This window comes from Bradyrhizobium yuanmingense, from assembly GCF_025200905.1.
In the GTDB taxonomy this organism is placed as follows: domain Bacteria; phylum Pseudomonadota; class Alphaproteobacteria; order Rhizobiales; family Xanthobacteraceae; genus Bradyrhizobium; species Bradyrhizobium yuanmingense.
In genome coordinates this window covers 4,262,665-4,320,335 of sequence record NZ_CP104173.1, presented here as the reverse complement: position 1 = coordinate 4,320,335, position 57,671 = coordinate 4,262,665, and the positions used below count along the sequence as shown (strand labels likewise).

The window sequence follows — 57,671 nt, the reverse complement described above, 5'->3', positions numbered from 1 at the left end:
ATCTGTGCAATGGCAAGGCATAGCAGCGCGGTCAGGAGCCTCTGCAATTGCTTGCGAGGCATGCCGCCTGTCGACATGGAGTGGACCTCAGTCATCGGGCTCGCAAATCAGACCCTGACGACGCCGGCGCTCATCGACTTTGTCGACAAATTCGCGTCGGTGCTGCCGGAGGACGTCTGCGCCTATATTCGCCATATCCACCGCCGAAACGGGCTGCGCAATAACCGCCTCGTCGCTCAACTCGAAGAGGCCGTCGTTGCGCTGAACGGTCATGGCATTACGCCGGTCCTACTCAAGGGGGCTTCGACACTGGCGACCGCGCCCGAGGCGCGAAGAGGTGTTCGGATAATGTCCGATCTGGATATCATGGTCATGCCGGACGAGGCCAGAACGGCTGTCGCCGCGCTATCTGGAATTGGTTACGATATCCATTACCAGACCCCTCCCGAAAGCCATAGATGGTATGCCGATCTGAATCGCGCCCAGGATGTCGGGTCCATCGACCTGCAGCAGGCAGCTCCAGGTCCTGCGTACCTCTACCAGAACTTCGGGCATGCGCCGAACCATTGTATTCCTGCGCCGCTCGGACGGGCGCGCGTATATATCCCCACGCCAACCTTCCAAGCGCTGATGTTGATCATCCATGACCAGTTTCAAGACTATGGTTATTGGCTCGGCGACCTCGACCTGCGGCACCTTGTTGAATTGCGCGACCTAAGCCATTCAGCCGAGCCTGTCGACTGGGAGAAGCTTGCCTCTCGTGTCTCGGGCGACTTGATGAAGAACGCGGTTGAAACCCAGCTGATCGCCGTTGCCGAGCTACTTGGCGTCGATATTCCACACGCGTTGCGCTCCCGACTGATTCCTCGCCTGCAGTTCATGCGTCAGTTGATGCAAGCACGCTTTCCGGCTACGCGCGTGCCTCTCCTGGCGATGAGCCTTCTGGACTTCAGAAACTACCGCAGAGAGGCAACTATCGTCTCGACAAAAACAGGGGCGAACCGACGGGGATTGTGGACTGTGCCAAGAGCTAGCACCTTACGACTTCTTTTGAACGCGACGACCGCAGCTCGTGCGGGCAAGGTCTAAGGCCAGCGAACGTCATCGCTTTCGCGATTGAGGCGTCGGTTGGCCAAGCGGGTTTTCGATCCGCCGCCTGTTCGAGGTGGAATTCGCCGCTCGGGACGCACGGTGGAAATTCCCAGCTCAATGCGGTGTGTCCGACTTTCGCGCATCTAGGAATGCTCTCGACCACCAGCATTCCGTTCGGACGATTCACCGTTCTCGGGGATCTTGAACTCCTCGAGCGTGTGGCCCGATTGCAGGGCGGCAACGAGCCAGCGGGGCTGCTTACCACGTCCGGACCAAGTCTCTGTTGGCTGAAGCGGATTGAAGTATTTCGGCACGACCTTCGGGTATTTGCGACGAGGCGGCTGGCCTGTTCCCGCCTCAGTCGCCCCGCTTTCAGCTCCGCCGAGTTGATCCGGCTGGTTGAGCTGCGCAAGACGCTTTTCTAGCTCTCGCTTTTCGGCGGTGATCTTTTCGGCGAGAATCTTTGTCAGCTCCTCGTGAAGGAGCCAAAGTTCCTCAAAATCCATGGCTTCGAGATCTTGCCTTCGCATTAGCATTTCTCGACACCGTTCGACTGACCCGTCGTCATCCAGCCATTCTTCGTCCGAGTGACAAATGAATGTTTGACCAAATCAGTGCTCAAATTGACCATGCAATAAATCTATTATATATTATTTAATAATTAATGCGACGATTATTTTATTAATTGATCTTGGTGGCAAAGAATCTTGCGAAGATGCGTAGAGGAGGCATGGTTTGATCGAGTATCCTCTTGAACGTCTTCAGGATTCAGTCGGCCGGTTTGCGGCTCCGTCGACCGTGTTGTCCGATATCCGGGCCCTGAGCTTCCAAATCGAGCTCAGACGGCGCGCGCTGAAGGATATTGGGATTATTAGCTGCCGTTTGCGTCTCTGGGGAGGCCGCAAGGCGGGTAGGCCAACCGAGGCTTAACAAAAGCAGTCCGGCGCGTCAGCATCTAATGCTGCGGCGTGGCAGGTCCCTGACGGGATCGGCTCATATGCCATCTCTGATGGGGCGTGAGCAGTTCCCGCCCGGTGATTAAGCAAATAGATGTGCGCATCTCCTGTACGCGGTTAAATTGTGCGGATCGCTCATTTTCCCGGCTTGATTATTAACGTGGACCCAGTTATCTGGAGCGCCAGTTCCAGTTCGGTTCCAAACATTCTTCTGGGATAATCGGGCTCTCTGTCTTGATTAATATATCGACAGAGGCAATATTGGGTTGGGCGCAACTACACGGTGAGATCATGGCGGCTAAGAAACTTGAGTTAGAAGCGATGTCCCTTGACGATCTCTGGTCGCTTCATGAGGAAATCAGCGGGATCCTGTCTGACCGGATCAAGGCGGAAAAGAACGAGCTGGAAAAGCGCTTAGCGGCACTTGGGGGCGGGATGGCTGTTTTGGCGGATTCGAGCCCGGCAGGCGCGTCTTCGACCGGCAAGCCGAGACGCAAATATCCTCGGGTGCTGCCGAAATATCGGAATCCGCAGACGGCCGAGACCTGGTCGGGACGTGGTAAGCGGCCGCGCTGGTTGGTTGCCGCAATGAAGTCTGGCCGGAGAATTGAAGAGTTTCGCATTGGCGAAGCAAGTCCGAAGCTTCGCCAGCGCGCGTGACTAATCGGTAATTGGCAGGAGTGTAAGGGCCAATAAGAGGCGCTACTCGCATGATCTGTGCTCTAGTAGGCATTGCGCCCTCGCAAGACCTCTACCGGAGTTCGCAGGAGGATTGCGAGATCCAACCCAAGACTCCAGTTGTCGATGTACCAGAGATCATATTGGACACGTGTTTCGACCATGACTGCTGTGGGAGTGGCGCCCCGGCAGCCATGGACTTGAGCCCAGCCAGTCAATCCCGGCCTGACCCGGTGCCGAAGCGCGTAGTTTCGCACAAGCTTGTCAAATTCACTGTCGTGAGCCACGGCGTGAGGACGCGGGCCCACGAGCGACATGCTGCCATCGAGAACGTTTAGCAGTTGCGGCAATTCATCGAAGCTCATTCGGCGCAGCCATTTGCCGATGCGGGTAACGCGTCGATCGGCGCGGTTGGCCTGAAGGATTACGGGCCCGTCCTCGAGCACACGCATGGTCCGGAATTTACGGATCAAGAAGATTCGGCCGTTAAAGCCACAGCGTTGCTGCCGAAAGAATACAGGACCCGGGGAATCTAACTTGATCGCCACCGCGGTGAGCGCAAGCAGCGGGGCGAGCATCACCAATGCGAGGCCCGCACCGATAACGTCAATCGTCCGCTTGATCGCGCACTCCAGCGGTGTGAGGGGGCCACGCTGGAGCTCTACACAAACGGCGCTTCCAAGACTCCGCTTGGGGTGTCGAAGCAATTCGGATGTCGTGCCAACGGGCACGAATATAATCGGGAAGGGCAAAACGCGCAGATCGGCAACAAAGGCTCGCAGTTCGGGCCATCGCTCCGGTTCAGCTTCCACCACCACCTGATCAAGATGGCAAGTGCGGATGTAGTCGATGACGCGCGTCGTGAGCCGCCTTCGGCAGGCAGGACCGAAGCCTAACGGAGGCAAGCTGAACCGTTTCTTCACGAGATACCCGTGCATCGACAAGGTCTCGGACAATCCCACGTTCTTCGCCAATGGTTGATCGCTGATCAGAACAATGTTTGTAGTGGCGAACCTCCTGCCGCTCAGGGCCCTTCCGAGAAGCACCTTGACTCCCCACCGTTCGCCCAAAAGTAAGCTCAGGCTCAAGACCGCGAAGAGCAGGCCTGGGTGCTGAGATGTCTCCGGGCGAATTGCGAAGCCGTACACCGCCAAGATGAAAAGTACTGAAGACATCCAAGCTAAACAGACCGCGCGCATCTGGTTTCGGAGGACGAGGAGCTCAACCGGCTGATAAAGGCCGTAGGTCTTCAGCAGGCAAACGAGACAAGCTGCGCTAACCAGCGCCAAGCCAAGGGCGTTGGCCAAGTTGGCCGCGGCTTGCCCATACTGAGCTTGGTAAAGCAATGTAGAGACGAGACTGGCGAACAGAATAGTCGCAACATCAGCACCGAGCACCACGTGCTCGATCGCGTCATAACGGAGGGGCCATTTGGGCTCGCGGAATACCGTCGGTTCGGGACTGAGGCGATCCGTAACCTCCCGATCGGGGAAATGTCGGTTCACGAAATTCATGTGCCGGGGGCTCTGCGATTTAATATTTAATTATTTATTAATTAATCGCGCTTATCAAGCAAAAACCCGGGTTCCGCAAATTTAATGGAGTGCGCCCCTTTGTCGCCGATCTGCGATCGTGGCGTGGGCTGAGGCGCGGCTCTTGAGGTTATCGAGAACCCCTTTGCGAACTCTGCGCGTGCACCTGGTCGAGGAACGTCGGATCGAGTTCCGAAATCAGGCCTTCGAAATAGATCTTACCATCAGCCGAGGCTGACCGGTACGCGGTCACAAGGGCTGGCTTGAGGGCAGGGCGATGCCTAACGACGAGGCTGACGTCCCGTTTGATCAATTCCCGCAGGTCGGGCTCCCGCACCATGACATCTGCGGCGAGTGCGACCGATACGCGCAACGGAAGCAGGTCCAAATCATTCGGCGCAGTATAGTATGACATTCTGAGCATCGCTGCCGTGTTGGGCTGGGGCGAACTGTGCTTCGACGTCGCCGCGAGCAAGAGCCAAATGTCGCCGCGGAGTGGCGAAGAGCGCAATGCACGGGCAAACTCGTCCGAAGTCATGGGAGGAGCTGTCCTTTGTTCGTCGGCAGCCAGAGCTGAATCCCGGTTGAATGTTGATTCCCCTCGGATCAACAAATCTTTGCGCGCTGCCGCAAGGGAAATCGTCTTCGACATCGCGCTCGGCCCTGCTGCTGCAGTCGACAGAACTGCCGGCAAAGACGATCTTGCACCGAGATACCGCTCAGGAAGGGCCATCCACGCTGCCTCCACGATCAGCACAATACCAAGTACCATCAGGCTAACGCGGGGCCAAATGGCGACTACCGTTGGGGTCAACGTTCGGCGAGGCGCAGGTGCTTGAACTGCAATTTGGTCAGACGTCGCTTTCGGCTCAGAAGATATGGCGTCACGTCCTGCGTCGGAGAGGCTTTGACCGAACGCCAGCCCAAAAAGCGCAGCGACCAGAAGCGATGCTCCTAAACCCAGAATACCATGATCGGAAAACGCGAGTATCGTCACTGCAATCAATGCACCGGCGCCCAGCGCTGGGAAGACGTAATCGTAAGCACGCGACAGAGCACGTCTGATCAGCACAGAAGCGCAGAGCAAGGCAGCAACCACGACCGCGCAGAGAAAAGCCCACCCCATGTCTATAACGATCGTGGCGGCGGCGGTTGGTCTTTCCGGCGAGTCGCCAACTCCGGCGTCCTGATAAATCGGCAAAAGTACCGTCGAAGCACCCGCACCGGATCCTGCCGGCGCGACGTCCTGCAGCATCCGTTCTGTCGCGGCCTGACTGCTCATTGACAAGACGATCGTCAGATCGGTGTTCGTTCTGAAGGGAATGACCGTAGCCGTGGCAATGAAGACAATCGTGGCAGTCGCAAGGACGCCAGCGGTACCCCACAATCCCGGGAACCACCTGCGAACCGCGAACACCGAGAGCAAGATTTCTGAGCCGAGGAGGGCCGAGACGAGTGCAGTTGAGTTGCCCCGAATGAGCAGCGCCGCCATACAGACAATCAATGCGATGGTCGCGACGGACAACGCAGGGAGAGGGCCTAGCGCAATTGTTCCTGGCCGACTGCGTCGGAGTATTTGATCGACCGCACGAATTGCCGTTGCGCAGGAGAGCAACACACCGAGCACCGCGACGGTTGAGCCATCGGGCCCAGCCACACCGGTTATTTCCCTGCCGAACCACAAGGCGGTAACGATTGTGGCTATCGACAGCAGAATATGTAGCAGTCGCGCTGCGCGATGTCGGTCAAGCGCGATGACTGCTGCAGTGAGACCTGCAGCAAGCACGGCGCAATACTGCACGAGCGAGAACATGGTCGCCGTGGTGTCGACTGTGATTTTTTCGGCGAGGGGCTCGTTTAAGGTCGCCGATGCAGTAGCCCAAATGGGATTGCCGAGTTTGCCAATCGGCATCGGCACCGCCTGCAAAGCCATCCAGAGCGCCGGAGCCGCGAGTACAACGACGAGACTAGGACGGAGCAGTTTAGCAAGCCCGAGGGAGGAGGGAGGTAGAAAGATCGCGACCGTTAGCGCCGCTGTTGCGAGTACCACCGATATCAATACCCAGGCCTGCAGGCTTTCTGGCATTGCAAGCGCCGCGGCAATCGCCACCAACTCGGCCAATATGACAAGCCGGACCATCATGTGAACACCCGTGGTGTTGTGCGGTCACTCCGCTGGTCCCTCAGGCCAGCTAAAGGGGCAGGCCGCTATGAGCGAGCCTCAAGAGCCAGAAAGACCATAACGGATGTAATGGCTATCATGGTAATAGTAGCTCCGATGACCGTCATATCGAGCCATCGCCTTGGTATCGGTCTTGCTGAGAACTGCCCCAATCAGAGATTCGTGAACGTTTGGTGCCGTGTGCAGTGCGTGTTGCACGACATCAATCTTGGTCCGGCCCCATTCAACAACGAGAATGTAGCAGTCAATCAGGGATGAAGTGGCTCGAACATCCACCAACGGCGTCAAGGGCGGAAGGTCGACGATGATGTAGTCATACTCGGCTCGTAAACGGTCGAAGAGTTTGCTTATCGAGTCCGCGCAAAGAATTTCGCTGGTGTGGAGCAAAGGTCCGCGACGCACGGCGGGCAGAAATGCAAGATTGGTCGTCGGGTCCCTCCAGACAACTTCGGCGAGCGACCGGCTACCGTTTGCTACTTCGATGATCCCGCAGGCCGCCTTGGGCGCGAAGATGCCGGTTAGTGACGGATTCCTGAGGTCGCAATCGACGATGATAGCTCTTTTGCCGGTGTGCCCGATCAACTGTGCGAGCGAGGCTGCAATCGTTGTCTTCCCCTCATTCGGTAACGCAGAGGTAATGCCGACGACCTGGGAAGAGATTTTCGCCGGGTTGTGGTCGATCGCTAGCTTGATGGAACGAATGGCCTCCGTATATCGAGATAGTGGCATCCCGACCACGGTCTGATGAATTGCGGTTGGAGACGAGGCTATCCGTCGCTGAACATCATCATCGGTCTTCTGAAGGCGGATTGGTGGTTTGGGAGATTTGCGGGCCGGCAACAACGGGACCAAAGATAGACAAGGCAACTCCAGTACGGTTTCCACCTGTGAAGAGGTCCGAAAGACGCGGTCCATGAGGTCTCTGAGGAGCGCCAAGCCGATGCCCAGCGCGAGACCGCCGAGAATGCCAAACGCCAGGATCAACCTTGCTTTCGGCTTGCTCTTGCTCGCCGGCGGCGAAGCCGGAAAAAGTACCCGCGTATCCGAGGTGGGAAACGTCTCCTGCTGTGTAGAGCCCATGTAGCGCTGAAGGAAGGTCTCGTACAAGCTATGCAGGCCCTTTGCCTTGCTTTCCAAGTCCTTGATGGTCAGCTCAGCAGAATTGACCGAACGGGATTGCGAAACGGCTTTGGATAATTGCTTTTCGATCTCTTCCTGGCGCTGTTTGGCCAGTTCGAATTCGCTTCGGCTGACCTCGGCAAGTCTCTTGACCTCGTCAAAAATGGAGACGCGGAACTCTCGCGCGCGGTTTCGGATATTGACGACTGCCAAGTGGTCACGACCGACCCTCGCGGCCAACTCGGCCTCCCGTCTGGTGAGCTCCAGATATTGCTGGCGTAGCCCGGTAATAATCTGGCTGTTAAGCGCATCCGTTCCAATAGCATCCAGATTGTCTATCGAGGACGGCTTTTTCGGGTCGACGGCAAGGAGAGTTTCATAACGAGCCAACTTGGCGGTGGCTTCAGATGTCTGAGCACGTGCGGCGGCCAATCGATTGTTGATCTCCGTGATCTGCTGCTCGTCGATGGGCTTTCCACCCAGAGAAACAATGTTGTTCTGAGCCTTGTAGACGTCGACGGCACGTTGCGCGGCGAGGGCTTGGTCCCCCAGATCACGTAGCCTCTCCTGCAGCCAACTGGTTGCCTTGCGATTGGCGTCGAATTTTGCATTGAGCTGGTCTGCAACATAAGTGTCGGCTATCGCATTCACGATCTCCGCGGCCCGAGCTGCGTTGCTCGAGCTGTAGCTGATCTCAATGACCCGGCTGTACCCGACACGTCCAGCGGAAAGCCGACTGAGAAATGAGTCTACGAGAGTGTCCGATGGTTCGCCATTCGTCTCGGGTGGCGCATCCTTCTTCGATCTAGTCGAGGGCCATGGCCAAATTCGTTGCCAGAGCGCCTGCAAAGAGAGGCCGGATGCACTAAAGTCCGGATCCTCGGCCAATTTCAACTTGTCAATTACTGCAACCGCATTGGCCTTTGATCTCAGGAGCTGAAGCTGTGTCTCGATTTGACTGAGATCGAAGGCCGGCTCGGCGAGGAGTGATTGCTGCTGGACAAATTGAGGCCTGGGATTGGCCAAAAGGATCTGAACCTGCGCCGTATAGGTTGGGGAAGCCACACGGAGATAGAGCAAGCTGGCCGCAGTGGCGAGTACGGCGGTAACAAGGATTACGAGATACTGACGCCGTAGAAGCCCGATGCCGAAATTGATGACGTCGGTGATCCCTCCACCGTCCGCCTGGGCGGGTTGCGCCGGTCCGTTCACCGGCAGCCGCATTCTATCCGCATGTTGAAGATTGTTCTGAAGCATCACGTACCTGTCCGACGATTGGTCACATTGCGCCCGCCCGCCCGCAGGCGGCATTTAAAGCGATCTGCGAGATGGTATGAAATTATATACCTTATAAAAACCTGCTTGCCAAATTAAATAGACAATATATTAATCGAAGCGGAGATGAAAAATGCAGGTGTGGCGGCTTTGCTCAAAGGGGCGTTTGCTAATGCCCTGAGATTTCCGTGACTTGCAGGCTGATCTAACGGCTTTCGCCGAAATCGTGCGACGGTTTCGTGGTTGATTGTGAGCGTGAAGATTAATCTCGACGGGGATTATGGTCCGCCTCAACGAATTGAGAGCGGACAGAAGGGTACCCAATGTTGGAGCTGCGATCCTTGGCGATCCCTGATGTCAAAGTCATTCGCACAGATCGGTTTTCCGACGCCCGCGGTTACTTCTCTGAGACCTTCCAGCGATCAGCGTTTGCAGAGAAGGGAATTCTCCATGACTTTGTTCAAGACAATCAGTCCAGCTCGGATCAGATCGGCACGGTGCGCGGCCTGCACTTCCAGCGGCCGCCGTTCGCCCAGGCGAAGTTGATACGGGTGTTGAGCGGGGCGATTCTCGATATTGCAGTTGACCTCCGGCGTTCGTCGCCCAGCTTCGGCAAGCACATCGCGATACAGCTGGATAGTGAAACCGGCGAGCAGGTGTTCATCCCGAAGGGCTTTGCGCACGGCTTCTGTACGCTGCAGCCCAAGACCGTCGTCTTATACAAAGTCGACCAGGTCTATGCCCCAAGTCATGACGGTGGCGTTTATTGGGCTGATCCAAGGTTAGCGATCGAGTGGCCCGTGACGTCCTCAGAAGCCCATGTGTCGCCAAAGGATCAGACTCTTCCTACGCTCAGCCAGCTCGGTTGCGTTTTCGACTAGTGGAGACGAGTAGAATGCGTATCTTGGTGACCGGCGGAGCGGGCTTTATCGGTTCTGCGGTCTGTCGCCGTTTGGTGCTACAGACCGGTGCCGCAGTGATCAACATAGACAAGTTGACGTATGCAGCCAATCTGGCTTCGCTCGCGAGCATCGAGAAGCTGGAGACTTATGCGTTCCTGCAATCCGACATCTGCCATCGCGCGGCCATGGATCTTGCGTTCGCTGACTATGAGCCTGACGCGATCATACATCTGGCCGCCGAAAGCCACGTCGACCGCTCCATCAACGGACCCGACGCCTTCGTCAATACCAATGTGGTTGGCACCTACACGCTCTTGGAGACGGCCAGAGCCTACTACGAACGTCTACCGGCTTCGAGGCGGAGGCACTTCCGATTCATCCATGTGTCGACAGACGAAGTCTACGGCTCGTTGGGACCAGATGATCTATTTCGCGAGGATACGCCCTACAGGCCGAGCTCGCCCTATTCGGCGAGCAAGGCCGCCGCGGACCACCTCGCACTCGCGTGGTTTCGGACCTACGGCCTGCCGGTGATGGTGTCGAACTGCTCGAACAATTACGGGCCGTATCAGTTTCCGGAAAAGCTCATCCCGCTGACGATTCTCAATGCGATCGACCGGAAGCCTCTGCCGGTCTATGGCGACGGAAGGAATATCCGCGACTGGCTTCACGTCGATGATCATGCCGCGGGCTTGATACGACTTTTGCACGAAGGAAGGCCCGGCGAGAAGTACAACTTCGGCGGAGATGCCCAGCGATCCAACCTGGAGGTCGTCACCCGGATCTGTGACGTTGTGGATCGCTTATCTCCGGGCGCGGGGTGCAGACGTTCTCTCATTACGTTCGTGCCGGATCGTCCCGGGCATGATGCCCGCTATGCAATAGACGCATCGAAAGCACATCGCGAGCTCGGCTGGAAACCGATCAGAACCTTCGAACACGGCCTGTTCGAAACCGTCGGATGGTATCTCAAGAACCGCGCCTGGTGGGAGCGTGCTCGTAGTGGGGTCTATGACGGCTCGCGTCTGGGTCTCCTGGCCGCCCAAAACTGAGGTGGAGATGACAGATCGACCAATCCTCTTTGCCGGACGGAATGGTCAGCTGGCAATGTGCCTTCGTGATCTTGCCACAACGCGCGGTTTGCCTGCGGTGGCTCTCGGGCGCCCAGAACTCGATCTAGAGAATCGGGAAGGTATCGACAAGCTCATTGCGTCGATCGGGCCGTCTGCGATCATCAACACGGCCGCCTATACGGCGGTAGATCAGGCCGAAGCTGAAGCGGCGAGGGCCTTCAGCATCAATCGCGATGGCGCGGCCGCGCTGGCGGATGTCGCGTGGCAAATGAACATTCCGCTCATCCATCTCTCGACCGACTATGTATTCGACGGTGCGAAACCCGAGGCGTACGACGAAAGCGACATTCCGGCGCCGTTGAACGTCTACGGCGCATCCAAGCTTGCCGGGGAGGCTGCTGTATTGGCAGCGCACCCGCTCGCGACCGTGATCAGATGCTCCTGGCTTTACAGTCCCTATGGCAGCAACTTCGTCCGAACGATGCTGCGGCTATGCGAGACGCAGCAGGTCGTAAGGGTTGTCAGCGACCAACATGGTAACCCGACTTACGCGTTCGACCTCGCAGAAGCCGTCCTTCGGATCGCTCAGCAATCACTAACCGACGATCGCAGGGCCACGGCCGGCATTTTTCATCTCGGTGGCCAAGGCGAGGCAAGCTGGTACGATTTTGCGCAGGCAATCTTTCACGAGTGTTCCCATCGTGGAGCGCGGATTCGGGCGCTCGAGGCGATCACGACTGAGGAGTTTCCGACCGCTGCGCGCCGGCCTCTGAACTCGCGTCTGGACTCATCCAAGGCCGAACGCGTGTTCGGGATCCGCTTGGCGCCTTGGCGCCATTCACTCCAAGCTTGTCTGGACCAGCTGGTCGGAGAAGGAGAAACCGATGCTGAAGGGAATCGTGCTGGCTGGCGGCAGCGGAACGCGCCTCTATCCGATCACACGAGTGGTCAGCAAGCAGTTGCTTCCGATCTATGACAAGCCCATGATCTACTATCCCCTGTCGACGCTGATGCTGGCAGGGATCCGCGAAATTCTGATCATCACCACGCCGTCGGATCGGTGTCAGTTCGAGGGATTGCTAGGCGACGGCAGCCAATGGGGGATCAAGCTTAGCTATGCCGAACAAACCCGCCCCGCTGGTCTGGCAGACGCGTTCATTGTCGGGGCCGATTTCATCGGAAGCGATCGCGTGGCGATGGTGCTTGGGGATAATATTTTCTTCGGCGATGGCCTGAGCGAGTTGCTTGCCAGGGCGGCAGGTCGCGCGGAAGGCGCAACCGTCTTTGCCTATCACGTGCGAGACCCAGAACGGTACGGCGTGGTCGCGTTTGATGAAGCGGACCGCCCCGTGTCGATCGAAGAGAAACCCAAACGGCCGGCTTCGAACTGGGCAATCACGGGGCTGTATTTTTTCGACAACCGCGTCGTCCGCTACGCTCGCCGTGTCGAGCCATCGGCGCGCGGCGAGCTCGAGATTACCGATCTTCAGATGCGTTACCTTTCGGCCAATGCGCTCCACGTTGAACGCATGGGGCGGGGATTTGCGTGGTTGGATACCGGCACGGTCGAATCTCTCATCGACGCAGGAACGTTCGTCCAGACCCTGGAGAAGCGGCAGGGAATGAAGATTGCGTGCCTCGAGGAGGTCGCGTTCAGACTTGGCTTCATTGATCGCGATCAACTTCTAGCGTTGGCTCAACCATTGGAGAAGAGCGGCTACGGCAAATATCTGAGCGAAATCACGCGACTGCCGCAGTTTGCCTCGCGTTAGCACCACTCGGCCGATATCGAATCTGAGTTAAATTAATGTATTGAATTGACCGCAGTTTAAAAGACAATTAAAATATTGAGAGGCGATTATTTATTTAATCGGTATGCTCATGCTGGTTCAAAAGGCGAACGCCTTCGGCCGGGGAACTCGGCACGTTCTTTGGGAGCAGGATGTTCCAGCCCTTTGGCAGGAATTGCCGGTCGCGAGCGCTTTCGCGGGTTTCGACGCACTTGGCCTCTGGGCTCCGCGGGGTGTTGATCGGTCAGTAAGCGGGGCATTCGCTCCAGGGGGGGACGTCTCGTTCTTCGAACGGACGTCTCGGGCCGACTCGGCGGGCTTGCGCGGCGTTTTGCCCGCTCTCTTCGCTGCACCTTCCCGGTCGCGATTGCCTGCGCTGCTATCTTCGACGTCTTTGACGAGCGGTCATAATGGCCTGACGCCAACGCTCTCATTTGTGGCGAGCGAAGCGGCGCGGAAATCACAATCGACTTCCACCCCAGGCGCCACTCACTGGGTGCATCCGATTGACGGAGCCTGGAATGTCGCAGCGAACTGGAGCGCCGGGCTCCCAGGCACCATCGACGCTGCGTTCCTCGATGCAGCCGGAACGTATGTCGTCACGAGCTCGGGCGGTGTTGATATTGGGAGTCTAATCCTCGATGCAGGTGCGACGCTTTCGTTGGATGCCGGCTCGCCATTTATCGTCGAACGCGATGTGCTGAACAATGGGACAGTCGAGGTTGGAGCGTTCCTCGGCAATCGCATTCCGACCGGGGAGTTCAGGGGTGACGTCAGCGGTACTGGATCTTTCGAGATTGCAGACAAGGCGATCTTGGAGATCGGAGGTTCGGTTTCCGGCCAGTTCTTGAATGGATCGTTCTCCGGCATAACGGTGTCGTTCGAAACGGGAACTGGCACGCTTGTCCTCGATCAGTCGGCCAACTTCCACGGCTTGATCGCGGGTTCGTCGCCGGGAGCGCCGCTTGCGCCAGGCAACCTCATCGACTTGAAGGATCTCCCCTTTACATCGTCGATGTCGGCGACCGTCCAATACGACAATAGCTCGAATATCAGCACGGTCGATTTCAGCAACGGTGCGGCCAATGTCTCCTTGCTGTTCTCGGGGATGGACTTGAATTGGAATTTTGAAAGCGATGGGCAGGGAGGCACCATTGTTTCCGATCCGCCCACGAATCCCATTGTACTGGAAAACCAGAAGCCAGGTACGCCGAAGAGTGTCTGGCAGATTCAGCCGGGCGAGAATTCAACTCTGACAGAAGGATTTGCGACAGCAATCAGCACCAATGTCGGAGGGACGGTCCAATTCAAGATCAACAACCTGACCGGCAACCCGAACTATCGCGTCGATGTCTACCGGCTCGGCTATTACGGCGGCGATGGTGCCAGGCTGGTTACGAGCCTGCAGCATCAGGCCGCAACGGCGGTCGTCCAACCCGATCCATTGCGCGATCCGTCGACCGGGCTCGTCGATGCCGGCAATTGGAGCGTGACCGATTCCTGGAGCGTACCGGCCGATGCGGTCTCGGGCGTCTACATAGCCAGCGTCGTCAACGGCACCGAGATTTTCCAGATCCCATTCATCATAAGGAACGACGCTTCGCACAGCGACATCGTCCTCCAGACAAGTGATCAGGACTGGCAAGCCTACAATGGCTGGGGAGGGGCCAACCTATATTTCGGGAATGGTCCGGGCGTCCGTGGATCAGCCTACGCGGTCAGTTACAATCGCCCCCTCATAACGCGTGACGGCGAGGGAACTTTTTCCGAGGGGGGAGACTCCCCGTTCACGGCTGAGTTTGCGGCCATTCAGTGGCTCGAGCAAAACGGGTACGACGTTTCTTACATTTCGGGAATCGATGCTGCGACGAACGGCTCGTTGTTGCTCAATCACAAAATCTTCATGGACGCGGGGCATGACGAGTATTGGACCGAAGCTCAGCGTGCCAACGTACAGGCCGCAGCGCATGCTGGCGTGAACCTTGCATTTCTCACAGGCAACGAGATCTATTGGAAAACAAGGTTGGCACCCAGCATCGATGGCAGCGGATCAGCCAATCGCACACTCATTAGCTACAAGGATACGCACGCAAATGCGTTGATTGATCCAACAGGACAGGCGACCGGCAATTTCTCTGACCCGCGGTTCGGTCCGCCTCTCCCCTCGAACGAGTTGACCGGTACATTGTTCGCGGTCAACGCATTCCGGTACGATACGATCACGATACCGTATCCAATGACCCAGTTGCGCTTCTGGCGCAATACGGCCGTCGCGCAAACGTCACCCGGGCAGACCGCCTCGCTCGTACCTGGCCTGTTAGGCGTTGAATGGGACACGGCGCCGGACAACGGATTTCGCCCAGCGGGGTTGATGAGTGTCTCCTCTACCACATTGCAGGTGAATGGACAGCTTCTCCTCGATTATGGCAACACGTTCGCAAACGGCACGGCAACCCACAATCTCGTGCTGCATCGGGATCCCGTCAGTGGCGCACTGATATTCTCGGCCGGTTCGATCAACTGGCCCTGGGCGCTCGCAAGCGACCACGACGGACCTGCGACTCCGGTAGACCCAAATGTCCAGCAGGCGATGGTCAACCTTTTCGCTGATATGGGCGTTCAGCCGGCGACGCTGCAAGCAAACCTGACGGCCGCGATTCGGTCGACCGACACTACGGCGCCGACGTCTAGTATCGGCAATCTCTCGGCTGCCAGCGTTGTCGAGGGGCAATCGATCACGGTGACGGGGACGGCCAATGACGCGGGCGGAAAGATTGCCGGCGTCGAAATTTCCACAGATGGTGGAAACACCTGGCACCCAACCAACAGCAATGTCGGCGCGGCGACCGCGACCTGGTCATACACGTTCGTCACAGGGGCCAAAGGGACCTATAATCTCAGAACCAGGGCGGTCGACGACAGCCTGAACCTGGAAACATCCGGTGCGGGCGCAACCTACACGGTCACACCATCTTCCAACCTGACACTCTTCAGTAGTACCGATACGCCTGCGTTGCTCTCAGACAGCGACTCCGCCTCGGTTGAGCTCGGCGTCAGATTCGTCCCGGCCGTGTCGGGGAAGATCACCGGCATTCGCTTCTACAAAGGGCCTCAGAATACTGGCACCCACATCGGAGATCTCTGGACCGCAAACGGCACGCTGCTTGCGAGCGCCACCTTCACCAACGAAACCGCGAGCGGCTGGCAGCAGGTCAATTTCGCCACGCCTGTGAGCGTGAACGCTGGCACGACGTATGTTGCTTCCTACCACGCGAACACCGGTCACTATTCGTCGACCGACTTCTACTTCATCGGTTATGGAGGCGTTACGAAAGGTGCGCTCACCGCGCCGGGTAGCAGTCTCAACGGTGTCTATGCCTATGGCAGCGGCCCGACCTTCCCCGGCACCGTTTCCTCCACGAAGGCCCCGAATTACTGGGTAGACGTCGTTTTCGATGATTCAGGCGTGGCGTCGCCACAAGCTAATGGCGACAGTGGCTTCACAGTTACCCAGAATGGCTTGCTGAATATTGCGGCATCGACGTTGCTTGCGAACGACACCAACCCGTCCGGGCTGGCTTTCTCGCTTACCAGCGTCGGTAACCCGGTCAACGGAAGCGTAAGCTACAACTCGCAGAACCAGACGGTGACCTTTGCTCCTACCGATGGCTATGCCGGCGCGGCAAGTTTCACGTACACGATCACAGACACGAGCGGCCAAAGTGGTTCCGGCCAAGTGTCCCTCAAGGTCAACTATCCGGTCTCCTCGCAGAGCCTGTTCGGCACCAATGATGCGCCAAGCGTCCCCAATTCCGGGGATACCAGCCCCGTCGAAGTCGGAGTCAAGTTCACCGCATCGGTGAACGGGACGATAACCGGCCTGCGCTTCTACAAGGGATCGTTGAATACGGGTCCCCATATTGCGGATCTCTGGAGCTCGACCGGAACTCTGCTCGCAACTGCGACGTTCACGAACGAGACAGCCAGCGGCTGGCAGCAGGTCAACTTCTCTACGCCTGTGGCGATTACGGCAGGCACCATTTATGTCGCGTCTTACCATACCAACGGCAATTATTCCGGTACCCAGAACTATTTCACGACATCGCTTGCCAACGGGCAGCTAACAGCTCCGGCTGGCAGCAACGGAGTCTATGCCTACGGATCCGGAAACACGTTCCCGACGAATACCTTCAAATCGTCGAACTACTGGGTCGACGTCGTCTTCAACGGCTCCTCTAGTCCCAACAATACGGCGCCAACTGCGGTCGCCGACACCGGTGATGCCACCGAAAAGGGCGGCGTGAGCAACAGCGTCGGTGGCACGGCGGCGACTGGCAACGTGCTGACCAACGATACCGATCCCGACGCGGGCGATACCAAGACGGTCACCGCCGTCAGCTTCGGCTCGACCGGCGGCACACTCGGTTCAGCACTGTCTGGAGCCCACGGCAGCCTCGTGCTCAATGCCTCGGGCGGCTTCACATATACGGTCAACGAGACCGATGCGGCCGTGCAGGCCTTGCGGCAATCGACCGACACGCTCAGCGATATCTTCAATTACACGATGCGCGACGCCGCCGACGCCACGGCATCGTCCACACTCACCGTCACAATCCATGGCGCCAACGACGCGCCGGTGCTGGCCGCCCAGACCGGCAATCAGACCGCAACGGTCGGTACGCCATTCTCGTTGACGCTGCCTGGGGGTACCTTCACCGACGTCGATTCCGGGGATTCGCTCGCCTACACGGCGACAGCCGCCGACGGCACGGCACTTCCCGCATGGCTGACCTTCAATGCCTCGACGCGGACCTTCAGCGGTACACCAACGTCCAGCAATGTTGGCACCCTCAGCATCAAGGCCTCGGCCACCGATCTCGGCGGCCTGTCAGCCAGCGAGACGTTTGATCTCACGGTGACGACAACGCCCTCAACCGTGAGCCTGTTCTCGAGCTCGGACATGCCGGCCATCCTGTCGGATTCCGATGCGTCGCAAGTCAATCTTGGCGTGAAATTTACGTCCTCCGTGGCCGGCACGATCACTGGCGTCAAGTACTACAAGAGTGCAAACGACCCCGGGACTCATACGGGCTCGTTGTGGAGCAGTACCGGCACGCTGCTGGCGAGTGCGACGTTCACCAACGAGGGCAGCAGTGGCTGGCAGACCGTCACATTCAGCAATCCCGTGTCCATCTCGGCTGGCACGACCTATGTGGCGAGCTTTCACAGCAATGGTCATTATGCGTCCACCACCAACTACTTCACCACCGCGCGCACCAGCGGTCCACTCACGGCTCCTGCGAGCATCAACGGCGTCTACACCTACGGCGCCGGCAATCTGTTCCCGACCAGCACGTACAACGCCAGCAATTACTGGGTCGACGTCGTCTTCAACGGCTCCTCCAGTCCCAACAATACGGCGCCAACTGCGGTCGCCGACACCGGTGATGCCACCGAAAAGGGCGGCGTGAGCAACAGCGTCGGTGGCACGGCGGCGACTGGCAACGTGCTGACCAACGATACCGATCCCGACGCGGGCGATACCAAGACGGTCACCGCCGTCAGCTTCGGCTCGACCGGCGGCACACTCGGTTCAGCACTGTCTGGAGCCCACGGCAGCCTCGTGCTCAATGCCTCGGGCGGCTTCACATATACGGTCAACGAGACCGATGCGGCCGTGCAGGCCTTGCGGCAATCGACCGACACGCTCAGCGATATCTTCAATTACACGATGCGCGACGCCGCCGGCGCCACGGCATCGTCCACACTCACCGTCACAATCCATGGCGCCAACGACGCGCCGGTGCTGGCCGCCCAGACCGGCAATCAGACCGCAACGGTCGGTACGCCATTCTCGTTGACGCTGCCTGGGGGTACCTTCACCGACGTCGATTCCGGGGATTCGCTCGCCTACACGGCGACAGCCGCCGACGGCACGGCACTTCCCGCATGGCTGACCTTCAATGCCTCGACGCGGACCTTCAGCGGTACACCAACGTCCAGCAATGTTGGCACCCTCAGCATCAAGGCCTCGGCCACCGATCTCGGCGGCCTGTCAGCCAGCGAGACGTTTGATCTCACGGTGACGACAACGCCCTCAACCGTGAGCCTGTTCTCGAGCTCGGACATGCCGGCCATCCTGTCGGATTCCGATGCGTCGCAAGTCAATCTTGGCGTGAAATTTACGTCCTCCGTGGCCGGCACGATCACTGGCGTCAAGTACTACAAGAGTGCAAACGACCCCGGGACTCATACGGGCTCGTTGTGGAGCAGTACCGGCACGCTGCTGGCGAGTGCGACGTTCACCAACGAGGGCAGCAGTGGCTGGCAGACCGTCACATTCAGCAATCCCGTGTCCATCTCGGCTGGCACGACCTACGTGGCGAGCTTTCACAGCAATGGCCATTATGCGTCCACCACCAACTACTTCACCACCGCGCGCACCAGCGGTCCACTCACGGCTCCTGCGAGCATCAACGGCGTCTACACCTACGGCACCGCTAACCTGTTCCCGACCAGCACGTACAACGCCAGCAATTACTGGGTCGACGTCGTCTTCAACGGAACCAGCGGCAGCAACCAGCAACCGGTGGCTACGACTGACAGCGGCTTCCACGCCACTCAAGGCGTCCCTCTCACTATCGACGGGGCGGCACTGCTTGCCAACGATACCGATCCGAACGGAGACGCTCTGACGATCACTGGCGTGAGCGGTGCCGCTAATGGGACCGCCAGCTTCAACGCCCAGAACAATTCGGTGACGTTTACGTCAGCGAGCGGCTTTACCGGGCCGACTTCTTTCGACTACTCCATCTCAGACGGCCGTGGCGGCACTGCAAGCGCCTCCGTCAACGTGACGGTGCATGCCCCATCGTCCAACGTCGTTAGCCTGTTCAGCTCCAATCCCACGCCGAGTGTTGTATCGGCCAACGATGGCCAGGCGATCGAGGTTGGTATGAAATTCCAGGCCTCCGCCCCAGGTGATATCATCGGGCTACGCTTCTACAAGGGACCGTCCAACACGGGTACGCACGTTGCCGATCTGTGGAGCAGTACCGGCACGCTTCTGGCGACGGCCACGTTCACCAACGAAACGGCGAGTGGCTGGCAGCAGGTCAGCTTTAGCACTCCGGTGACGATCACGGCGGGGACCACGTATATTGCGTCTTACCACAGTGCGGGGGGCTATTCTGCGGATCCAAACCTCTTCGCCAGCTCCCTCACGAGTGGACCGCTAACGGCTCCGTCGTCGTCGTCGAGCGGCGGCAACGGCGTTTACGCGTATGGGACCGATAGTTTGTTCCCGACGAGCAGTTTCAACGCGACGAGTTACGCCGTAGACGTCCTGTTCAGACCTCAGCTAGCAGCATAGGAGACGTAAGATGCACGCCGAACTTTATACCGATGGAATCGAAGAAATTACCGTCAGTGGAACCATCGTCCGCGTCGATCTGGTCAGTCTTTCACCGACAGAGCGTGACGCCAACAACGCTCCGAAGCGCGTATTTTCTCAGCGGCTGATCTTTTCGGTCGAATCTTTCGCTAACTCGGTCGACGTAATGCAGAAGGCGCTTCAGGGCCTGGTCGATGCGGGCGTCGTCCGGCGGAACCAGCCAGCTCAATCGCACAACGGTGCGTCGGGAGTACGTGATGCGCTGGCGCCCAACACACGGTCTCTGAATGTCTCTTCGAACTTCCGCTGACATCGATGCCGCTGGCGGCGCGAAGGACCGGGTTGCGGACGCGCCCGCGCCCGGATTGTCGACCCAGACGGCATTGGAATGCCTGTCCAAGGTTTCCAGTCACCATGGCATAGATCTGCCGGTCGAACGCTTGAAGCATGCGTATGCGGTAGCCGGCCCGCTCTCGTTGAATCTCCTGCTGCGCATGGCGAAGGATGCAGGCCTGCGCGCGAGGAGCACAAAGCTGGATTGGGGCGCGCTGATTCATCTTGGAGAGGCCTATCCGGCGCTGGCGAGGCTCGCCAATGGCAACTGGATCGCCGTTCTTGGTGCGGGACGGCGAACTGATGGCACCGAGGTCGTCAGCATCTTCGACCCGCTCGCCGACCGCAAGCACGAGGTCTTGGTTGTCGAGCGCGATCGATTCTGTGCGCAGTGGGCCGGTGACACGATCCTGATCAAGCGCGAGCAGTTGACACAGGATGGCCGAGGGAGTTTCGGCCTCCGGTGGTTTGTGCCGGAACTGCTTCTTCAATGGCGGCTGTTCAGGGACGTCGCCATTGCCGCCATCCTGCTCTATGCGTTGGGCCTCGTCATCCCGATATTTTTCCAGCTCGTCATCGACAAGGTTTTGGTTCACGAAAGCTTCACCACTCTGTACGTACTCGCGGTAGGAGCGGCCGTAGCGCTCGTCTTTGACGCGATATTCGGCTTTCTGCGGCGCTACTTGTTGCTATATGCGACCAACAGGGTCGACATTCGCGTCGCTACGAAGACGTTCGGTCATCTCCTCGGGCTACCGGTTACGTTTTTCGAGCACATGGCCGCCGGAGTCCTGGTCAAGCACATGCAGCAGGCGGCGAGGATCCGTGAGTTTCTGACCGGGCGCTTGTTTCTGACGACCCTCGATGCGCTTTCGCTGTTCGTCTTCCTGCCGGTCCTTGCGCTTTATAGCGTCAAATTGACTTTGATGGTCCTGGCCTTCACCGCCGCGAGCGGCGCCGTCGTCGGCCTGCTCATGGGTCCATTTCGACGACGACTGTACGATCTATATCAAGCGGAAGGTGCGCGGCAGGCTCTCCTCGTCGAAACAGTTCACGGCATGCGCACCGTGAAATCGCTGGGGATGGAGCCAGTGCAGAGCAGGGTGTGGGATAGCCGCTGCGCGCAGTCCGTGACCATGCGATTCGGTGTCGAGAAGATCTCCGCAGGCGCCCAGGCGCTTACCGGATTTCTCGAGAAGATCATGACGCTCGGAATCATTTCCGTCGGGGCACTCGATGTCTTCGCCGGCGAAATGACAATCGGCGCGTTGGTCGCCTTCAATATGCTGGCCGGCAGGGTCTCCGGACCGCTGGTCCAGCTCGTGACCATGGTGCACGAATACCAGGAAGTGGCTCTTGCCGTGAAAATGCTCGGCGAGGTGATGAATCAGAGGCCTGAGCGCGACGGTCGGAAAGATGGGCTGCGGCCCGACCTTGCCGGCAAAATCGAGTTCGAAAGTGTCTCTTTTCGCTACGGATCCGAGGGATCGCCGGCGCTTGATGATGTCTCCTTTACCGTCGAGCCAGGATCGATCTTCGGGATCGTGGGACGGAGCGGCTCAGGCAAGACGACTCTCACCAGGCTGATTTCGGGCATGTATCCGGTGCAGCAGGGGCTGCTGCGCATCGACGGATATGACTCGAGGGAGCTCGACCTCGCGCATCTGCGCCGAAACCTTGGGATCGTCCTGCAAGACAATTTCCTGTTTCGCGGGACGATTCGCGACAATATCGCCTGCGTGAAACGTGATGCCACCTTTGCCGAGGTCGTCGCTGCAGCTCAGCTCGCAGGCGCCGACGAGTTCATCGAACGGTTGCCGCGTGGCTTCGACACCATGCTTGAGGAGGATGCATCGAACCTGTCCGGCGGGCAGAAGCAGCGGCTCGCGATTGCGAGAGCTCTGATCGTCAATCCAAGGATCTTGATTTTCGATGAAGCGACGAGTGCCCTCGATGCCGAAAGCGAAATGATCATCAGGCGCAATCTCCGCCGTTTGGCGGCAGGACGTACCGTTATCGTCGTCTCGCATCGGTTGTCGATGCTGACCGAAGCAAGCCAGATCCTGGTGATGGACCGCGGCCGAATCGTCGATATGGATCGCCACGACCACCTCCTGTCGAAATGCACTATCTACAGGCATTTGTGGAATCAACAGATGAAGCAGATTGCATGAGGGAGACAGGTCCATCACGGGCGGATGTGAATCCGAACGGTCTCGTTCCGGCCAGATCGGTCGAGCGCCGCCGCAAGTTATTCAGGCCAGTACCGAGGCGAGCGCCAGTCATCGCCGAATTCCAGTCCGATGCGACCGAACTCGAGCAGCAAGCGCCACCGCGGTTCGCGCGCTTCACCCTTTACGGCGTACTTGCACTAATTGCTTTCGTGGTCATCTGGGCTTCCGTTTCGCAGGTGGAGATGATCGTCACGGCGCAGGGAAAACTTACCACGACGCGTCCCAACCTGGTCGTGCAGCCGTTGGAAACGTCGGTCATACGCGAGATCCACGTCAAGGCCGGTGATCGCGTCAACCGCGGCGACGTTCTGGCGACGCTCGATCCGACGTTTTCGCAGGCGGATTTCGACCAACTGCGCGGCAGAGTGGCTGGATTCGATGCGTCGATCGATCGTCTGAGCGCTGAATTGAACGGAATCGAGTATGCCGTCAAAGAGCTGACGAACGCGGATCAGATCCTGCAAGGCAAGTTGTTCTTGCAGAGGAGAGCCGCCTACGAGGCGCAGATTCAGAACTACGACGCACAGATCGCATCCGCGCAAGCCAATCTCAAGACGGCACAGAATGAAGAGGCGGTTCTCCTTCAACGGCTCGACACGATGCGTTCGATTGAAACGATGCGGACCACGCTGATGGATAAGGAGGTCGGTTCGAGGCTGAACTTCCTGCTGTCTCGCGATGCTCGGCTCGAGGTCGAAAGCAATCTGGCGCGTGTTCGCGGCAGTATCGCCGATAGTACCCATCGGCTGGAGAAGGCCCGCGCTGATCAGAAAGTGTTCGCCGAGGAGTTTCGTCGCACCACCTATCAGGAACTGGTGGATACGCTGCCGAAGCGCAATAGTGCAGCAGAGGAATTGAAGAAGGCCGAGCTTCGTCGACAGTTGATCATCCTGCAGGCGCCGGCAGATGCCGTGGTGCTGGATATCGCGAACCGAACAGTCGGCTCGGTGGTTCGCGAGGCCGAAACGTTGTTTGTTCTGGTTCCGCGCGACGTGCCGCTTCAGGCGGAGGTCAACGTCGAGGGGCGGGATATCGGTCAGGTGGCGCTCGGACAGTCGGTTCGGATCAAGTTCGAAGCGTTTCCCTTCCAGAAGTATGGAACTGCAACGGGAGAAGTCCGCGTCATCAGTCAGGATACGTTCTCCCCGGATACGAAGGCCGAAGGTGCGCGCCGCGCGCCAGCTCCCTATTACCGCGTACTGGTCGATTTGTCGGACACGCACCTTCGGCTGCCGGCTGAACGCATTCAACTGATTCCGGGTATGGCGGTGACGGCCGAACTGAAAGTCGGCAAGCGCACCGTGATCTCCTACTTCCTCTATCCATTGCTACGCGGACTGGATGAAAGCATCCGGGAGTACTAGGTAATTCAGCGTAGATGCCGGTTCAGGTAGATCAGTCCTCATCCGGAGAGGGCGCGCGCTCGCGAGAGTCGAACTACGCCCTTTGAGGCTTGGTGCTGCAGCCCGAACATGGCCGCCGGGCGCACACCCATCGTCTGGATGGATCTTTCCCGACCAGTAAAATCGCTCGCAGGAGGCGTGATCTCCAAACGCTCAATGTGTTGCTTGTCTGTCCACCTGCCGCCTGAGAGCACTAGGCCTTAGCAGATACTTCGTCCAACGTCCCTCAGCTGACTGCACTTCAGGGCCGAAGTATGCCTTCGGGGTGGCATTACAGGCGATTGTCGAAGAGTGCTGCGCGCGCTGTCGGGTGCGCGTGTCGGCACTTGCATCGAACTGACGGAGGAAGTCGCGGCGGTGGAGGGCAAGAGCGCCGCACGCTGTTTCATTCCATATCGTCAACCGCGGGGCCGAAAGCTTCAAAGTCGCGAACAAATACCGCGAGAAAATAGGGACGGATCTAAAATTTTAATTTATTTATTTTCTTGAAAATAACCGCCCGGACGGTATTATAGAATAATAATTAAATGCTGTTTCGATTGAATAATACATTGTTCTGCAGAGGGTTGCGGTGCGTGCGTGAGTTTGCGATGGTCCTTCGATACTCAAGGTATGGCCGACACCGTCGATCTCGCGAGCGCGGTTGTGGGCTGGCCGGCGTTCGACATCTTCGCATGCGCAGTGGGCGTCGCCTCGTATGTAATTCCACCGCGAATGGCCGGACCGCATTTGTCAGGAGCCAAGTCGCGTGTGGTGGCGGTACGTCACCTTGTTCGCATGTCAAACGCATCTATGAAGGACTCGCGTTATGATTTTCGTAACAGTCGGAACGCAAGTGCAATTCGACCGTCTGATCCGAACGGTCGACGAATGGGCCGGTGCACGCGCAAGGAGCGATGTTTTCGCTCAGATCGGGCCATCAAACTATCCATTCAAGCACATCCGTACCGAGCGGTTCATTGACCCAAGTCGATTCAAAAGTTGCGTCGAGGCGGCAAGCGTGGTGATCGCTCATGCAGGCATGGGCTCCATTATCACCGCCCTCGAGCTCGGAAAACGAATTATCGTCATGCCACGCCGTGCGAGCCTGGGTGAACACCGAAACGATCATCAGATCGCAACGGCAAAACAGTTCGCCGCGCAAGGCCGTATTGAGGTCGCTTTCGAAGAACGGGAATTAACGGACAAATTGGATCAGTTGGACATCGTCAATCGATGCGAACGCCTCGGTGGTGAAGCATCGCCGCAGCTGATCATGGCAATTCGGAGTTTCATCGAAACGGGACATGTTCGTTCCGGACCTAACAGCGCTTCAGCTTAGGCGGTGGATATGAAAATACAATACGGCCGAGCCTCTTCTCCTGTCCAGTCGTGCCGTAACGATGACGGAGACCTCCGCCTAAGCCAGCAACGAAGATTGCCAAAAGCGCACCGCCCTGCTCGACGTCGCCATGGCAACCGTGAGCTGGAATGTCCTAGACACACTGCGCGTCTGTCCGTGTTCACTTGGCCGCGGAGGTCAGCGGTGTGGCCATCGCCAGGACTGTCGAACTAACCTAGCAAGTTGAAAACCTCACGCGAGTTTTGATCACTGGTGCAGTTATGTCGAACGATACAGTTGGCATTGGGGTTGTCGGATACGGCTATTGGGGACCGAACCTGGTCCGCAATTTCGCTGCTCATCCTTCGGTACGTCTAGTTGGTATAAGCGACCTTGATCCGGAGAAGCTCGCGACCAGCAAGCGTCTTTATCCGGGAGCGATAACGACGTCCTGTTACGACGAATTGTTCAAGAACCCGGCCATCGATGCCGTGGCCATCGCTACGCCGGTTCATACACATTATGAATTGGCGCTATCCGCGCTCAAGGCGGGAAAGCACGTTCTGGTTGAAAAGCCGCTGGCACAAAGTTCAGATCTGGCCCGACGCCTGATCGATGAGGCAGCTCGGCGCGGTCTAATACTGAGCGTGGATCACACTTTCGTCTATACGCCGGCCGTGCGGAAAATCCGCGAGCTCTTGCTTAAGAAGGAGCTCGGTGAAGTCTATTACTACGACAGCACGCGGGCCAGCCTTGGCCTGTTCCAGAGCGACGTCAACGTGATCTGGGACTTAGCGGTGCACGACATTTCGATTATCCACCATATCTTGGATGAGAGGCCTGTTGCAGTTTCGGCGACGGGATCGTGCCATGTGGCCGGCTCGCCGGAAAGCATGGCCCATATCACATTGTTCTTCGATAGCACATGCGTTGCCCATATCAGCGTCAACTGGCTCTCGCCAATCAAGGTCCGCCAGACGTTCATTGGAGGCAGCAAGAAGATGATCGTCTATGACGATCTTGAACCGACGGAAAAGATCAAGGTGTATGACAAGGGTATCACCGTGGACGGCCCCTCCGATCACGCCCATCAATTCCGGATCGGTTATCGGGCTGGAGATATGTGGGCGCCCCACGTCGCTCCTAAGGAAGCGCTGCAGGTCGAGGTCGAGCATTTCATCGCTTGTGTGCGCAATGGGACGCCACCGATCTCGAGTGGCATGTCCGGACTGCGGGTGATCGAGGTCCTGGAGGCTGCATCTCGGTCGATCGCCGAACACGGCAAGCCGGTCCTACTGAAACGGCAGGAGTACAGGAGTCCGGAACGTGCGACGGCGACGGTTTGAAGCATTGGCGGGCGACACGGTATCCGCGAACAGCGCGACGGTCTCGCGATGAATTCGGTAGAACGTTCCATCCTGTTTTCAGCGGCCGACCGCTATGGCAGCCTTATCCTGGTCTTCGTTGCCACCGCTATCCTCGCTCGTCTGCTTTCGCCGGCAGAATTCGGGGTCTATGCAGTCGTCACTGCCATCACGACGGTGATTGGCGCATCCTTTTTTGAGTTCGGGGGCGGAAACTATCTGATTCAGAAGCGTGAATTATCCACGGCGGACGTTCGCTCCGCGTTCACCATCACGCTCGGAATATCGGTAGCAATTGCGCTTCTGCTGTTCGTGCTTGCGGGCCCGCTCTCGGAGCTCTTTGCCCAGGACAGTCTCAGAAAGGGCATCCAGGTGGCGGCGCTGAATTTTGTTCTAGTCCCGTTTCACGGGACAACATCCGCTCTGCTCCGCCGCGACATGAAATTCGGCACGCTGGCCGTGTGCAACCTGGCAACCGGAGCGGCGACGGCCGTCGCATCGATCGTGCTTGCGATGGCGGGATTCAGCTACATGGCGCCAATCTGGGGCGGATTGGCGGGGAGCATTGTATTCACCGTGATGCTGCTTGCCAATCATCGGGACTGGGGCGTCTTGCGTCCATCGCTGCTCGGGCATCGCGAGGTAGTCAACTTCGGTCTTTACTCCAGCGCGGTCAGCGTCATCAATCTCGTCTACAATCTGGCGCCGCAGCTGCTGCTCGCCAAGATCCTGGATTTTGGATCTGTCGGTCTGTACACCCGGGCTACCAATCTGACACAAATGTTCGACCGGCTCGTCGCGCAGGCTCTAAATCCTGTCATTATGCCGGCGATTGTCGCACAACGCAGGGCAGGGGCGGATCTGAAGGCCGTCTATCTCGAGGCAGTTGAACTCCTTTCGGCTGTGCAGTGGCCGTTCTTGATTTTTGTCGCGCTCATGGCTCAGCCGATCGTTCTGATTTGGCTCGGGCAGACGTGGCTGGAAATAGTTCCCTTGGTCCGCATTCTCTGCATTGCAAATCTTGCGCTATTCGCGGCTTGCCTTACCTATCCCGTGTTCCTCGCTGTTGGAAGCGTACGCGACGCCTTGGTGTCTTCGCTCATCTCGCTACCACCTTCGCTTCTGGTCGTTCTGGGCGCATCGTTTTTCGGCGTAGAGGCTGTCGCAAGCGCGGCCCTCGCAACACTGCCGTTCCAGACCGCCGTGGTGATATATTTCCTCAAACGTCATCTGGCCTTCAGTTCAGGGGAGTTTTTCCGCGCCTCTCTGAAGAGCGGCCTGGTGACGTTCGCTATGGCCCCCGGTGTACTGGCTTGCGCCGCATTGATCGAAGCGGGCATGCTTACTTCCCTGACCGGCCTGATACTGTCGTTCCCCATTGCCGGCCTCGGCTGGTGGTGCGGATTGACAATGACCGGCCATCCGCTGCTGCATCAGCTTCGCCACGTTGCAGACGGGCTCTTCCGGAGTGCGCCGAGGCTGCGTCGATCACGTCCGGCATAATCTGGAGGACAACCATGCCTATAACGAAGGATGTGAAGCTAGGCCGTGACGTCAGGATATTTCATCCCGAGCTGGTCAACCTGTATGGTTGCACCGTTGGCGATGAGAGCAAGATTGGAGCCTTCGTCGAGATTCAGGCGGGGGCAAAGATAGGTGCGCGTTGTAAGATTTCGTCGCATACCTTCGTCTGCGAGGGCGTCACGATCGAAGACGAAGTTTTCATCGGCCACGGTGTGATGTTCACGAACGACAAATATCCGAAGGCGACAACCGCAAATGGTCGTCCTCAGCTGGCTTCGGACTGGACACTTCAGCGCACTCACGTCGGTAGGAGAGCCTCCATCGGCTCGAATGCGACCATTCTATGCGGCGTGACGATCGGAGAGGGGGCCTCCGTAGGTGCGGGAGCGGTGGTGACAAAGGACATTCCCCCCGGCGCAGTCGTGGCCGGCGTGCCTGCTCGGATTCTGGCCGCCGCTGACGACGGGGTGCCAAGCGGTCGTAGCTCAGCAGAGCCGCTTCAGAAAGACTATCACCGGTAATATATATTCTGCTTGAATTTAACGCTTGATTAAATTTAATAGTGGGATTTAAATAGCCGATATAATGTCGATCAAATCAAGGCTTTGAATCTTGATACCCTTCCTGGACCTGAAAGCGCAATACAGCCAGATCAAGCCGGAAATCGACGCCGCAGTGGCGAGGGTCGTCAGTAGCGGGCACTTTGTGCTCGGACCCGAGGTCACAGCCTTCGAGGAACGCTTTGCAAACTATTGCAGGACCACCGCTTGTCGCGCGGTGAACAGTGGCACCTCGGCGCTTCACCTTGCCTTGCTGGCGGCCGGCGTCGGATCCGGTGACGAAGTCATCACGGTCTCCATGACGTTCGTCGCAACAACCGCAGCTATTCTCTACAGCGGCGCCAGGCCGGTATTTGTCGACGTTGACCCGGTAACATGGACGATGGATCCCAGCTTGATCGAAGCTGCGATCACACCGCGAACCAAGGCGATTCTGCCAGTTCACCTCCACGGGCTGATGGCCGACATGGATCCGATAATGGCCATAGCGCGTCGTCACGGGCTGGTCGTCATTGAGGACGCCGCGCAGGCGCACGGCGCGGAATATCGCGGACGTCGCGCAGGCTCGATCGGCGATCTGGGATGTTTCAGCTTTTATCCGGGCAAGAACCTCGGAGCGTTTGGCGAGGGTGGGGCGGTCGTCACCGACCGGCCTGAATTCGCACGCCGCGTGTCCCTGTTGCGGGATTGGGGGCAGGAGGCGAAGTACGACCACGTCATTGCCGGATACAACTATCGCATGGACGAAATCCAGAGCGCGGTACTGAATGTCAAGCTGGACTATATTGAGCATTGGACGGACGCACGTCGGTCGCTGGCTGAGCGATACAATGCGCTGCTTTCTGGTCTTCCATTCGCGCGTCCCCAGCCTCCCCAGTACGCCCGCCACGTGTATCACGTCTATGCGGTCAGATCGGAGTGCCGCGACGACGCGCTGAACCGGTTGCGTGATGCCGGGATTGGCGCCGGGATTCACTATCCCGTCCCAGTGCATCTGCAGAGGGCATATGCAGAACTCGGCTATCGGGCCGGTGATCTCCCCGTCACTGAGATGCTCGCGAACGACTTCCTCTCTCTTCCCATCTATCCCGAGTTGCGGCCGGAACGGACGGCCGAGGTTGTCGGAATATTGAGGAGTGCGGCGCTGCGGCCTAGCGCAGACATCAGCACCCGGTCGGAGCATCCACAAAGCTTCATGACATGGTCGCACAACAGGAGAGCGTCTTGATCGATATCAAGGGTAAACGCGTTCTGGTCACCGGCGGGGCAGGATTTATCGGCTCCCACATCGTTGATCTGCTCTGCGACGAGGGCTGCATCGAGATTGTTGCCCTCGACAACATGATCAGAGGCCGGCCGGAAAATCTCCGGCGGGCGCTCGGGCGTGGGCCCGTAAGGCTGGTTCACGGCGACATTCGCGATCGCAAGCTGATGGAAGCGTTGGTCAAGGCTGCCGACATCGTCTTTCACCAGGCCGCGCTCCGCATCACTCATTGTGCGGCCGAACCGCGCCTGGCTAAGGAGGTCATGGTGGATGCCACCTACGACCTGCTGGAGCTGTGCATCAAGCACGATATTGAGAAGATCATCGCGGCCTCTTCGGCATCGGTATATGGCATGGCCGAGGAGTTTCCGACGACAGAGCGGCAGAATGCCTACAATAACCGAACCCTATATGGGGCCGCCAAGGCGTTTAACGAAGGGCTACTGCGGGCTTTCAACGATGCATGCGGCCTCGACTATGTGGCATTCCGGTATTTCAACGTCTATGGCAGCCGGATGGACATCCACGGACGGTACACCGAGGTCTTGATCCGCTGGATGGAGCGGCTGGAAGCCGGATTGCCTCCCGTTATCTTTGGCGACGGCCGTCAGACCATGGATTTCGTCCACGTCCGCGACGTCGCGCGTGCCAACATCCTTGCCGCCAGGGCAAAGATTACCGATGAGGTCTTTAACGTCGGGAGCGGCACTGAAACAAGCCTGACCGAGCTGGCTACGGTACTTGCGTCGGTGATGGGACACCGCGGCCTCACGCCTGAATTCGCGCCGGAGCGCTCGGTCAATCCAGTACCGCGACGGCTGGCCTCGACGGGTAAGGCAGAGCGTTTGCTGGGCTTCCGCACCACGGTTTCGCTGGAGCAAGGGCTCGCAGATCTCGTGAAATGGTGGCGATCCGAGCGCGAGCTCGCTTCGGAACATCAGCGGCAGGCGGCGGCATCGTGATTCCGATCGCAATGTCGCTACTTGCAGATCAAGAGACCGAAGCGGCGCGCCTGGCCGTTCTCTCTGCTTGGGCGTCGGAGCGTTCGAGGCCGAGGCGGAACGCGCGGCCCTGCCATCCGGCTAGGTTCGGTAGAGTCCGCAGACGGGGGTGAGCACGGGTTCGCCCCTGTAGTCGGCTCGGTCGATGCCTGTGCGGCGCCCGCGCAAAGTCATCGGCTGTGAGGCTGAACCACCCCATGAGGCTGATCGAACCTGTGGCAGCCTTAGAGAGGTACGCAAATTTGATCGATCTCGACCGGACCATTCATGATTTCGATCGTCGTCCCAGCCCACAATGAGAGTTCTGTGATCGCACGGACGTTGAGGCAATGGGTTGGCAACCCAGCTTCGGACCAGATCCGTGTGGTCGTCGTCTGCAACGGGTGCTCAGACGACACTGCGAACGTCGCCCGGCGTTTCGGCCCAGCCGTCAATGTTGTGGAATCGAACATCGCAAGGAAGACCCACGCACTGAACCTTGGCGATCAAATCGCGGACGGTTTTCCGCGGATTTATGTTGATGCCGATATTTTGATTACCGTTGATGCCATTCTGGCTTTGGCAAGCCGCCTCGATGATGGTGGCGTTTTGGCGGTCGCGCCTACAGCCGACATCAATCTGGCAGGCTGTTCCTGGCTCGTCCGTAAATACTTCGGAATCCGGTCACGGCTGCCATCCTCGCGTGAGGGTATCGGCGGTTCTGGCGTGTATGCCTTATCTGAGGCGGGACGCAAGCGGTTCGGCCAATTTCCAGACATCACCGCTGATGACACCTTTGTTCGACTTCAGTTCAGACCAGAAGAGCGGGAGACACTGCCCCGCGTTAGGTCCATGGTATTCGCCCCACGCACTCTGCTGCAGCTTATCGCCGTCAGAACTCGTGCCTACAGGGGAACATTCGAGCTCGCCCGGCGCTTTCCTGAACTGCGTGTCAACAAAGGACCGGCGAATGGCCGGGCGCTCATTGCGCTGTTCAAGGAACCTCGCTTATGGGCCGGACTATTGATTTATTGTGGGGTCAACATTGCCGCTCGCTGTAAGGCTACCCTGGGTTCCCGACTTGGAGCTCATCGTTGGCAACGCGACGACACTTCCCGTGCGGTACTATCAGATTCAATCAAGTAAGATTCAAATTCGGCTGGCCTGACAGGAAATCGGACGTACCGCGCATATAAATCGCTTGATTTTAAATGGCGGCATGTTAATTTAAATTAAAATATTAAATGCAGGCGCCGAGGACCCGATCCGTTCATGGGAGCTTGCGAGCTTGCAGCGTTCTAGGGAGGCCAGCCCATGCTTCTCAGCCCGGTTTTTCACCGCAAGACGTTGCTCAAGAACAACACGCCGCGGTCACCCGGCACTCGGCCGAAACTGCTGGCGGTCTCTTCGGGTGGGGGCCATTGGGTGCAGCTGTTGCGGATCAAACCCGCCTTCGAGCATTGCGAAGTCACGTTCGTCACCGTCCACGACTCCTATCAAGCCCAGGTGCCCGACCACAAATTCTACCTTGTCAATGATGCTAACCGGTTGACCAAAATCGCGCTGTTGAAGGCGGCGCGCAGAATGGCCTGGATCGTTTGGAATGAAAGGCCGGACATCGTCGTTTCGACGGGTGCCGCTCCGGGATATTTGGCACTACGGTTTGGACAAATGATGGGTGCGCGCACTATCTGGCTCGACAGCATCGCCAACATCGAGCAGCTTTCGATGTCGGGAGACCGTATTGGTCATTGCGCTGACCTCTGGCTGACGCAGTGGCCCCATCTGGCGCGACCTGAGGGACCTCATTACACAGGCGCGGTGCTATGAGTTTCCTGGCGGTCGGAATGCCGTCACAGCTGGACCAGCAGCTCCATGTCTTCGCACATCGTGATTTCTCGTGACGGCATTGCTTGCATGATTACCTCAAGCTTGAAAGTGGATGATAGTCATGCCTCCTCGAGGGGACTGGATCGCAGTTGCCCCCGGGCGACCATCTGCGCTGACGCGGTGGTGTCGCGTGACGTTCGGCTACGCGACCGTAGTGTCGTGCGCATCGGCTGCAGGAAGGCAGGTTGGCGCCTGACAGCTGCCCCCGATAGTGGCGACATCTACATTAGATTGATTTATTATCGTTTAGGTTAATTGACTTAATATAATAATCTATGACAAATAAATCGCGACGCCGCATCGCGCTCCAGGAATAGGAATAGTCCTTGATGCCCTTGTCAGGTTTGAAAGCTCAAGATCGTCGGGCCAGTTCTGAGATCGATGTAGCGCCAAGTCCGGGCAGGGGTTGGTCTGGGCGGCTCGCCAGCAGGAGGGCGATAATCCCGTGATTCCGATCGCATTACCGTTGGTTGCTGAGGAGGAGGCCGACGCAGCTCGCGCAGCTGTGCTCTCCGGCTGGGTCTCGCAGGGCCCCCAGGTGGCAGCCTTCGAGCGCGATTTTGCGGCCCTGGTCGGTGCGCCTTATGCCTGCGCCGTTTCCAACTGCACAACCGCCCTGCATTTGGCGCTCGTCGCCCTGGAGATTGGGCCTGGCGACGAGGTCATCACGGCCAGCCACTCGTTTATCGCCACGGCCAATTGCATCCGATATTGCGGCGCGACTCCGGTCTTTGTCGACATCGATCCCGGTACATACAATATCGACCCTAACCGGATTGCCGAAGCGATCACTCGGCGCACACGCGCGGTGATCGCCGTCCACCAGATGGGTATGCCCTGCGATCTGACAGCCCTCGCCACGCTGGCCGATCGCCAGGGCATCATCTTGATCGAGGATGCGGCGTGCGCCGCCGGCAGCCAGATCCGAGTGGATGGCAGCTGGGAGCGCGTCGGCAAGCCGCATGGGCGGATCGCCTGCTTCTCCTTTCATCCCCGCAAGGTCATCACGACCGGCGAGGGTGGGATGCTCACCACCTCCGATGCGAAGCTCGACCATAAGTTCAGGCTGTTGCGCCAGCATGGCATGAGCGTTCCGGACATCGTGCGGCACGGCTCACAGCAGGTGATCTTCGAGGACTATCTGGTAGTCGGCTACAACTACCGCATGACCGATATACAGGCCGCGGTCGGACGCGAGCAGCTCGAGCGGCTGCCTGCACTGGTGTCTCGACGCCGCGCGATCGCGGCCCGCTATCGAGAAATGCTCGGCAATTTCGGAGGCCTGAGACTGCCGATCGAGCCCGAATGGGCGCGGTCCAACTGGCAGAGCTATTGCGTTGGGCTGCCGGACCGCGTCGACCAGCTCAAGATCATGCAAAGCCTGCTCGATCAGGGCATCGCGACTCGACGCGGCATTATGTGCTCGCACCGGGAAGCGCCCTACGCCAAGGACAAGCACCGCCACGATCTGCGGCACTCCGAGTTCGCGCAGGACAATTCGATTCTGTTGCCAATTTACGCGCAGATGAACGAGGAAGACCAGGAGCGGGTCGCCTGCGCGTTGCGAAGGGAGCTCCAAGCCTCTGCATTGTAATAGGCCGCGTTCCTCAAGGCCCAAGACGCTCTGTGCGTTCTTCATGGCGCGTCATCGAGCAAGTTACGGCTTAGGCTCATCAAAGTGCGGATCCACAATAGGCGAGTTATTCCAAATGCAAAAGCCGCTTGTTAGCTTTGTCGTCCCTTGCTACCGACTGGCTGCTTTCTTGCCAGAATGTGTCGACAGCATCCTCTCGCAGACCTTTGAGGATTTCGAAATCCTCATCATGGATGATTGCTCTCCGGACAACACGGAAGAAGTTGCCAGAACATTCACAGACAGTCGCGTTACCTATGTCAGGAACGAGCAGAACCTGGGAGCGCTCCGGAATTACAACAAGGGAATACTCTTAAGTCGAGGGAAGTACGTTTGGCTTATATCGGCTGATGATCGCTTGCGCCGACCGTACATACTGCAAAGATACGTCGAAACCCTGGAAAATCATCCGGAGGTCGGCCTCGCGTTCTGCCCCGGGGTTAGCCTGAGACGTGGAAAAGAAGGTGCAGTGATAGATTACTCGACCTATGGAGACGTCGATACGATCGTCAGGGGAGAGGAGATCATCAAGCACTCATTGAAAGTAAAAGGAAATGCGATTCTGGCTGCGTCGGTGCTTGTTCGACGTGACTGTTACGAGACACTGAGCCTCTATCCGGTCGACGTGGTATGGGCCGGAATTCCGGTCGATTTCATATGGGGCGGCGATTGGTACATGTGGCTATTGTTCTCCTTGCACTATCACGTGGCATACTTTGCAGAGCCGATGGTGTGTTACCGTGAACATGAACTCAGTATGACAAACGCCATCACTCAAGAGAAGATCGATATCTGCTGGCACTCCGAGTTGGCCGTCATCACGATGATATCGCAGGCTGCCAAGGAGAAAGGCGCCCGGACAGTATATAAGGCTTGCTTGGGTGCGCTCGCCAACTTCTATGCCAAACATTGTGCCTCAAAACCCTATTCGTGGATGGGGCAGACATCCTGGTCCACTATAGATCTTCAGCAGGTGGAAGCGACACTCGATCGCAGCCCTTATACTGAGCAGGAGAAGGCGTGGATCCGTTCACGCATTATGGTGGCGCTGGCTGAGATCTATTATTCAGAGGGCGATTCTGTATCAGCGAGATCATACTATTTGAAGGGATTGAAGCTGAAGCCTTTCATGCTGCCGGTGTTCTTGAAATTGATTGTTCTTTCATTCGGTGGTCCAGGCCGGCAGGTTCGCGAGTTGCTGCGAACCGCTCGAGAGCATTTGGTGCGAGGCTGATTGAAGGATCAGTTTCCGAGTTTAACCGACTCTTTTGCTGTAAGTTCGATGAAGAAGACCCTAGTGATCAGCGACAGGTTTCCTCTGCCTGAGAAGTTTGGCGCTGACATCAGAACCATGAATCTCGCACGATACTTTGCCGGCCTTGGGCCCGTCGATATTGCGTATCTCTCGGATTTGCCCTCCGGCCTGCGACAGATGGCAGGAGCGGGGGGACATCTCGAAAAGGAGGACGTATTCTCCGGGAAGTATTGTTTACAGAAGCTGGAGTACCCTAGAACCTTGCGGGGACGGTTCGGAATGTCGGTCCGTGGCTTTCCGTATCCCGTTAGAGAGTATAGCAAAGCCTCGATGGAGAAGTTGGTCGCGCTAATAGAGTTTGGCGGCTACGATTTTGTGCTGGTGCGATACCTCCGGAATACCGCCGGGTTTTTTGGATTGTCACAGGCGGCGAAAATGAAGGTCATCGTTGATATTGATGACGTCCTGACTCTTTCACTCTATGATACGCTGTTTACCCCGACGAATAATGCCTTGAGGAAACTGTTCCGTGCCATCAACAAGGCGCTCCTGACTTACTATCAAACTCGTTGTGTGACCGCCTTTGGCGCCTGCTTGGTATGTTCCGAGAAGGATAAATTGGATCTGTGGGGTGAAAAGGCCTCTGAAAGTATCTTCGTTGTGCCAAACACGTTGGGGATGAGAGGTCCAGGAAAACTCCCCATGGGGAGCGGGTTCGCCGGCCGACACATTTTGCTGTTTATTGGTGCGCTTCACTATCAGCCTAATGTCAGCGGCTTGCTCTGGTTTTTGGAGAACGTGTATCCGCTCTACAGGAATGTGTACCCCGATGCCGTTCTTTTGGTTGTTGGACGTGACCCATTGCCAGAGGTGATCGAAGCTTGCGCTCGCTCAAAGGGAGTCGAGTTGCATCCCGATGTCCCTGATGTCGTCGAGTACTACAAGGACTGTAGAGCGGTTGTTGTGCCATTGCTCGAGGGTAGCGGGACGCGGTTAAAGGTTTTGGAGGCGGCACTCTTGGAGAGGCCCATTATCTCTACAAGGAAAGGTGTAGAAGGGCTGGATGTCGTCTCTGGCGTTCATTTTTTGGAGTTCAATGATGATCGTAGCTTTTGCGAGGCGTATAGGGCCTTAAGCAACGAAACGGTCTATGACGCTCTTGTGGCAAGCGCTGAAAGCATGGTTCTAGAAAGATATTCAAACAGCGCTCTTTCTGCTTCAATGAGCAAGGTGGTTGCATATATCGATTCAAGGAAGGCCAAAATGTCCTCGCCGAGGTCTCACACCCCCCGCAGGGCAACCTTCCGGTGAAGCTTTCATTAGTTACGAATTCTCATCCGTCCAGAGCGCCACTGCCCAGGTGCGTGACCGGGAGGACGCCTGCAGTCCGCGCCGCATGTCGCAGGCTTGGCCGATCTCTTAGTCAATCGCTCTCATGCCCTTGCACTTCAAGCGTGAGCCTCGGCTTGGACTTACGGTGATCCAGCCCTAGGCAGCGTTCAGCAGGAAAGCTACCTGGTCGCCCTGCTGTTCAATATTCAGCGTTGCCGCCCTCTTGGCAAACTCTCTCATTTCCCGCCGGCTGAACACATCATCTGGTCTGGATGATGCGAGCGGCTTGGAGCTCCTGTACATTTCGCTTCCCCAGAACTGAAATGCAGTCGAGTCGTCGATTGATTGCCTAACACGCAAACCACAGCGCTCCGCCAATGCACTCATTCCCTTGCGAGAGGGTATCACAACGTGGCGCGGCGCATCCAGTTGCACCCAGTTCGGGCCGTACTCTCTCCACGCATGCGAGGATGAAGTTGGGATGCGAACCAGAATGCGGCCACCGGGCGCAAGTAGCCTTCTTGCATTGCTAAGACTTTGGTCCGGCTCGGGCACGTGTTCTAACGAATGATTGAACATGATGAAGTCAAACTCGCCGGACATACTCTGAAGGTCCGATTTTTGAATCGTCACGGCACCTGCTGCTGGTTCGACAATGTAGGGATCGACTCCTGTAAGATTCTTGAACCCTGCCGCAGACATTCTGTAGAGAAGTTTCCCGGACCCGCAGCCTACGTCAAGCACCCGAGAACTGGGATTAATTCCGAAGCATCCGATGACCGCTACAATGGGGTCGTACCTCACAAAGGACGCCACGGCTCCCAATATGCTTTTGGTGCCAAGTGCGTGCGCGTCCCTGACGGCAGTAACACGCGAATTTCGCGACGGTCTGGAGAATGAGTAATACCCATCGGGGTAAAGGCGACTCTCATCGGCTACGTCCGATAAGCGCTGGATCGTCCCACAATCACTACATTCCTGGTACTCAAACCGCTCTTTTGTGCCAAACATCATCTCAATAAAGACGTGGTGGCGATGTTCGCTGTCTGACAAGCAAGTTTTACAAATCATATCGAGTACCTAGCCACAACGGCGGATCGACTGCCGGCTCAGCGATCGGTGAGGCCGTAGAGGTGCAGTGTCCTCACTATGACGCGAAACTGACGAGCTTGCCGACGCCTTCGGCGTGATCGCTCTGTCCAACCTTCTTGATCGGGCCGTCACTTTGCATGCCCCGCCTGTCGTTCTCGCCGGGTTGCGGCCCGCGGGCAATCAAGCGGAACTCCGTTGGCGCCCGGGGGTCGAAGCTTCTTGTATCTGCAATGAATATAATAAACAAACTGCCGGCTGTCCAAATTAAATAGGCAAAGATCGCATGTTTAATTCCGAGAGCTTCCTCTTAAAGTTCAACCGAAGCCCGCGTCGCCCGGGATTAGGCTGCGCCGGCGTGGGCTTTGCCGGCCGCACCCCGTAAACGTTGAGCATGGTCGGGGCGCGAGGCCGGTATTTCAGTCGAAGCTCGATGTTATAATATAACCAAAGCGCCTCCTTATATTTAAATAGATGGCGATTGAAAATTAAAGCAGATTTAATTATGTTGAGGCGCGGACGAGCCTTCCGAGGGGCTCCGGGTCTGACAGGCGGGATGCGATGCGTCCTGAGGCGACACGGAGTTTTATTCTTGAGTGCAGACAAAGCGGTGAGTAGGCGGAATTTCATGTGCTTGCGGACTGCGTCTCCGGCGGAACCCGAGAAAGCCATTCTTGGTTTGCGCGCTGAAAATTGCGGAAAGTCTGGCGAGCGAACCGGGAGGTCGTGCAGATGGCGCCGGCGTGTCAGGCTCGACTGAGCAGGAGCATTTCGTGATGTCCAAGGCACATCCGCCCAAGGCTGGAGGAAGGGCTGAAGACCCCTTGGTCACGGTCGTGATGTGCGTGTACAACGCTGGTAAATATTTTCGACCGTCGCTGTTGAGCATAATTAATCAGACATACAGGAATCTGGATATTCTTATTGTCGACGATGGCAGTTCGGACGGTTGCTTCAGATCAGTTCAGGATTTGCTGATAGACGAGCGTGTTCGCGTGATCCATCAAGCGAACTCAGGCAAGCCTGTTGCTATCAATCGAGCGCTCGATCAGATCCGCGGCGAGTTCTACGCAATTCAAGACGCGGATGACATCAGCTATCCAACTAGAATCGAAAAGCAGGTTCGTGCGCTGCTCAACAACCCGCATTTGGCTGCCGTATTCTGCGGCAACGAGCTCATCATCAACGAGAGATTCATGGCACCCGTGTTTTCGCCGAAAAGCGAGAGCGACTGCCAGTCCGAGATCAGGGCCTTTCAAATGCCGGCTCTCGATCCCACGGGAATGTTTCGAATGTCATTGGTTGGCGATATACGGTTCGAGCCATCATTAAAGGTTGCCGAGACCTGCGATTATATATGGAGAGTCGGGGAGGTGCATCCGATGATCGTATTGGGGGAGTGCCTTTATGCCTACCGCATTCTTCCCAATTCCCTCAGCCGACGGGCGCCAACCTGGCGGAAGCAGTTTGAGGTCGATGTCTTCAGGCGAGCATGCGAGCGGCGCGGTTTGCGGTTTGAGCAGGGTTGCGCGGATGCGATGTGCGGCTACAGACGATCTAACAACAGTTTATTGGACAACAACATCGCCGCCCATTTCATCAAGAGCGTGCTGGATTGGCGTAGGTCGAACCGTCGGTTGTCGGCATTAAAGACGGGTTGGCAATGTGTGTGTTTGCACCCAGCGGATCCGCACTACTACAAAGCGCTGGTTTACGCCTTGATTTCACCCAGCGTAGCGAGCCGCCTGCGTCGTGACTTCCTGTCGACTCCCCTGGAGACGACGAAATGAAGCGCCTCGTAGGGAGGAACCGTCGCTTTGTGGGGCGCCTCGGCTTCGAGCGCGCTGCTTGTTTGCAGAACTTCTCAGATATTTGAGGTACTCGCGTTGACCCGCAAAAGCTTAGAATTGGAATCGGGTTCTCAGCTTACGTATCTGTATGGTCGGCAGCGGAGTCCAGTTGGTCGCGCGGCGGGGGCGCCGCGTTGGGGGACGGAACTGTATCTGAAGCTATTGTTGGTCGCGATTGTCTTGCCCGAAGGGCTGTCTTTCTTCGTCGGCGATTTTCGCCTCTCGGTTGCTCGAGTTCTAATTTTCTGTTCCTTCATCGCCGCGCTACAGCAGCTTGGACAGCGTCTAGGCACGCGAACCGTCGTCTGCGTCCCATCGGATATCTTGGCCCCGCTTACGGGCGTTTGGATGATGTTGGCTGCCACAGTCACTGATGGTCCGGCGGGTTTTAAAGGGGCTGGAATCGAGGCACTCGAATTTGTGGGCGCATACCTGACGTTCCGGTTTCTTCTCGGGCCGGTCGATAGTTCCGTTCGAATAGCACGGTTCTCCTGCAAGCTGATGATTGTGATCGTCGGCATAGCGCTCCTTGACCCGCTGAGTGATAAACTGTTCACCTATGAGTTCATCAAAGGTATTACCGGCTATGCGAAGCTCAGTTACGATGGACCATTAGCAATCAGGGCTGACACGTTCTATCGGGACGGTGTCGTTCGCGCCATGGGGCCGCTCGAGCATTCGATATTGTTCGGTGCTGTTTGCGTTTGGTTTGGTGTCGTGGCCTTCACTACGTTTAGGCACCAGGTACTCGGCTGGGGTGTGGCGGGCATCGCCCTCATCGGTGTGTGGTTTTCGCAGGCGCGCAGTCCATTGTTGGCCTATTTGATCGGATTTGCGCTGGCGAGTTTCTATGCCGCAAGCCCTCGCTTCGCTGCCCGATGGAAGTTGGTCGGGTTGTGTGTGACCGCGCTACTCCTTGTTGTTTTCACTTTCTCTGGCAGCCCGGTCGCAACCCTTGTGCGCCTCAGCGGAGTAAGCCCGGAGGCGGCCTGGGCTCGCCAAGCGATTTGGGACACGGGAGGACCTGTGGTCCTCGGTTCGCCGATCTTCGGAATTGGTTTGAACGGCGACTGGAATTGGCAGTCGCATGGCGCGCTCGTGAGTTCGAGCGTAGATGCCTTTTGGCTTGCCACCGCAATGTCGTATGGAATTCCGGGAAGCGCGTTGATCCTTTTGACAATTGCCAGCGCATGCTGGCTTGGCTCGATCGACAAATCGCCTCACCTTTCTCCCGAAGAGAGACGGCTGTCAGTGGCGCTCGGAATTGTAATAGCGACGATCGCTTTTCTAGGGTTCATTGTGCACTTTTGGGGCATTTGTTGGATCCTCATCGCTGTGTTTACTGGGATGCGAGCGAACCTCGCGGAGACCGCCATATTGCGCGATAGAGCCGCACCAGCGGCGCGAACGAGATGCGACCCGATTACCGGAGACATTTGAAGACGGTGGACCGCGAGGTCATTACGCTGGCAGGGATGCCGATCAGGATTTCTCGCTGCGCAGGACTAAAGCATGAGGGTTTCCATTATCATACGAACTTACAATCGTGCGTACATCATCGGGGAAGCGATCGAGAGTGCCTTGAATCAGACGTATGGGAATTTTGAGATAATCGTCGTTGATGATGGATCCACAGACGGCACGGCCGCAGCGGTGAAAAAGTTTCGAAGCGACAAAGTGCGTTACATTCGGCATGATCGCAATCGCGGGGTCAGTGCGGCAGGCAACACGGGTATAAAGGCCGCCAACGGCGATATCATTGCTCATCTGGATTCGGATGACCTGTGGAAGCCGGAGATGCTCAGCAGTCTCGTCGATGTTTTGCGTCGTCATCGTCAGATTGGCGCGGTGTTCTGTGACGTTGAGGTCGACCGTGGCAGATCCACGTCGTCAATTGTCTCAAGCATGCGTGCATTTCCGAAACTGCTCGCATCGCGCTCGCGCTCTGATTTCGATGTCTTTCTCTTCAGCAGCCGTGAGATGTATCTGTGTTTGCTGGAAGAAGTGCCTATCAAGCCGACTGCGGTATTGATCCGGCGCACTGTTCTGGATGAGCTTAGAGGTTATAATGAATCATGGTGTTCGGGCGAGGACTGGGAACTGTACCTGAGAATCTCGAAGCATCATGGATTTGGATACGTCGATCGCAAGCTCGCAGTTATGCGGGTACTCGAGGATTCAACCCTATCGAAATTCCAGGAGGAGGATAAGTCGTCCTTGCTGCAGCTGGCAGTGAGCGAGAAGAAGGGGCTTCGGCGAGATCGCGAAGCACTCGAAGCGGCAAATCGTGCAATCGCTCGGCATTGCAAGGATCTGGGATGGATCTATCTGCACTCGGGAAGACGAATGAAATCGATCTCAACCTACGCTCGCGGATTTGCCGAAACGGGACACGTACCTCTCGTTATGAGAGCCGGCGTGGCTCTTATGCCTCTGTCGCTTACTGCGGGTTTGAAAAAGCTACTTCTATCCAGCGATCGCTCGCTCGCTCCATGAGAGATCTTTCCGGCGAAGTGGTCGATGGTCCCTGTGTGCGTGAATAGAATGACTCAAAACCACATCTCCGACAGGCCGGCGGCACGGCGGATTGCATTCGCCACGATCGGGGATGGGCGCCTGGTCAGGTTTTGGTCCGGTACCCCGTTTCACATGTCGAGATCGCTCGCAGGTGAAGGTCATGAGGTGGTCCATATCGGTCCGTTGAGCGCACCGATACTGCCTTTATACAAGACGTATTCCAGGCTTTGCCGTGCCTTTCGCAGGCGCGGCCGTTCCCCGTTGCATGCGGGGGCGGTCGTTGCACAGTATGCAGCGGACTCAGCGCGTAAAATCCGAGCGGTGTCGCCCGATATCGTCTTCGCGCCGGCCGGCTCTACCTTCGCATGGAGTGTGCCTAACGGCGTTCCGCTCGTCTATGCGTCCGACGCGACCTTTCGGCTCATTGAGAACTACCATCCTAACTATCGAAACTTGTCGCGAGGTGCTCGGGACATCGCTGAACGCGTGGAGCGGGACACGATTGCGCGCGCGGATCTGATCCTCTACCCGTCGGAATGGGCAGCCGAATCTGCCATCAGGGACTACGGTGCCGACCGTAGCCGGGTGCATGTCATTCCTTGGGGCGCCAACCTCGAAGAAGCGCCGGATCGTGCCTCCGTGCTAGGTTGCCGCAAGCCGGGTCCCTGCCGTCTCCTCTTCATCGGCGCCAACTGGGAGGAGAAGGGCGCTGACATCGCGGTCGGCGTCCTCGCTGAACTGAGGAAGAGGGGCATGGAGGCGGAGCTCGTGATCTGCGGATGTACTCCGCCGAAGTCAGTTGCTCAGGATGGCCTGACGATCATCCCTTATCTCGACAAGTGTGATCGCGAACAGCGCAACCGACTGGATCAACTCTATCGGGACGCGGATCTATTTCTGCTGCCGACCCGGGCGGATTGCTATGGAATTGTGTTCTGTGAAGCCGCGGCCTATGGAGTACCGAGCATTGCGCCGGCCACTGGCGGCGTCCCCTGCGCTGTCCGTAAGGGGGAGACGGGCTTGTTGTTGCCCCCGAACGCGACGAAGGCGGACTATGCGGCGGTCATCTTCGAGACCTTTGCTAACCAGGATCGGCTGGCACGCCTGAGACAATCGAGCCGCGCCGCCTTCGAAGCCCGATTGAACTGGCAGGCTTGGGCCCGGCGGGTTTCAGATCTGATAGAAACTCTATGATCGTCTTGAATTATCATGAGCTGGTGGAAGCCTCGCCTTCGAACGCGTGGTGCCTGACTCATGAGGCGTTCGAAGTGCATCTCGCACTTTGCGGGGAAGCGCTGGTCTCGCCCCAGAATTTTCTGGAGCATTGCTCCGATCCGACATCCCACGGCACCGGCGCGGTCCTGTTGACTTTCGACGATGGATTTATTTCGGACTATACGCATGTCTACGCCCGTTACATGACGACCGGTCGTATTCCGGGTTTCATGTCCTTTATCCCGGTAGACTTTGTAGGCTCGCCGGGACGTATGAGTTGGGACATGATCGAGGAGCTTGACAAGGGGGGTGTTGCGATCGGCTCACATGGCATGGCCCACGTCGATTTGACGACTGTGTCGGACGTAGAGCTCGAGCGCGAGCTCGGTGTGTCCAAGTCGATGCTCGAGGATCGCCTCGGTCGACAGGTAGCTCTCTTCGCCTTCCCATATGGACGGTTTTCCCGACGGGTCTGGGAGGCCGCGCTGAGGGCTGGCTACACACACCTCTTTACAATCCAGCTTGGATATCATCGCGGCTTCGAATCTTTTTTGTACTCCCGCCTTTGTATGACGAACAACATGGATGCGGAGTACATGCGCCGCCACTTGCGCGATCCGGATGCGATGCGCGGCGTTTCCTGGAAAATCAGCACAAAGCTCGGGCTCTATCGCCAACTCATGCGCTTGCGGTATCACTAGCGAATTTAGTATTTTGGCGGTTTCAGTGCTGTGCAAAGCCAGGACATTGCCCGTTGAGTCGTCTTGGCCTCGTCGATCACCTCGAATGCTCGTTTTGCCTCCCGCAACACTGCCAATGATCGCCGTGATGCGGTGTAGTTCGAGACGATGATGCAGCCTCCCGGTTTGAGTGATTGCGCGTAACGCTCGAGCGACCGAACGGGGTCGCGCAAATAGAAAAGAGACTCGTTGAAGACGATGACATCGAAACGGCCGTCGGGTTCGTACACGTCGCCGTCAGCCTGAGAAAAGTCAGTGCGATCGTCGTTGTACAGACGGAGCTTCTCGATTGCCACGTCAGAGATGTCCACTCCGACATAGCGTTCATATCCAAGCTGCTTGAAGCGCTCGAATAGCATGCCGTCTCCGCAGCCGATCTCGAGGTACTCGCCGCCACGTCTAAAAGCGTCCATGAAACCAATGAGTGTCCAGTAGCGAGCTACTTCGCGCTGCATGTAGGTCCAGAGGCCATCGCTGTACTCGGCGTCCCAGGTGGATTTCGCTTTTGGGCTGTCACCGAACCCCTGCGCAGTCTCCCACTCGCTAACGGCACGCCCCAGCGCGTCGCCAAAAGGCAGCCGGGCCAATCCGAAGGCATAGTACGCGGCGCGCACCCGGCGCCATGCGTGGTAGTGAAGTGCTGCGAGCATTCCCAACCTGCCAACGCGTATTCGACGTCAGATAGTTTAATACAGGTGAAGTTATCGACAGATCAAGAGTGTACGGCGGGCGAGAACTGCAGATTTCATAGTACCTGTGAGGTGAGCTTCGCCCGGTCAATTCGCCTGCGCATCTCGGACCTTTGTCCGTGAGCCGCCAAGGAACGATTCCCGCAAATGTCTTGCGCTCCTATCGTTCCGTGATCGGATCGAGAGTACCACGCCCCGCAGAATCACAGCACGTCCCAATAACTCGCCCCGCTGCCAACGCGCGGGCATCATCAGGTAGTGGCTGGACGCTGCCACATCGGGTCTTCCGTTGCCGCGGATCGGGTCTAAAGCATTGTTTCTAGCTGAAAGCCGGCCGGGAGTATTGTCCGCGAAGAAGGTAGTGCTTTTGGCAGAAGCTACACACTCCGAATATTCGGAGAAATGGTTTGGCTTGTGCAATGCAGAAATTAAATGCCTATTAACAGTTGACGGATGTATTTAACTGCGCCTATCATTATTCGTTTTTGCAATTTGTGACAGAAAATCAAAGCCATGAGTAATGGTTTTGCGGAAGCGATAATTTCCCTTTCATTGCATGCATTGCCAGGGCGGTTGCGCCTAAGCGTTAAACCCGGAGCGCTCGGTTACCGGCCATCGCTGTCCGCTTGGCATGCTAGCCCCCGACCAATTTTCGCTTGAAGGGAGTTGTCATGCAGTTCGGGCCGGCGCTTTCAGGTGTATTAGGTACCACGACGATTGAGGAGTTGCGGCGCCCGGGAGCGCAGGATGCGATCGTGATCGGCGGGGGAGCCGCCGGGGGATTGGCGGCGCTCTTACTCGCCGAGGCTGGCCTGCGCGTGCTTGTGCTTGAGGCCGGGTGGCAGAATTCGCCGCGAACGACTGGGATGCGCCGAGCTATAGCCAGGATGAGCCGTAGGCTCGCGGACCCTGCGACACTTCGGTTGCTCCCTCCTGCGGTTGTTCCCTTTGGCAAGATGGCCTTGAGAGGCCTCGGCATGTTGCGCCAGCCCATCCAATCTCGCTGCAGCATCTGGGGCCGAGCACCGGACTCGTTTGTAGATGATCATGACCTGCCTTACGTGACGCCACGGAGCCAACCTTTTGTCTGGATACGCGCGCGAACGCTCGGCGGACGCGTGGGCCTTCCAGGGCACGGCCGGCAATACTATCGGCTGAACTCCTCCGACCTTGCGCCGTGTGATGGATTGAGCGCGCCTTGGCCGCTAGAGCCGGGTGAGTTGGACCCCTGGTATTCGATGGTCGAGCGACGGCTAGCGCTTGCCGGTGCCATGGATGGCGTACCATGGCAGCCTGACAGTCACCTCTCGCGAGAACTTGAACCTTCACCGAATCAGTTCGCGCTGATGGCAGCGATCCGCGCACGGTGGCCTCACTCGCGGCCGATGCTCACGCGCTTTGCCGCACCGCTGGATGCCTTGGAAACTGCTGCTCTTACAGGGCGCCTTCGATGCCGTGAGGGCGCAGTCGTACGGCAAATCGATGTTGATCGATCAGGTCGCGTACGCGGCGTAGTCTGGTTCGATCAACAAAGTGGAACCGACGTACGTGCTTGCGCTCCGTTGGTCTTTCTGTGCGCGTCCTCGTTAGAGTCGACACGAATACTCTTGCTTTCGCGTTCATCCAAAGGGGGCCAAGGGCTCGGTGCAGGATCTGACGCGCTGGGGCGCTACTTGATGGACCATATTGTCGTAACTGGGTGGGGTGGAGGTGCGCCGCTGAAGCCCAGCCCAGTGCTCGAAGATGGGTGCGCGATTTACCTTCCACGCTTCGATGCGCGCGACGGGCCCGCGCCCCTCGGCGGGCGAGGTTTTGGCGTGCAGTTGTATCAATTTCCAGGAGGGCACGGGCGTTCCCATTTTACTGCGGTTAGCTTCGGTGAAATGCTTCCTCGTGCCGAAAACCGAGTAACGCTACATCCTACACGACGGGATATATGGGGAATCCCCGTATTGCATATCGACTGCCGCTATAGCGAAGCGGATTTGGCGCGTGCCCGCGATCAGGCAGCTGCCATACGCGAGATCGCCGCAACATCTGGCGTGACGTTGAGCCGCGTTAATGAACGGCCGGCTCCGCCTGGCTCCGCGATTCATGAATGCGGGACCGCCCGGATGGGTATCGACCCCGCGACCTCCGTGCTCGATCCAAATAACCAGTGCTGGGACGCACAGGGATTGTACGTTACGGATGGTGCCTGTTTCCCGTCCCAGGGCACGCAGAATCCCACGTTGACCATTCTCGCTCTGACCGCGCGCGCATGCCATCATGCGGTGAGCACCGTCGCCCAAACAAAGCGAGAAGCTGCATTCGGACTAGCCGGAGGCGCGTCATGACGGTGGCTGCTGCCGCGCCGTTTCGAGAAATCCTTCCGCGAAACATGCTCCCCCTAGGTTTTGGATCCGGCGCACTGTTGAGCAAGCGACGAACCCGCCGTGAGGCTCTTAAGTTGCTCGAAGCAGCTATGGATTGTGGGGTCACATATTTTGATACTGCGCGAATGTATGGTGCCGGTCGCGCAGAGAGCATTCTGGGAGAGTTGGCGGCGCGAAAGCGGGAGCGCCTGGTTCTGGCAAGCAAGGCGGGCATTGTCCCACAAAGTCATGCACTTCATGTCCGCGCAATGGGTCGTAGCATTCGTCTTCTGCACAATGTCGCGCCAAGCTCAAAGAATTACCTGCCTGTGCCGTCCAACTATCTGCCGCGTTTCGGAGCCTTTGGTCTCGTGGAGTTCCGAAAAAGTGTCGAGACTAGTCTCAAGGAATTGCGTACAGACTATCTCGATATTCTACTCCTGCACGAGTGCAGCGCTGCCGACGTAGAGGAAACGGACCTGATCCGTCTTCTCGATGATCTCAAGCGTGAAGGGAAGGTTCGCGCCATTGGCATAGCGACAGGCATAGAGGAGACGGTGTCCATCCTCCAAAGACATGCAGCGCTGTTCGACGTTGTGCAGATTCCAAATGCCATCTGGAATATGAACGTCAGGAAAGTTCCGGCAACTAACTACCTCGTGATTACGCATTCGTCTCTTACCAGCCGATTTAAAATACTGCTTGATCGATTGTTGTCCGATGAGCGGATGGCGGCTGAATGGCGTTCGCTGACGCAGGTAGATCCACGTGATTCGACAGAACTGGCTCATCTACTGCTGGCCCATGCGCTGAATGCAAATCCAAACGGGATCGTCATCTTTTTCTCATCCAATCCGTCGAATGTTGTGGCAAACGTGAGATCTGTCAGCAGTCGAGCTATCGACGAGAAGCAGATCGCGGGTTTGAACGCATTATTGGCGAGAAAGCATGTTGCCGAATTTCTTGACGCGAGCTTTCGAGATCTGAGTTTCTGATCGGTGCAGACCGACGACGGTGGCTTGACTTTGCATCAGTCAGACGCGGCGGAGTATGGTCAGGTCGTCGGCAGGACCTGATCGAACATCTTGTTGCGACCCTGCCGGGGAAGCGGGTGACTGTGTGCTGGGCTCGGGGGACATCAACGATCAGGATAATCGGCGCGCGCTCGTAACTCTCGATCTGAATGGTGTGTCCGCAACGGTATTTGCTTTGCTTGGCGTTTTTGGATGGCGCTGGATGGGCCATTACCTGAACCGGGCAATATGGGTTCGGATTGTTCGCAGCGCGATGTGTGCTCAAATGCTCTTGCCCGACGCTCGCGCTCTTGATTGTCCGGACAAAAATTATGTCGTGTTTGGCGGCGGATAATCTTGTGGATCGAAATATTTAATTGGTTTTCTGCTGTGGCGCCGTCGACGACACTTGGTAAGCTGTTGTCTAGTGGCGAAGGCGTAACATCGATTCCGGCATACTTTTGTATATCTTCGACCGCTCTGTGTGGCCCTCGTTCAATGCGGTGCACGAGTGGTTGATCGGACTGAAGAAATTTCCGGCATTTAATTCGCGCGATGCGAATGTGTCTAGGGTAGCTCAGGAAATTACCTTGGGTGAGCCGTCGTGTCGTCGCAAAAAAGCCTCCACCCGCCGGGAAGACGCACCCCAACGGCGCTGCGCCAGCAGAGTCGCACTTGGGGTCGCGTCGCTTGGGGAAACAATTGGGCGCGTGCCAGGGGCAAACCAGATTGAAATTAACAGGAGAAAACTAGATGGCATCCATTCCTCTGACATGGAATGATCCGATGTTTAGCGACCAGACCAATTCGGGGACGGTCTGGCTTGGAAATGGAGAGACGATTTCGGGTGTGAGCATTTCCGACCAGAGCGACACTGTCGCCGTCGGAGGGAGCGGCTCGTTCACCATCGACGACGTCCGTATTTCTTCAAGGGAAGGCGTGCGCATTGGGGGCAGCGGTGATGTCACCATCAACAATACGTACATCGAGACAACGGGACTGTCGGGCGATCACGCCGACGGAATTCAGGCCTATGCTCCCGGCGCCACCGGGAATCTGACCATTACAAACTCGACGATTGTATCGCACGACCAGAATGCCACTGCTGGGCTGTTCATCGCAGATGGTTATAGCGGAACGTTCACTTTCAATAACGTGGTGTTCGACGGTGGCCCATTTGGTCTGCGCATTGCCGCGGACGCAGGAGCCGGTCACGATGACTACCTCGCCCTCAAGGACGTGTATTTTGTGGGGCCATTTGCGTATGGCGCGCTTTGGTTGGAGGAGGTCAATGCGAACATACACATCACGCAATGGGAGAATGTTCGCTACGCAACGATCGTGGACGGTCAACTCATCCCGGGCGACCTTATCCCGCCTCCGCTTCCGGTTGAAGGACCGACCGCACCCAGCACGCCGACCGTGCCGGATGCTCCGACTATCGCGTCGTTCTCGACCGACAGCGGCACCGCTGGCGACAAGATTACCAACGACAATACCATCGAGCTCAAGGGCACCGCGGCTGCCGGCAGCACGGTCAAGATCTACGACGGTACGACCCAAATTGGTTCGACGACTACGGACTCGAGCGGCAGTTGGGACTACATCACCAAGATCCTGACCGACGCCAAACATACGCTGACCGCAACGGCGACCAGCTCGTCGGGTCAGACCAGCGCGGCGTCGTCTGCGTTGGCAATCACTATCGATACCAAGGCTCCGACTGCGCCGACCATTGCCAGCCATACCGTGAACACCGCCAATCAGGTGGTGATGTCGGGCAGTGCCGAAGCGAGCAGCGTCGTGAAGGTGTTCGACGGCACGACCCAGATCGGGACCGCGACTGCCAACAGCACCGGCGGGTGGAGCTATACAACCAGCGCCCTTGCGGCCGGTTCGCACAGCCTTACCGCGACGGCAACGGATGCAGCAGGCAATACCGGCCCGGCGTCCACTGCGTTCACCGCCAGCATCACCGGCACCTCGGCGCCAGCCACACCGACCTCGCCGACGTCACCGACGTCGCCGACTGCCGGCACGGTGGTCGAGTCAGCTGGCGCGACAACTCTCGTTGAGAGCGGCGGCAAATATTACCTCAATGGCAGCACCGGATCGGGCCCCACGCTGAAGGACAACGGTGTGCAGTTTGTGAAGGGGTCGGATGGCACCTGGACTCCCATCGGTGCGGAGAAGACGGCGGCGGGCTATGTGGTTGCGTGGAAGGAGACGAGCACGGGTCAGTACACGGCGTGGAACACCGACAATAACGGCAACTACGTGTCCCATGTCAGCTCCCTGACCGGCTCCACAGACGGTGGCTCAGTGTCGGGTACTGACTCTGGCCTTAAGTCGCTCGAGACGAGCTTCCATCAGGATCTGAACGGTGACGGGCAGGTAGGTACTTCCACTGCGACCATCCCGACGTCGCCAACCCCGACGACTGGCAAGGTCGTCGAATCGGCTGGTGTGACAAGTCTCGTTGAGAGTGGCGGCAAATACTACCTCAACGGCAGCACCGGCACTGGCCCGACACTAAAGGATGACGGCGTGGATTTCGTGGGCGGGTCCGATGGCACCTGGACTCCCATTGGAGCGGAGAAGACGGCGACGGGCTATCAAGTTGCCTGGAAGGAGACGAGCACCGGTCAGTACACGGCGTGGAATACCGACAATAACGGCAACTACGTGTCTCATGTCAGCTCCCTGACCGGCTCCACGGACGGTGGCTCGGTGTCGGGTACGGACTCTGGCCTCAAGACGCTGGAGACCAGCTTCCATCAGGACCTGAACAGTGACGGGCAGATCGGTACGTCCAGCGTAGCTACGTCATCCACTGCAACCGGTAGCAACGCGGCTATTGCGGGCAGTACGTTCATCGCTTCGCCGGGCAACACGACCCTGACCAGCACTTCCGGCGATGACACCTTCGTTGGCAGCAGCCAGGCCGATACTTTCGTGTTTGGCGCGAACTTCGGCAACGACGTCATCAAGGGCTTCGTTGCCCGCGGACCTGCTCACGACACGATCGAGTTCAGCAAGAGTGTGTTCGACAGTTTTGCCAGCGTTCTTTCCCACGCGACCCAGTCCGGCACCGATGTCGTGATCGCGACGGGGAGCGATACGCTCACGCTGAAGAACGCCAAGCTCGGCTCGTTGACCAGCAACGACTTCCACTTCGCGTAGGGGACGGCATCCACAGAGAGCAATCTTCAACAACTGCCTTGGGGGATCTCTTGAGGGATCTTCCAACAAAGGCGCGTTTCAGGGGCAGAAGCCATGATTGACTTTGGACGGCGGGGGGTATTCCCCCCGCCCGCAAATCTCTATCGAATTCCATTTCTTCACATATCAGGACTCTGGTCAGCCGGACGGCAGTGGGCGGAAAACGCTCAACTGCAGACGCCGCAACTGATCGGCTGGGCAAAGGGCCTGATCGAAGTGCTGCGGTCACGGATATTCGCTGGTCGACCCCGGCCAGCGGATCACTATGACGAGTCGCAGTCAGAGTTGTCGGCGTTCCTGCGGTCTTGCCGCCGGATCTTCTGGGCGCTAGCGGCATTCAGCGGCATGAGCAACCTTCTCATGCTCACCGGCTCGTTCTTCATGCTGCAAGTCTACGATCGGGTGCTGCCCGGACGCAGTGTACCGACTCTTGTCGCTCTGTTGGCTCTGGCAACGGTGCTCTACCTGTTTCAGGGCGGGCTCGACTTCGTCAGGAGCAGGATCAGCGCCCGGGTGGGCCGGTATTTCGATGAAAGTCTCGGGGTTCGCATCTTCGAGGCTCTTGTTCGCCTGCCTTTGAAGACCAGAGCGGATGGCGATGGCCTGCAGCCGGTGCGGGACCTCGATCAGGTCCGCAGCTTCCTGTCGAGCGGAGGGCCGACGGCGCTCTTCGATCTGCCCTGGATGCCGATCTATCTCGGCGTCTGCTTCCTCTTTCACTTCTGGATTGGCATCACTGCGCTGGCTGGTGCGTTGGTGCTGGTCGGCATTACGATGCTCACGGAAACGCGTACCCGAGGTCCGGCAAAGGCGAGCTCGCGTCTTGCCATTTCGCGAACTGCCCTCGCGCTCGAGGGACGGCGCAATGCCGAAGTTCTGCAGGCCATGGGTATGCGGCAACAAGCGGCTTTGCGTTGGCAGGATGCCAACGCAAAGTACCTCGCAGCCCATGAACGGGCCAGCGATGTCGCAAACGGACTCGGTGGTGCCTCGAAGATTTTCCGCGCGATCTTGCAATCGCTGGTTCTTGCCGTTGGCGCCGTCCTCGTCATCAACCAGGAATCGACGGCCGGCATCATCATTGCCGGATCGATCCTCACCGCGAGGGCCCTTGCGCCTGTCGAAATGGCAATTGCGAACTGGAAGGGGTTCGTCGCGGCGCGCCAATCGGGACAACGACTCGATTATTTGCTGAAGCTTCTTCCTCAGGAGGAGGAGCGGTTGGCATTGCCTGCGCCTGTGGAAACCCTTAGCGCCGAGAACCTCTATATCAGTGCTCCGAACTCCGAGAGACCCACTCTCAGCGAAGTGTCATTCCAGCTGCGGAGTGGGCAGGCGGTCGGAATCATCGGTCCGAGCGGATCCGGCAAGTCGACGCTGGCGCGTGCGCTGGTTGGCGTGTGGCCGTGCATTCGAGGCAGGATCCGGCTCGACAACGCCGCCCTCGATCACTGGTCTTCGGACGACCTCGGCAAGCACATCGGTTATCTGCCCCAAGACGTAGAATTGTTCGACGGCAGCATTGCGATGAACATTGCACGCTTCGACCCGAACGCAACCGCCGCCGCTGTTCTGGAAGCCGCCCGCGCCGCGGGCGCGCATGACCTCGTCCTCTCACTGCCGGACGGGTACAGCACGAAGATCGGCGAGGGAGGGCTGGCGCTGTCGGCGGGGCAGCGGCAGCGTATCGCGCTTGCGCGGGCTTTTTACGGCAAACCCTTCCTGGTCGTGCTTGACGAACCCTCTTCCAATCTCGATGCGGAGGGCGAGGAGGCTCTGACAGAGGCGATCCTGAACGTGCGACGCCGCGGAGGGATTGTGGCCGTTGTCGCTCATCGGCCGAAGGCGCTGGAAGGTGTGGACCATGTATTGTGCCTCGGCGAAGGCAGAGTTCAGTCCTTCGGCAAGCGAGAGGAGGTACTCAAGAGAGTGCTGCGGACTCCGGTGCCGCTGAAGGTCGTCGCAGAAGCTCAAGGAGGCGGCCGATGAACGATCAGATAGCGCCGGCGTTGCAGTCCATCCAACGTTACATGATCGTCGGAATGATCATGTTCGCCTTGGTGACTTTTGGGGTCGGCGGCTGGGCGACGACTTCCCAATTGTCGGGCGCGGTGATCGCGCAGGGCGTGGTCGTGGTGGATTCGAGCGTCAAGAAGGTCCAGCACGCCACGGGTGGAATCGTCGGAGAGTTGCGCGTGCGCCAGGGCGATCGGGTCAATGCAGGCGACATTCTGATCCGCCTCGACGAGACGCAGACGCTCGCGAATGCGACGATCGTCACCAATAGCATCGACGAATTGCTGGCGCGGCAGGCCCGTCTCGAGGCCGAGCGCGACAGTGCCGAGCAGGTCGTGTTTCCAAAGGTACTGCTCGACCGAGCCAAAGAGAGCAACTCCGAGGCGAGCCGTGCAATCGCCGCGGAGCGGAAGCTGTTCGACCTGCGTCGTCAGGCGAGGAGCGGCCAAAAAGCGCAGTTGCAGGAGAAGAGCGCGCAGTTGGAGAACGAAATCAAGGGCTATATGGGGCAGACGGAGGCCAAGCAGAAGGAGGTGGAGTTCATCCGACAGGAGCTGGAGGGCGTGCGCAGCCTCTGGCAGAAGAACCTGGTGCCGATCACCCGGCTCAATTCCCTGGAGCGCGACTCCGCCCGCATCGAGGGCGAGCGCAGCCAGCTCGCAGGAATGATCGCTCAGTCGAAGGGCAAGATCTCCGAAATCGGACTCCAGATCATTCAGATCGACCAGGACCTCCGTACCGAGGTCGGCAAGGACCTGATCGAAACCCGCTCGAAACTCTCCGAGCTGGGCGAACGCAAGACTGCGGCGGTGGATCAGTTGAATCGGGTCGATATCCGGGCGCCACAATCCGGTCGCGTCCACGAGCTCAGCGTCCACACGGTCGGGGGGGTGATCTCTCCGGGCGAGCAAATCATGCTGATCGTTCCTGACGCGGACTCGCTCGCGGTCGAAGTCAAGATCGCACCGAAGGATATCGATCAGGTCTACGTGGGGCAGACCGCTACAATGCGCTTCGCAGCGTTCAACCAGAAGACCACGCCCGAAATCGACGGCGAGGTCAGCATGGTCTCGGCAGACATCACGCAGGATCAGCGTGCCGGCACGAGTTACTACACAGGCCGCGTCTTGCTGAAGACGGAAGAGCTGGTGAAGCTCGGCTCGGCCAAGTTGCTGCCCGGCATGCCTGTCGAGGTCTTCATCAAGACGGCAGGGCGGACCGCGTTGTCCTACCTGCTCAAGCCGCTACACGATCAGGCGCAGCGCGCATTCAAAGAGCGCTGAGCCCTTTGGATTTGAAATGACACAGCCCCGAGTGGACCCGCACTCGGGGCTGAGAGGAATCTCAAGAGTGTGTCCATTGCTGCGAACAACATTGATGTTCAAGACGAAAAAGAAGCCCAAATGAAAAGATAACGACGGGCTTGCAGGCGTGCCGTGAGCTGGGTGAACACCGAGGAGAGCTGCTCGCTGCGGATGGCTCGCCGCTCGTCGCATTGCATCCGAAGCCTATCGTTTGGCTTCGACCGCCCGGAGCTCAAGATTGCGCCGCGAGATCGATCGAGTCGATGCGGGGTAGACCGCAACGTTGGCCGCATCAACGAGCACCGAGCTGACGACGAGCCCCTGCAATGAGGCTGGAGGTGGACGGCGTGGCTTGAGGGCGCTCTGGCCGCCAGGAACGAGCCACAAGGGTGGACAGCTTTCGCACCTTCGTCAGGCTTGATTGGGCGTGTCTGAGCAGCCGCCAGAGATTGGCTGGGGTGAGCTTGGCAATACCGATCCACGTCGTCAGCGCCGACAGCAAAGCTCCTGCGCGCGCACGGACCGAGTATGGCGCAGGCTTGCTGTGTTGGCCGGCGGACCAGCTAGCCGCCCGGCGGTGCAGCCCGCTCAGCACATCCATTCGCTTGTTGTGCAGAGTCATCGCTGTGACGAAGACAAGCAGGATGGCTTCAGCCCCCAAAATGACGAGCAGTTCTTCCGGCATATGCAATCTCGATTGTGAGGCGGAGAGGTCGTTCGGAATACGATCTGCCGGGGGGCACATTAAATCAACGATTAATTCGTCGGAGCCGTTAAATTGTTGCCTTATTTGCCGGCGATGCGCCGGGGGCCGGGACGCGTCTGCGGGGGCGATCTGCTTGTGGCTGTACTGGATAATGCGCAAACGGATTATTTCTTCCTGCCGATTATATTTAATTGACAATTAAATTAAATAAATTAAAGATGAAATATGGTTGCCGCGGGACTGTCGGTGTCAGCCTGCCAGCGGATCCGAGCCTCAGTTTTGCGTTTGCGAGGGGATCGGCAGATGTATCGAACCTTCGGCTCCGTCGTGGCGGTCGCTATCATGCTCGGAGGAGTTCAATGGGCGGGGGCGGGGCGCATGTCCTTGCCGGCGACGCCGCGGTCAGGGCAGCACATTGAACTGGGAAACCCGACGCTGCCGCCCCTTGCGTACACGGTGTTCTGCCTGCGCTACGAGGCGGAATGTCTTCCGCCGCGCTCGTTTCGTGGTGGGCCGATCCGGCTGACCGAGGACCGCTGGGCGGCTCTGCAGGAGGTCAATCGCGCGGTCAATCTCGCCATCGTGCCGGCGCGCAACGAGCTCGGCCTTGCCGGCGAGGAATGGGTCATCAACCCGAAGCACGGCGATTGCAATGACTACGCCGTGAGCAAGCGCCACGAATTGCTTCGGCGCGGCTGGCCTGCGCGAGTCCTGCTACTGAGCGAAGTCGTCGTCAGTTCCGGAGAGCACCACCTCGTGCTTCTCGTGCGCACGCGAAATGGCGATTTCGTTCTCGACAATCTATCACCCGAAATCAAACCATGGTCGCGCGTTCACTATCGCTGGGTTCGGGTACAAATGCCACGCCACATTCTGTGGGCGAGGATCGAAGGGAAGGGAGCATGAACCCGACAACCATTCAATGAAATATCTCTGGTTAAGATCGCCTGCGGTGTGAACGCGCAATCCGCATGGTCGCAATCATTTGAAGGGGAAATCTGTGCAGAAATTATCGCGTTGGCGAGGCTTTGGCTGGGCGCAAATAGCCGCCGGCTTGTGTTACGCCGGTTCCGCACTGGCGGATCAAACACTTTCCTCCAGCCAAGCGCCAGGTCCTGCCTCCTCGCGTTTGCCTTCTCCTGCGTCGGCTCCTCCACTCTCATTTGATGACCCCCGCTTTGCTGGAAATTCCTCCGAGCCATACACCCGTTACGGGAAGTTCTTCAGCAACGGTGAAGTCGTCGAGCATCGTTCCTGGGACCACAACAACGATGGAAGCTCGGTCGTTTGCGGGGATTGCACTCTGAAAAATTCCCGCATTCGATCCAACGAGGGATTCCGGTGTATTGGCTCCGACGGTATTGGCGGCATCAACATTGATGGCGTCTACATCGAAACCAAAGGTTTGCCGGGCGATCACGCAGACGGGCTTCAGTGTTATGATCCTGGCAAAACCAACGCCATCACGGTTCGCAATACAACATTCAAGACCTACAACAACACCAATGCAACGGCCGGATTCTTCTACGCTGATGGATTAGGGGGCTCAGTTAGCTTTGAGAACGTCCTGTTCTGGGGCGGACCTTACGGGTTGCGAATGCATCCCGATGGCATGAACGTCACTGTTTCCCTTAAGGATGTGTATTTCGTTGGCCCGTTCCTATACGGCGCATTTCTGATCAACAATGCGGGCGGCGGAACAATGACGATCACCAAATGGGAAAACGTCAGGAGTGCAACCATCGTCAATGGCCAGCTCGTCCCGGGGAGTTTGCTTCCTCAGCCTCGGATCCGCTGATCCATTTTCCTGCCCCAGCCCCGCGGCTTGCATTCTCGGATTAAGGTCGCCCGTCCGGAAATAATAACTTGCA

General features: G+C 57.9%; 41 protein-coding genes (1 of these 41 running past the window's edge). 34 read left to right on the top strand and 7 right to left on the bottom strand.

The annotated features are described in order from the left end of the window. Both N2605_RS20245 and N2605_RS20240 read left to right on the top strand, forming a co-directional pair. Positions 1-23, top strand: partial view of a PqqD family peptide modification chaperone gene (locus N2605_RS20245; protein ID WP_225124994.1) — the 3' end only. The gene continues 1,018 nt to the left of window position 1, outside the view; only the last 23 of its 1,041 coding nucleotides appear in the window; its start codon lies beyond the left edge, outside the window; its stop codon occupies positions 21-23. Between the two features lie 52 nt (positions 24-75). Further along, the gene (locus N2605_RS20240; RefSeq protein WP_260342355.1) at positions 76-1,089 is read left to right on the top strand and encodes a nucleotidyltransferase family protein; all 1,014 of its coding nucleotides are present in this window, start codon (positions 76-78) and stop codon (positions 1,087-1,089) included. Positions 1,090-1,235: 146 nt separating this feature from the next. Here N2605_RS20240 and N2605_RS20235 read toward each other — a convergent pair whose 3' ends face one another. Next, on the bottom strand, positions 1,236-1,622 hold the full coding sequence (locus N2605_RS20235) for an H-NS histone family protein (RefSeq protein WP_081493007.1): 387 nt from the start codon (positions 1,620-1,622) through the stop codon (positions 1,236-1,238). Positions 1,623-2,339: 717 nt separating this feature from the next. Between N2605_RS20235 and N2605_RS20230 the strand changes: the two genes are divergently transcribed. Beyond that, positions 2,340-2,708 (top strand): H-NS histone family protein, encoded by a 369-nt coding sequence (locus N2605_RS20230; protein WP_036013596.1) that lies wholly within the window; start codon positions 2,340-2,342, stop codon positions 2,706-2,708. Between the two features lie 62 nt (positions 2,709-2,770). Here N2605_RS20230 and N2605_RS20225 read toward each other — a convergent pair whose 3' ends face one another. The 3 genes from N2605_RS20225 to N2605_RS20215 all read right to left on the bottom strand — a co-directional run bounded on the left by N2605_RS20225 (position 2,771) and on the right by N2605_RS20215 (position 8,816). Further along, entirely contained in the window at positions 2,771-4,240 is a 1,470-nt protein-coding gene (locus tag N2605_RS20225; RefSeq protein ID WP_260342352.1) for an exopolysaccharide biosynthesis polyprenyl glycosylphosphotransferase, read from the bottom strand. A 148-nt stretch (positions 4,241-4,388) separates the two neighbouring features. Next, complete coding sequence (locus N2605_RS20220; RefSeq protein WP_225147625.1) at positions 4,389-6,401, bottom strand: hypothetical protein; 2,013 nt, start codon at positions 6,399-6,401, stop codon at positions 4,389-4,391. Between the two features lie 78 nt (positions 6,402-6,479). Further along, positions 6,480-8,816, bottom strand: a complete 2,337-nt coding sequence (locus N2605_RS20215; RefSeq protein ID WP_260347464.1) for an AAA family ATPase — start codon at positions 8,814-8,816, stop codon at positions 6,480-6,482. A 341-nt stretch (positions 8,817-9,157) separates the two neighbouring features. Between N2605_RS20215 and rfbC the strand changes: the two genes are divergently transcribed. The 19 genes from rfbC to N2605_RS20120 all read left to right on the top strand — a co-directional run bounded on the left by rfbC (position 9,158) and on the right by N2605_RS20120 (position 37,064). Further along, positions 9,158-9,715 carry a dTDP-4-dehydrorhamnose 3,5-epimerase gene (gene rfbC, locus N2605_RS20210; protein ID WP_036029165.1) on the top strand — a complete coding sequence of 186 codons (558 nt, stop codon included), beginning with the start codon at positions 9,158-9,160 and terminating at the stop codon, positions 9,713-9,715. 14 nt (positions 9,716-9,729) lie between these two features. Next, positions 9,730-10,788: a dTDP-glucose 4,6-dehydratase gene (gene rfbB, locus N2605_RS20205; protein WP_036029219.1), complete on the top strand. Its 1,059-nt coding sequence runs from the start codon at positions 9,730-9,732 to the stop codon at positions 10,786-10,788. Positions 10,789-10,795: 7 nt separating this feature from the next. Next, on the top strand, positions 10,796-11,785 hold the full coding sequence (rfbD, locus tag N2605_RS20200; RefSeq protein ID WP_225139924.1) for a dTDP-4-dehydrorhamnose reductase: 990 nt from the start codon (positions 10,796-10,798) through the stop codon (positions 11,783-11,785). After that, the gene (gene rfbA / locus N2605_RS20195) at positions 11,694-12,581 is read left to right on the top strand and encodes a glucose-1-phosphate thymidylyltransferase RfbA (RefSeq protein WP_109143414.1); all 888 of its coding nucleotides are present in this window, start codon (positions 11,694-11,696) and stop codon (positions 12,579-12,581) included. Before rfbD ends, rfbA begins: the two co-directional genes overlap by 92 nt. Positions 12,582-12,690: 109 nt before the next feature. Beyond that, positions 12,691-19,971, top strand: a complete 7,281-nt coding sequence (locus N2605_RS20190; protein WP_260342329.1) for a DUF4082 domain-containing protein — start codon at positions 12,691-12,693, stop codon at positions 19,969-19,971. Between the two features lie 10 nt (positions 19,972-19,981). Then, positions 19,982-20,302, top strand: a complete 321-nt coding sequence (locus tag N2605_RS20185) for a hypothetical protein (RefSeq protein ID WP_128265406.1) — start codon at positions 19,982-19,984, stop codon at positions 20,300-20,302. Continuing rightward, positions 20,280-22,499: a peptidase domain-containing ABC transporter gene (locus tag N2605_RS20180; RefSeq protein ID WP_225114281.1), complete on the top strand. Its 2,220-nt coding sequence runs from the start codon at positions 20,280-20,282 to the stop codon at positions 22,497-22,499. Before N2605_RS20185 ends, N2605_RS20180 begins: the two co-directional genes overlap by 23 nt. Then, on the top strand, positions 22,496-23,923 hold the full coding sequence (locus N2605_RS20175; protein WP_260342326.1) for an HlyD family type I secretion periplasmic adaptor subunit: 1,428 nt from the start codon (positions 22,496-22,498) through the stop codon (positions 23,921-23,923). The genes N2605_RS20180 and N2605_RS20175 overlap by 4 nt, the downstream gene beginning before the upstream one ends. Positions 23,924-24,770: 847 nt before the next feature. Beyond that, positions 24,771-25,283, top strand: a complete 513-nt coding sequence (locus tag N2605_RS20170) for a glycosyltransferase (protein ID WP_036029170.1) — start codon at positions 24,771-24,773, stop codon at positions 25,281-25,283. Positions 25,284-25,564: 281 nt separating this feature from the next. Then, positions 25,565-26,629: a Gfo/Idh/MocA family protein gene (locus N2605_RS20165; protein ID WP_036029172.1), complete on the top strand. Its 1,065-nt coding sequence runs from the start codon at positions 25,565-25,567 to the stop codon at positions 26,627-26,629. Between the two features lie 48 nt (positions 26,630-26,677). Next, positions 26,678-28,150 carry a lipopolysaccharide biosynthesis protein gene (locus tag N2605_RS20160; RefSeq protein WP_036029173.1) on the top strand — a complete coding sequence of 491 codons (1,473 nt, stop codon included), beginning with the start codon at positions 26,678-26,680 and terminating at the stop codon, positions 28,148-28,150. A gap of 14 nt (positions 28,151-28,164) precedes the next feature. Continuing rightward, entirely contained in the window at positions 28,165-28,692 is a 528-nt protein-coding gene (locus tag N2605_RS20155; RefSeq protein WP_036029176.1) for an acyltransferase, read from the top strand. Positions 28,693-28,783: 91 nt separating this feature from the next. Beyond that, the gene (locus tag N2605_RS20150; protein ID WP_225147623.1) at positions 28,784-29,959 is read left to right on the top strand and encodes a DegT/DnrJ/EryC1/StrS family aminotransferase; all 1,176 of its coding nucleotides are present in this window, start codon (positions 28,784-28,786) and stop codon (positions 29,957-29,959) included. Positions 29,960-29,964: 5 nt separating this feature from the next. Further along, positions 29,965-30,957: an NAD-dependent epimerase/dehydratase family protein gene (locus N2605_RS20145; protein ID WP_036029234.1), complete on the top strand. Its 993-nt coding sequence runs from the start codon at positions 29,965-29,967 to the stop codon at positions 30,955-30,957. 306 nt (positions 30,958-31,263) lie between these two features. Then, a complete protein-coding gene (locus N2605_RS20140; protein WP_225147622.1) occupies positions 31,264-32,121 on the top strand; it encodes a glycosyltransferase in 858 nt (285 codons plus the stop codon). Between the two features lie 168 nt (positions 32,122-32,289). After that, entirely contained in the window at positions 32,290-32,805 is a 516-nt protein-coding gene (locus N2605_RS20135) for a UDP-N-acetylglucosamine--LPS N-acetylglucosamine transferase (protein WP_225139932.1), read from the top strand. A gap of 505 nt (positions 32,806-33,310) precedes the next feature. Beyond that, positions 33,311-34,459 carry a DegT/DnrJ/EryC1/StrS family aminotransferase gene (locus N2605_RS20130; protein WP_057029417.1) on the top strand — a complete coding sequence of 383 codons (1,149 nt, stop codon included), beginning with the start codon at positions 33,311-33,313 and terminating at the stop codon, positions 34,457-34,459. A gap of 115 nt (positions 34,460-34,574) precedes the next feature. Next, complete coding sequence (locus N2605_RS20125) at positions 34,575-35,732, top strand: glycosyltransferase family 2 protein (RefSeq protein ID WP_260342322.1); 1,158 nt, start codon at positions 34,575-34,577, stop codon at positions 35,730-35,732. Between the two features lie 48 nt (positions 35,733-35,780). Continuing rightward, positions 35,781-37,064, top strand: coding sequence for a glycosyltransferase (locus tag N2605_RS20120; RefSeq protein WP_260342320.1), 1,284 nt, complete (start codon positions 35,781-35,783; stop codon positions 37,062-37,064). A 177-nt stretch (positions 37,065-37,241) separates the two neighbouring features. Here the strand turns inward: N2605_RS20120 and N2605_RS20115 are convergent, their stop codons facing one another. Further along, the gene (locus N2605_RS20115; protein ID WP_249785547.1) at positions 37,242-37,787 is read right to left on the bottom strand and encodes a class I SAM-dependent methyltransferase; all 546 of its coding nucleotides are present in this window, start codon (positions 37,785-37,787) and stop codon (positions 37,242-37,244) included. A gap of 1,061 nt (positions 37,788-38,848) precedes the next feature. Between N2605_RS20115 and N2605_RS20110 the strand changes: the two genes are divergently transcribed. From N2605_RS20110 to N2605_RS20090, 5 genes are all read left to right on the top strand, one after another. Continuing rightward, on the top strand, positions 38,849-39,964 hold the full coding sequence (locus tag N2605_RS20110; RefSeq protein ID WP_260342314.1) for a glycosyltransferase family A protein: 1,116 nt from the start codon (positions 38,849-38,851) through the stop codon (positions 39,962-39,964). 225 nt (positions 39,965-40,189) lie between these two features. Next, positions 40,190-41,464 (top strand): O-antigen ligase family protein, encoded by a 1,275-nt coding sequence (locus N2605_RS20105; protein ID WP_156447175.1) that lies wholly within the window; start codon positions 40,190-40,192, stop codon positions 41,462-41,464. Positions 41,465-41,536: 72 nt separating this feature from the next. Next, positions 41,537-42,520 (top strand): glycosyltransferase family 2 protein, encoded by a 984-nt coding sequence (locus N2605_RS20100; protein ID WP_260342312.1) that lies wholly within the window; start codon positions 41,537-41,539, stop codon positions 42,518-42,520. Positions 42,521-42,544: 24 nt separating this feature from the next. Next, positions 42,545-43,735, top strand: coding sequence for a glycosyltransferase family 4 protein (locus N2605_RS20095; RefSeq protein WP_311735309.1), 1,191 nt, complete (start codon positions 42,545-42,547; stop codon positions 43,733-43,735). Beyond that, entirely contained in the window at positions 43,732-44,457 is a 726-nt protein-coding gene (locus N2605_RS20090) for a polysaccharide deacetylase family protein (protein ID WP_057029398.1), read from the top strand. Before N2605_RS20095 ends, N2605_RS20090 begins: the two co-directional genes overlap by 4 nt. Before the next feature lie 5 nt (positions 44,458-44,462). Here N2605_RS20090 and N2605_RS20085 read toward each other — a convergent pair whose 3' ends face one another. Next, positions 44,463-45,146 (bottom strand): class I SAM-dependent methyltransferase, encoded by a 684-nt coding sequence (locus N2605_RS20085; RefSeq protein WP_057029397.1) that lies wholly within the window; start codon positions 45,144-45,146, stop codon positions 44,463-44,465. Positions 45,147-45,856: 710 nt separating this feature from the next. Here N2605_RS20085 and N2605_RS36465 point away from each other — a divergent pair. The 5 genes from N2605_RS36465 to N2605_RS20065 all read left to right on the top strand — a co-directional run bounded on the left by N2605_RS36465 (position 45,857) and on the right by N2605_RS20065 (position 55,073). Beyond that, on the top strand, positions 45,857-47,521 hold the full coding sequence (locus N2605_RS36465) for an FAD-dependent oxidoreductase (RefSeq protein ID WP_425248804.1): 1,665 nt from the start codon (positions 45,857-45,859) through the stop codon (positions 47,519-47,521). Continuing rightward, positions 47,518-48,534 (top strand): aldo/keto reductase, encoded by a 1,017-nt coding sequence (locus tag N2605_RS20080; RefSeq protein WP_260342309.1) that lies wholly within the window; start codon positions 47,518-47,520, stop codon positions 48,532-48,534. Before N2605_RS36465 ends, N2605_RS20080 begins: the two co-directional genes overlap by 4 nt. Positions 48,535-49,305: 771 nt before the next feature. After that, entirely contained in the window at positions 49,306-51,735 is a 2,430-nt protein-coding gene (locus N2605_RS20075) for an Ig-like domain-containing protein (RefSeq protein ID WP_260342307.1), read from the top strand. A gap of 93 nt (positions 51,736-51,828) precedes the next feature. Further along, positions 51,829-53,763 (top strand): type I secretion system permease/ATPase, encoded by a 1,935-nt coding sequence (locus tag N2605_RS20070; RefSeq protein WP_260342305.1) that lies wholly within the window; start codon positions 51,829-51,831, stop codon positions 53,761-53,763. After that, positions 53,760-55,073 (top strand): HlyD family type I secretion periplasmic adaptor subunit, encoded by a 1,314-nt coding sequence (locus N2605_RS20065; protein ID WP_036029191.1) that lies wholly within the window; start codon positions 53,760-53,762, stop codon positions 55,071-55,073. Before N2605_RS20070 ends, N2605_RS20065 begins: the two co-directional genes overlap by 4 nt. A 313-nt stretch (positions 55,074-55,386) precedes the next feature. On the opposite strand, the gene N2605_RS20060 is transcribed toward N2605_RS20065, so the two are convergent. After that, positions 55,387-55,779: a hypothetical protein gene (locus N2605_RS20060; RefSeq protein WP_109143422.1), complete on the bottom strand. Its 393-nt coding sequence runs from the start codon at positions 55,777-55,779 to the stop codon at positions 55,387-55,389. Between the two features lie 324 nt (positions 55,780-56,103). On the opposite strand from N2605_RS20060, the gene N2605_RS20055 reads away from it, so the two are divergent. Both N2605_RS20055 and N2605_RS20050 read left to right on the top strand, forming a co-directional pair. Further along, positions 56,104-56,706: a transglutaminase-like cysteine peptidase gene (locus N2605_RS20055; protein ID WP_036029196.1), complete on the top strand. Its 603-nt coding sequence runs from the start codon at positions 56,104-56,106 to the stop codon at positions 56,704-56,706. Between the two features lie 94 nt (positions 56,707-56,800). Beyond that, positions 56,801-57,598, top strand: a complete 798-nt coding sequence (locus N2605_RS20050) for a hypothetical protein (RefSeq protein ID WP_225147615.1) — start codon at positions 56,801-56,803, stop codon at positions 57,596-57,598. Positions 57,599-57,671 lie beyond the last annotated feature (73 nt).

Excerpts from the sequence above, each read along its gene's own strand:
- N2605_RS20240 (WP_260342355.1), top strand. The coding sequence starts at position 76 with ATGGAGTGGACCTCAGTCATCGGGCTCGCAAATCAGACCCTGACGACG.
- N2605_RS20235 (WP_081493007.1), bottom strand. The coding sequence starts at position 1,622 with ATGCGAAGGCAAGATCTCGAAGCCATGGATTTTGAGGAACTTTGGCTC.
- N2605_RS20230 (WP_036013596.1), top strand. The coding sequence starts at position 2,340 with ATGGCGGCTAAGAAACTTGAGTTAGAAGCGATGTCCCTTGACGATCTC.
- N2605_RS20225 (WP_260342352.1), bottom strand. The coding sequence starts at position 4,240 with ATGAATTTCGTGAACCGACATTTCCCCGATCGGGAGGTTACGGATCGC.
- N2605_RS20220 (WP_225147625.1), bottom strand. The coding sequence starts at position 6,401 with ATGATGGTCCGGCTTGTCATATTGGCCGAGTTGGTGGCGATTGCCGCG.
- N2605_RS20215 (WP_260347464.1), bottom strand. The coding sequence starts at position 8,816 with ATGCTTCAGAACAATCTTCAACATGCGGATAGAATGCGGCTGCCGGTG.
- rfbC (WP_036029165.1), top strand. The coding sequence starts at position 9,158 with ATGTTGGAGCTGCGATCCTTGGCGATCCCTGATGTCAAAGTCATTCGC.
- rfbB (WP_036029219.1), top strand. The coding sequence starts at position 9,730 with ATGCGTATCTTGGTGACCGGCGGAGCGGGCTTTATCGGTTCTGCGGTC.
- rfbD (WP_225139924.1), top strand. The coding sequence starts at position 10,796 with ATGACAGATCGACCAATCCTCTTTGCCGGACGGAATGGTCAGCTGGCA.
- rfbA (WP_109143414.1), top strand. The coding sequence starts at position 11,694 with ATGCTGAAGGGAATCGTGCTGGCTGGCGGCAGCGGAACGCGCCTCTAT.
- N2605_RS20190 (WP_260342329.1), top strand. The coding sequence starts at position 12,691 with ATGCTGGTTCAAAAGGCGAACGCCTTCGGCCGGGGAACTCGGCACGTT.
- N2605_RS20185 (WP_128265406.1), top strand. The coding sequence starts at position 19,982 with ATGCACGCCGAACTTTATACCGATGGAATCGAAGAAATTACCGTCAGT.
- N2605_RS20180 (WP_225114281.1), top strand. The coding sequence starts at position 20,280 with ATGTCTCTTCGAACTTCCGCTGACATCGATGCCGCTGGCGGCGCGAAG.
- N2605_RS20175 (WP_260342326.1), top strand. The coding sequence starts at position 22,496 with ATGAGGGAGACAGGTCCATCACGGGCGGATGTGAATCCGAACGGTCTC.
- N2605_RS20170 (WP_036029170.1), top strand. The coding sequence starts at position 24,771 with ATGATTTTCGTAACAGTCGGAACGCAAGTGCAATTCGACCGTCTGATC.
- N2605_RS20165 (WP_036029172.1), top strand. The coding sequence starts at position 25,565 with ATGTCGAACGATACAGTTGGCATTGGGGTTGTCGGATACGGCTATTGG.
- N2605_RS20160 (WP_036029173.1), top strand. The coding sequence starts at position 26,678 with ATGAATTCGGTAGAACGTTCCATCCTGTTTTCAGCGGCCGACCGCTAT.
- N2605_RS20155 (WP_036029176.1), top strand. The coding sequence starts at position 28,165 with ATGCCTATAACGAAGGATGTGAAGCTAGGCCGTGACGTCAGGATATTT.
- N2605_RS20140 (WP_225147622.1), top strand. The coding sequence starts at position 31,264 with ATGATTTCGATCGTCGTCCCAGCCCACAATGAGAGTTCTGTGATCGCA.
- N2605_RS20135 (WP_225139932.1), top strand. The coding sequence starts at position 32,290 with ATGCTTCTCAGCCCGGTTTTTCACCGCAAGACGTTGCTCAAGAACAAC.
- N2605_RS20125 (WP_260342322.1), top strand. The coding sequence starts at position 34,575 with ATGCAAAAGCCGCTTGTTAGCTTTGTCGTCCCTTGCTACCGACTGGCT.
- N2605_RS20120 (WP_260342320.1), top strand. The coding sequence starts at position 35,781 with ATGAAGAAGACCCTAGTGATCAGCGACAGGTTTCCTCTGCCTGAGAAG.
- N2605_RS20115 (WP_249785547.1), bottom strand. The coding sequence starts at position 37,787 with ATGTCTGCGGCAGGGTTCAAGAATCTTACAGGAGTCGATCCCTACATT.
- N2605_RS20100 (WP_260342312.1), top strand. The coding sequence starts at position 41,537 with ATGAGGGTTTCCATTATCATACGAACTTACAATCGTGCGTACATCATC.
- N2605_RS20095 (WP_311735309.1), top strand. The coding sequence starts at position 42,545 with ATGGTCCCTGTGTGCGTGAATAGAATGACTCAAAACCACATCTCCGAC.
- N2605_RS20090 (WP_057029398.1), top strand. The coding sequence starts at position 43,732 with ATGATCGTCTTGAATTATCATGAGCTGGTGGAAGCCTCGCCTTCGAAC.
- N2605_RS20085 (WP_057029397.1), bottom strand. The coding sequence starts at position 45,146 with ATGCTCGCAGCACTTCACTACCACGCATGGCGCCGGGTGCGCGCCGCG.
- N2605_RS36465 (WP_425248804.1), top strand. The coding sequence starts at position 45,857 with ATGCAGTTCGGGCCGGCGCTTTCAGGTGTATTAGGTACCACGACGATT.
- N2605_RS20080 (WP_260342309.1), top strand. The coding sequence starts at position 47,518 with ATGACGGTGGCTGCTGCCGCGCCGTTTCGAGAAATCCTTCCGCGAAAC.
- N2605_RS20075 (WP_260342307.1), top strand. The coding sequence starts at position 49,306 with ATGGCATCCATTCCTCTGACATGGAATGATCCGATGTTTAGCGACCAG.
- N2605_RS20070 (WP_260342305.1), top strand. The coding sequence starts at position 51,829 with ATGATTGACTTTGGACGGCGGGGGGTATTCCCCCCGCCCGCAAATCTC.
- N2605_RS20065 (WP_036029191.1), top strand. The coding sequence starts at position 53,760 with ATGAACGATCAGATAGCGCCGGCGTTGCAGTCCATCCAACGTTACATG.
- N2605_RS20060 (WP_109143422.1), bottom strand. The coding sequence starts at position 55,779 with ATGCCGGAAGAACTGCTCGTCATTTTGGGGGCTGAAGCCATCCTGCTT.
- N2605_RS20055 (WP_036029196.1), top strand. The coding sequence starts at position 56,104 with ATGTATCGAACCTTCGGCTCCGTCGTGGCGGTCGCTATCATGCTCGGA.